The following is a 57671-nucleotide window of genomic DNA, read 5'->3' as shown; positions in this document are numbered from 1 at the left end:
CGAAGTATAAAGGCTCTACCATGAAGCTATTTCAAAAGATACTTCACAACGGTTTAATAACGGTATCAGGCGGAGCCGAAGAAGCTCTGTTCTGGGCCCATGCACAAGCCAAACTAACACCGTATACGCTAATCCAAGGCTTTCTACAGGGTACTTTCCCTATGCCTCAAGTCGACAACAATGACATATTTATCTGGTTTGACCCCGATCCTAGGGGTATTATACCCGTAGCTGATTTTAAGATAAGGAAAGAATTATTAACTTTTTTGAAGAAAAACAGGCTTCAGGAAGCACACAAGCGCTTTGAAGTCAAACTGAACACCAATTTTGAACAGACCGTAAGAAACTGTGCTACCCCCCGAGGAGACAAAACAACAACATGGATAACGCCTGAATACATGAAGGTCATGTTAGAACTTCATGAAATGGGAATAGCACATAGCGTCGAAACCTACCAAAATGACAAACTGATCGGGGGTGCCTTTGGAGTGTCTCTAAACGGGTACTTCGTGTCATTAAGTGTTTTCAGAACGATTGATAATGCCGGTAAAGTAGCGATTTGTTACCTTTTGAACAAACTAAAAGAAGATGGGTTTAAGCTCCATATCAGTGGAGCGGCAGACAGTTGGTTAACACAATTCGGAGCGGTCAACATATCCAAAGAAGACTTTAAGAAAGAGCTAATTAAGGCCATTACCTCCCCTATCATATTTAGCCCTCAAATTCCGGAATTAACGATATAGTTGTATTAAACTTTCTGATATATTTCTTGAAACATTTGATTCGAGCTGTTTCGCTTTGCCCTCGCTCGTTAATCAGTTGTGCTCAAACACCCGACAGGCAAAAACTAAATCTCGGTTTTGAGCAGCATGAAAAAGGATATCCAAGAAACTGGAATGATTGGGGAAGTGATGGTTACAGGATTTATATCTATTCGACACAATCAAGAAATGGCAGGTACTCTGCTGTTATAGAAAACACGAGTGATAGCATTGACTTTAGAGCTTTATCGATCGTTCTACCTAATAACTATATGGGAAAATCTATTCGCCTGTCCGGTTATATCAAAACTGAAGATGTAAGAGATGGTTTCGCGGGATTATTATGCGGATCGACCCCAACATTGCTTTCGATAATATGAGGTCAAGAGGTATAACTGGAACGACTGACTGGAAAGAATATGAAATAACTCTTCAACTTGCTCCCGATAAAACAGAGAAGATACTTATTGGGGGATTATTGGTAGGAAAAGGAAAAATTTGGCTGGATGATCTACAGCTTACTATCGACGGTAAATCAATAGATGCCCCAAAACTCGAACTATGGGGAGCCAATAAAGCCTGCACCACCTGTGATTATTATCGTCCTCTTCATTCTACGAAAGTAAGAATATTAGAGGGTAAAGTGAAAAAGAGTTAGGGGTGACGGAGTGACAAAGTGATAGAGTAACAAGTAGGGACAAGGCAATCGGCAACACCGTCTGCTTTATCAGGTGCTTCACTTGTTTCATCATCTGTCTAATTTACTTCATCGACTGTACCTTCTGCTTTATCAAATGCTCCACTTCTTTCATCATCTGTCTTATTTGCTTCATCGACTGTGCCATTTGGTGAATAGATTACGTAATTTGTTTTATCAACTGATCATTTTGACATAGCAACTGTGTCATTTGCTTCATCATCAGCACCACTTGCTTCATCATCCCGTCTATTTGGTCATACTTCTAAGCCACTTGCTTCATCAGTTGGGCCACTTGCTACAAAGGCTGGCGCAAAAGGACATCCAAAAATGCCCCCCACCTGTCAAGAATATGGCACATAAGCGCTTGCCCGTACAGCGCTTGTACACTGCCTGTACAACCTTGCCCAACATTGTCCAAATTTTCGTATACCGTCGCATTATCCCTCAATTTCGAGGTATGGAAACAATAGAAAGTTGTGTCCGGGCACCACCTTTAGGGAAAAGTCTGGGGATTTATGAAGTATTACCATCCTAATATAGCTAAGGCGAATACAACTGGGACTTTGAGTTATTTAGGTTATTGCCAGATTATTAAAAGTAAAAAACAACGTAGAGAGAGAGATAACTTGTTGGAAATACGAATTAAAAATTTGGACTTTGGGAGACCTTCGCCATAACAGAAACCAGGATGAACATTACTATATAGCGGTAGATCCAAGAGTGGGTCACCCAGATTTTAGAAATGAAAAACTATATAGTGACATACCTTATCCAGATGATGGCTATAGATTGCTCACTCTGTTCCGATATTCGAATATGATACAGTACTTCTTTCCATACAAATACTTGACGGATAAAAATTGGAATATAGTATTAAAGGAATATATCCCACTTTTCATAAGTGCAAAAAATGAGCTAGAATATGAATTGGCACCACTCCGTATTATAGGCGACGTAAATGATATTGAATTCAAACCTACCATCAGTGGAATCCGAGCAGGTAAAGATGAAGTTTTGGAAAAAGCAATAGAATTAATTCAAAACCGATAAAATAGCTGGAGCCCCCCTAGCTTACATCTGGCTCTAGGAGGGTTCCGACAACATCCCGATCAATCGGGAATTCGCTGAAAGATAATTAACCTAATATACCACAGGGATGACAATTTGCTTTTATCTATAATCAATTAAGATTAGTCTTTTTAAGACTGAAGGAGCTTATAGCTTTTTATCTAATAAGACTTCTCCTTTGGTATCTATTACCTTGACTTTGACTATGCCTTCTTTAATATCTAACCGTGTAGCACACATTGCTCCTTGTACTAACTGTGGGAATTTGTTGTTGGCCTGTCCTGCTTCGTGGTATTGGAATTGATGTGTGTGTCCAGATACGACTAGATCGACATTGGCCTTGTTTAAGATCGGGAGGAATTTGTCTACAGCATCGTACCAGCCTGTCCAATTTCCTTCTTGACGCCATTTTTCGCCTACAACCATAGGAAAGTGTGTCAGGACTATTCTGTACTTTGCTTTTTTGTATTCTTTGCTATTAACCAATGCTTTTAACCACTCGGCCTGTTCTGTACGATAATTATCGTAATCGGTAATACCAGCATAGACAGGGTGATTGTCGGCTTTGTCTTCGCCCGAATCTAACATGACGACCATAATATCGCCCATGAGATAGGAACCATATATTTTATCGTTGCTCTTTGGGAAGAATCGGGGAAAGATACGCGCCATGTCGCCACGGGTCTCGTGATTGCCACGTACGAGCTCGAAAGGAATAGAAGTGGCAAACTTATTGACACTGACATCTATAAAAGAGCTGAATGGATGTTCGCCCCCAAGGGACATATAGTTCATCATGTCTCCAACATAAAAGAAGGCATCGCATGTTTTGTAATCGCAGAAGTCCAACATTCTATCTAGCTTCTTGGCATCGCTATGGGTATCGCTGATTATAAAGATTGATCCTCCTTTGGACTTGGGATCAATGGTCTTGAATGTATACCAAGGGGTGGAAATACTATCCCCAAAAGTGACTTTGTACGGTTGGAAAGAAACCATTTCTTTGGAGACAATACGGTATTGATAGCGGGTAGCGGGCTCCAATCTGTCCGCTCTTACAGCGAAAAAATCGGTGTTTGCTTGTTTTAATCCGTGCTTGTGTTCATAATGGATCTTGGTCTGGCCACTGTTTTCCTTGCGCAACTCTATGTATGAATAGGATGGTAAAGAGGTCTGAAAAACTACGGTTGCACCTTGTTGGGTAACTTCCTGCAGATAGGGACCGTGATCTATTTTTAAACGGCTTTGCGCAATGGCAGTCGTTTCTAAAAAAAACGATAATACGATTAAAACTGTTGTAAATATTGGTGTATTCATCTATCGATAAGTTTGTTAAAGAAGCCAGCAATTAATACTGGCTTCTTCATGATTACAGAGTGTGCATTATGTTAATATCCTGGCAATGGAACTAACTGTGTATTACGATCCATTTCTGCTTGACCAAATGGCATAAAGTAATATTTTTTATCCCACGGTGTGCGTTTTAAAACAACTGTACGTGTATGAAATTCGGGATCGCTCAGTGTTGTCCCTTTGGACATATCCATACCTGTATAATTTCCGCCTTGGTAATAGCCAGGGTCTCCCGCTACTTTCCATCGACGAACATCGAAATAACGATGCCCTTCAAACGAGAGCTCTATACGACGCTCCATACGGATGGATTCGCGTATTTCATGCTGACTAAGCGTTGCATCAAGCGATGATAGTCCTGCTCTATTTCTTATGGCATTTAAATATTTCAATACATCGGGATGCCCCGGATCGGACTCATTCAATGCCTCAGCATAGTTCAAGTACAACTCGGCCAACCGAATCAGCATCGCTGGTCTAGCTACGTTGACTGCTGGACTAACACTAAAGGTATTATGAATATTCTTTCTAACGGTATATCCTGTCACAGTCCAATCTCGAGGAGCTCCTTTAGAACCAGAATTGCCTGTACTATAAAACTCAACCCTACTCATTCCTGCTTTTGGTGCACCTGGGATCATGGAACCATTAAATGTAATATATGCATAAAAACGCGCTTCTCTGCCGACATACATATTGTTGGTTCCTGCCACATAATATTCGCTCCCTTTAGTAGTGTATCCCGTCTCGTCGTACGCAGGATCTTGACTGATATCTTTGCCATTTGCCATGCGAAAATCATCTATCACTTCTTGCATAGGAGCAGTATAATTGTACGCTGTACCAGCTATAGCTCTAGGAGCTGCGCGTATCTCCCAATTACGAAGCGCACTTGTCGTACGCAACCAAATTCCTTCTGTACGCCATCCATTCCAATATAAATCTCGAGAGGACAGGAAAGCTGCTCTAAATGGATCTGCATGATTGACTTTATAAAGTGACTTGCCATTTTTATCGGCCAAATCAATGGCGGCCTTGGCGGCAGCCGCGGCTTTGCCCCACCGACTCTGGTCTGCAACCTGATTAAATAGCAAGGTCCCATCATAGTTTCGAAAGGATGCATAGTCGGTATTTCCATTATATAGGGGACTCGCATGGTATAACAGAATCTGGGATTTAACGGCTGCTATAATCATTTTATTGATGCGACCGCGTTGGGTCGGATCTACTTCTGCAGAATTAGATTGGTAATAATCCTCAGGCAGATCGGCATATGCTTTATCCATTTCACTCAATATTCTAGCTATCCCTTCGTCCATAGGGGTACGAGGAATCATGTAGTTATCATTGGGATTGCCCACGGTTTCGGGTTGAAATACAACAGGACCATATAGCTTAACCATCATCCAGTAATAATAGGCTCTTAAAAAGCGTGCCTCGGCCTTATAGCGCTTTATTAATTCGGCTCCGTTGTCTAAGGCTAGAATTTCTTGATTGCGATCTATATTTTCTAAAAATATAGCACACTGCCTAATTTTGACATAATAATTTAGGTAATGTTGGGGGGTTGTGCTCGTTGTTAAAGCTCCACTATTTATTGCATTAATAGTGGCATCTGTATTGTTGGAAATATCCAATTCATCAGAAATGGCACCCCAAAGCTGTGCGTAGGGCTGATCCCAGATATCAGGAACTGCCGTAAATAAACCTCCCCAATATTGCTCGGTCTGCTCCCGATTTGAAAATATGGATGCTATGTCCAATTGATTGTCTGGCTGTGTATCAAAGAAATTCTTTTTACAGCCTGTCACAAGGGTAATAGTAACTAATACGATTACGATTGTATATTGTCTTATTCTCTTGATCATAATTAATTATTGAAAATTGACTCTAACACCAAAGTTGAATACGCGTGTGTTTGGATAACTAACGCCCCGACCGTCACCTACTTCTGGATCCCAAAGATCCCAACTTGATAGAGTAAATAGATTGGTGCCATTTGTAAATACTCTCATTTTGCTGATTGAAAGCTTCTTTAAGAAATTTTGACTCGTAAAGTTGTACCCAATTTCAACTTGCTTTAACCTCAAATAATCTCCTTTTTTCAACCACCATGAGCTGGTATAGTAGTTGGTTGTCTGATCAGCACTTGTTGATAATCGTGGATATAATGTTTTTTTATCCGGACTATTGGGATCCCAACGATCTAACATGGCTTCGTAAAGGTTACCATATGTTCTTCCGTTTGGAAATGGTGTAGTTCCAAAACCCGAGCCCATGTTGATATCGACCATACCTGCACCTTGAAAAAACAAACTCATATCGAAGCCTTTATACCCCGCTGCAATAGTTAACCCATACATAACTGCTGGAGTTGAGCCATAACCAATTGCTTGTTGATCGTCAGAGTTTATCATCCCATCTCCATTTAGATCACGATATCTAATGTCCCCAACACGAACATCTCCCGTTTGTTTTGCTGAACTGGCTATCTCTTCATCACTCTTGAACAATCCTTCTGCTACATATCCAAATCGCTGACTGATCTTGTGCCCCTCGCGCTCTAACCAGGGGTATCTCCATGCCGGCAAATTGTCTCGTACAACATTATTTTTGTTATAGTTGAAAGTACCACGGGTCATTACAAAGCCTTGATCGCCGAACTTTTTATTATACTCTAAAGTTACATCTATACCTTTATTACTCGTTTCTCCAATATTTAGGAATGGTAGATTGCTAGAGGTGTACCCCGAATTGTATGGGATGGAAAGGTCACGCATCAAAATGCCCTGGCGATCTTCTTTGAATAGCTCTGCGATAAATTGTAATTCGTTCTGGAAGAAGTTGATCTCTATACCAAGATTATGCCTATAAGATGATTCCCATCTTACGTTGGCACCTATTTGATCCTCATAATAGCCCTTGTATTCCTTGGACGCTCCTGGTTCACCAAAAGCGTATCCACCGCTCTCTTTGGCAAAGCGTGATAGGTACAAGAATCGATTATTGGGGTCGTTTACGCCTGCATTACCAGATACGCCATATGAATAGCGCAGTTTAAGATGGGAAACATGATTCGAAACGCCTTCGAAAAATTTCTCATTAGAGACTAGCCATCCGAGACCTACAGAAGGAAAGAATCCAAACCTATTGGCCGGAGCAAAGTTGTCCGAACCTGAATAAGAAAAATTTGCCTCAGCGAAATAGCGACCATCGTACCCATATGTTCCTCTTCCTACTAGATTTCTTTGGCGGTACGGAATAGCTTTGGTATAATTATCTACACGGCTGGTGGCATCACTATAATCGGATTGATTAAATAAAATAAGCCCGCCAACTTCATGGTTATTAAAACTACGTCCATAATTTAATGAACCTTCACTGTAAAATCTTCTATCTCCAAAACGGGTCAGCGAATAACTTAAATCATTTGATCCTGTAGATGATATCTCCGTTATTAAGTTGCCGTCATCATCACGACCTGTAGCAAAATAGGTCTGTAAATTACGTCCGCGATTAAGATTATTCTGTGAGTTTATGTCAAATGCAAATAAACCTGATGCTTTTAGTCCTTGAGTTAAAAACCCTAAATCCTGTACCACTTTTAGATTTGAACGTATTGAATTGTCATATCGATTATTGACACCGCTCTGTGTTAATGCCATGTATGGCGACGGTAATAATCCCTTTATTTGTGGCCACTGCCCATTGGAATACTGAACAGGAATAACATGTGGCGCTGTTGATGCCGCCATAACAAAAAGCTCATTAATACCATATGCAGGTCTATTAAGTGTCGAAATGTATCCGCTTAATCCAAAATCTACTGTGGTGCTTTTCGTTAAATTGATGTTTGTATTGCTCGTGAAATTAAAACGATCTTGCTTCAACTTAGAATTATAGGCTTCAACATCGCCCGTTTTAAACTGTCCTGTCTCACCATAATAACCTAAGGACACAAAATACTTTGCGATGTCTGCTCCTCCATTGATATTTAAATTGACGCGGTTGTTCGTACCAAAGTCATTGAAAAGGACATCATACCAGTTGACATTCGGGTATAAGTCTGGATCTTCTCCTGAAATATGCTTCGCAATAACCTCTTCTGTGTAATAGGGTTGTCTGTCCCGCATTTCCATCCCCTCATTGTACAACCTCATATTTGTAGGCCCATCAACAAACTTTGGCAAGTAGGTAAATCCGGTAATACCTTGATTGGCCTCTGCTGTGATGGTTGCTCTTCCAGACCTACCTTTTCGTGTATTAATTATGATTACACCATTCGCTCCTCGGGTTCCGTAAACGGCTGTAGCTGTTGCATCTTTCAATACTGTAAAGCTCTCTACATCTTCGGGATCTATATTATCAATTGATCTATCAGGCACTCCATCAACAACTAATAAAGGGTTTTGTGGAGATGATGAAAATGTTGCAACACCACGAACAAATAAATCTGCTCCTCCAGAGCCTGGACCTCCTCCTCGCTGTGTAGCGACCACACCGGCTAATCGACCTGCAATAGCTGTAGATAGATTGGCTACAGGAACTTTTAATTCTTGTGGCTTTATGGTGGATTGTGAACCTACCAGGCTTTGCTTTTTCTGTGTTCCGAAACCTACAACAACAACTTCTTCAAGCTCACCTTGATCAATATTTAATGTAATCAAGTCATCTTCTTTGATCTCATTGATGGCCAAGGTTGTTGATTGAAATCCTACTAGTGAGAAGGTTAAATGTTCGACATCTTTCGTTAGCTTTAAAATGAACATACCATTTTGGTCTGTACGGGTTTTGATGGATGGAACCTCTCTTGCCTGCACAGTAACCCCCTCTAGTTTCAACCCAGTATTATCCACTAGTGTTCCTTGGACGGTCACTTCTTGTTGTGCCGCAGTATTCCCTGTTTTCTTTGTTACTGGAGAGTTGGAAATTGCTCTTGTACGAATTAGAATTGCATTGTTTCGCTCTACAAACTCTAGATTGGTACCTTTGGTTAATTGTTTTAGTACTTCGCCTATATTTTGGTTTTTAAACTGTACCGCTGAGGTACGGTATTTCGAAAGTTCATCCGAAGTGTACAAAAAATTAACGCCACTTTTTTTTCGCAACAATTCTATGGCTTTATCTAAAGTCTCTGATGGAATATCTATGGATACTTTAGTCTTAGAAACTTGACCAAATGCCAAAGAGAAAACGGAAACTAAAAGCAGTATTGTAGCTACGCTACGCTTCTTCATCCCTAAACAATCACTTTTTATTGCTAAAGGATAAAGAAAATGAATTATTCTTTTCATATTTATATAATAATCTATTTTATAATGGGTTCTTTATTTGGAGATCGACCTCCTACAGTAGTTCTCCGGGGGCTATCGTACTAGAATTTCTCTAAGACGATAGCCTTTTAAAATCTAGTACATAACAACCTCCTTTCCTTTGATCTCATACGTACCATGATGTAACCAACTAATATTAGACAGTAGACTATCTATAGTGTCGGCCTTAGTTATTTCAATTGTATATTTCTTTGTCTTTATATCAGGACTGCTCGCAACCAATCGGTAACCATATATCTGATCTATCCGTAGAGCCAACTCTTCGAAACTTACAGATTGGAGGAAAACATGACGTGACTCAGGGTCAAATCTTCCCCTATCAAACTTGTACGGATTGCTGTGCATTGTCTTTTCATCAAGATGTATAGCGTCACCAATGGTTAAGCCTGTGTAGTTTTGATGAGCAGCCTGCACATTCACTTTACCACGGTTTACCTGTATATCGGTATACCCTAATTGTCGATACGATGTAATTGTAAACGCTGTACCTAAAACGCGGGTAGTTGTAGATTTTGCCTTCACTATAAATGGTAATTTGTCATTTTTAATAACATCAAAATAGGCTTCACCATCTATAACCTCAATATTCCTATTTCGCGCGCCAAAATCTTCTTCATAACGGATTTCTGTATTAGCACTTAACCACAACTTAGACCCATCGGGTAATATGATTTTCTTTTCGTCCATCGCTCCTGTAGCGAGACTGATATACGCTGTTCGTTGCATGGGAAAATGGATAGCATAATAACCTGCAAAAAGCAAAATAACGATGACGGATGCTACAGCGGCATAAACTCTGTATATGGAAATATTTCTTGATTGTGCCTTATGTATTTTGGGTATAATAGTGTCGTTCAATTCCTTCGAACGCTTAATTTCCTGAAACTTGGCACGTCTTTTTTCTTTCTGTTGTAAGGTAACAACGGTGGAATCTGCCGTTTCCAGGTCATGACTTATCTCTGCTAGACATTCATTAATATAGTCTTTATCTATTTCTAAAGATAGATAGAGTTCTACTACATGTTCTTCTTCTTCTGAACAGTGACCACTAAAATATTTTATTAATAATTCCTTATTAGGTACTAGCATGTTTTTAAATAGAGTTTTATAATGCCTCTATTAATAAGAATCCTTAGGCCGTACCTATTGGCTAGTGAGCTGTAAAATATTTTTCAATCGAATTAACCTTTGGTAATAAAAGGTAGGATTAATGTAAGAATACTGATCGCTTCAACTGGGGTGTCATGAAGTTCTTTACGGATAACTTTTAGGGAAGCTTTTATATGGTTATTGACCGTATGGACGGACAATGATAAACGATCACTTATTTCTTGATTGCTCATATACTCTTCGCGGCTCATTAGGAAGACTTTCTTTTGCTGCGGGGATAATTTTTCTAATGCCTGATAGTAACATTCCAAAAGCTCTTTATATGGAATCGACTTGTCATCAATAGCTACGTAATCAGACTCTTCAAAACCGTCTAAACTGACTGTCTTTAATACATTTTTTCGCAGGTATCTCGCTATCTGTTGTCTTAAAATGCCAAAAAAATAACTGTCCATACGCTCGACTTTATCAGATTTCGACCTTAAATCCCAAATCTTCATCATCGTATTCATACTGAGCTCTTCGGCTACATGTTCATCTCGAATAACCCTATTTGCAATACGATAAAAATGTGGATATAAATGGTCAAAAACCGCTTCAAATGCACGATCGTCACCTTCAATCCAAGCTTTAAAATCGTCCTGTATTAGAATGAAATTTCCTGAAACAATCATTTGATCGTAAATCTAACTTTTAAATATTAACTAATTATTAAGGTTTTTTTATGCTTCAAGGTGAACATAAAAGCTTATCAGCATTGTTTTTAGACTAAACAGTTGCAAAGTAATAATCTTTTTACAAAAACCCAAACACTCTAAATGAGACTTCAAACTCTTATCCTAATATGGAACAGAAATAACCACCTTCATCTAACAGAAAAAACACTACACCTATTCCTATAGATGGATTAATGACAATGGAACAATTATAAACGACTTCGAGCGTCCAATAATAGCTTTGATATCACCTGAGGAGGAGAAGGAATAAAAATAGAGGTATAAAACGAGCAAACGAATTTATACTTTGTAGATGTCTCGACACACTCGATTACCTGTCCCGCTTTCGGGATGACGACGCCAATTCCATAAGCCCCCCACTCGAACAAAAAGTAAAAGAGAAATCATAAAGGGAATGATTTTTTTTAACATAAATTAAAATCTGTTATTCATCTAACTTATACAATTGCTTAGCATCAAATAAAATTTTTCACACAAATAAGCATACTCATTCTGTACAATAGATAAAAATAAATTATCGCTCTTATCAAAGAACCATTAAATAAAAACTATCTCCAAAAGGAGAATACCCTTTTGATAAACACTCAAAAAGATAATTTACAATACGAACTTGTACGCGTTGTGCAAAAATTATTGAAATGTAAAAAAATACTTACTATATTCGCAAGAGCTTAGACCCTGTATACAAGACCACTAAGACAAAAAACCGTATATGAAGAACTTGACCCTGAGATTCATTTCTTGGCTTAATAATATTGAAAAGAAGCTCCTAAAACAAGGTGAGCCGGAATACAATATGCCAAAAGACACTATATCCGACGCGACGATCGTAGACTTTGAAAGGATACCGGGTAAATATTATCCGGAGTTGGATGACTACAAAGACAAGTATATCTATCGACATATGGATCCTTCGAACAGGAAAAAACCAAAATCCAGTCCGCTCCGCTCCTTTCCGAAAAAAGAGGTCTACAAATGTTTTGGCTGGCAGCTCCATCCTTATGATATTGAAAAACTCGCTTCCTATATCGTAGCCAATCCACGTCTATCTTTTGTCATCAACCAGAGCGCCATAGCAGGTGCTACAGAAGCCGATATCCTCATCCTCACGAGTGGGTCGGGCAAATACCATATAGACAGCTTTCTATGCGACTTGGACACTTCCGAAAAATTGGTCATTATTGCTTCTGTACGGGACCTCGATAGTGTAAAGCAGGATATCACACACCGTATCGATGCGCATTTCAACAAATTACATCCTTTTTCGCAGCTGGACTTTAACAACCTGATCGATGAGACCATTGATACAGCACTTGCCATGCAGACGGAAACAGAATCAAAAAGCGAGAAGCTAAGCGAAAAATTCAGCTTGTAAAAGTTCAAAACAGTAAAGATAGGAGATAGTCCGATACAGGTACTATCAGCCGCCAAAAAAGGGGTTAAAAATATTTTCTTACCTTTGTCCCCTGTGCGCCATTTAATAATTTCCATTTTCATAGCACAGTAGTCCCACTCTATAACTAAAAGCGCACGTCGGCCGTCTACACTTGAAAATCCCGGAGCAGGAAATTATTTGACCCTTATTTCGAAAGAAAAAAGCCTCCTTCGGAAACAAAAGCAGCCCATTCTCTGTTTTTGTTTCAATACACATGATGATCAAATTCCCAAAAATAAGAACCACCCTCAGTAAAGGCGTCACGCTACCCAGCTTGATTTTTATCCTAGGCATCTGTTTGCTATCTGCAGCCTTCCCTTTACTGACCGAAGATCTACTGAACACCGTCAAATCCTTTATCTTTATTAACCTCAACTGGGTATATGTCTGGGCCGTGACGATCTTTGTCATCTTCCTCGTCTACCTGATGTTCAGCAAATACGGTGACATCAAACTCGGCAGCAACGACAGCAAGCCCCAGTATTCATTTTTTTCCTGGGTATCCATGCTCTTTGCCGCAGGAATGGGAATCGGACTGATGTATTTTAGTGTGGCGGAGCCCATGCAACATTATTCGGACCCTGTATTCGATGGCAACACGCTGATCAATCGTGCCAAGAACGCGCAGTTATATACCTTCTTCCACTGGGGCATACATGCCTGGGCCATATATGGTATGGTGGGACTGTCCTTGGCTTACTTTGCACACCGATACCGGCTACCGCTGTCGCTACGTAGTGGATTCTACCCGCTTTTAAAAGACAAGATCAGTGGCCGATGGGGCAATGCTATTGATGTATTTGCACTATGCAGTACTTTCTTTGGTATCACTACCACGCTGGGATTTGGGGTTGTGCAGATCAGCTCCGGATTGGAGACGCTTGGCATTATCCCGGAGAGCAGCTTCACCTACCAGATTGCTATCGTCACTATACTGGTATCCCTGTCTATCTTTTCCGCTGTATCTGGTGTAGACAAAGGTGTGCGTATCCTGAGCAACATCAATGTAGCCAGCGTAATCGTGCTCCTACTTGCTGTACTCGCGCTAGGCCCTACCGTCTATCTTATAGGTAGTTTTACCGAAGGACTGGGCAACTACTTTAACAATTTTTTCAACCTCACCTTTGGTACACATGTGTATGAGGAGGAGACCCTGCCTTGGTTTTACAACTGGACTATCCTGTACTGGGCATGGTGGATCTCCTGGTCGCCCTATGTCGGGCTATTTATCGCCAAGATATCCAAAGGGCGTACCATCCGCGAATTCATTGCCGCGGTGCTCATCCTGCCCACTCTGTTCAACTTTATATGGATGTCGGTCTTTGGCAACAGTGCCATGTGGATCGACCTTAACATAGCGGATGGGGCATTGAGTAAGCTTGCTACAGATCCTGATGCCCTTATGTTCCGCTTTTTTGAATACCTGCCTTTGTCCACCGTATTCAGCTTTGCTACAATCCTTATCATCGTGATATTTTTCGTGACCTCTGCCGACTCGGGTATCTTCGTGATGAACGGAATCGCCACCAAGAATGCGAAGATATCGCCCAAATGGCAGATTATATTCTGGGGTGTGCTATTGGCCACGCTTGCGCTCTTGCTACTCAATGCCGGAGGATTACAGGCGTTACAGAGCATGACCTTGATTACGGCGCTTCCCTTTTCCATTATCGTATTGCTATTCATTGTCAGCCTCGTCAAGGCCCTGGCTATCGACAGAAGCTACTATGAGAAAGACTTCTCGGCATCCACTGTACCCTGGTCGGGCGAATCCTGGAAAGAGCGGCTCAAACAGATTGTCTCCTTCAAGGACAGTAAGACTGTAGACCAATTTATACAGACTACGGTACGCTCTGCCTTCGACGAGCTACAAGCCGAATTTCAGTCCAACGGTATCGAGGCCAAGATCAACACGCACGAAGATCCCACACGTATTGAGATCGAGATCCACCACGATGTGGTCAATAACTTTATCTATGGCGTAGAAAACCATGCACGCGAAGTCTCCGATTATCTCCTGACAGAGGACAATCTACCCGATATACGTGAGGAGGAAAACCATTTTCCAAAATCCTATTTTGGTGATGCCCGGGAAGGATACGACGTACAGCTATTCACCAAAAATGAACTGATATCTGATGTGCTGAAACACTACGAGCGCTTTATCGAGATCATTGTCGAACAGCGCAACGAGATGTTTATCAGTATCAATGCCAATAGAAGGATGAAGTAGCTTACTTCTTCCGCTTTGCGCGCTCCTGTTCCAAGAGTGACTCCAGCTCCTTCAGTAGCTCTGGTCGCTCTTGGGCAAGATTGTTGCGCTCACCGATATCAGCTCCCAGATCATACAGTTGGGGGCTCTTGCTATTGCCGAGCTCGGTCTTTGTATGTGGATCATAGGCCGCCCCACCGCTAGGTGCGATGTATTTCCAATTTCCTTTACGAACAGCCAAGGTACCTCCCTGTTGGACGTACACCTCCCTACCTTTATCACCATGGCCCAACAAGGTACTGAGCAGAGGTTCGCTATCTAACGCAGTCGAAGGCTTCTGCTGTCCTAACAATTCTGACATCGAAGCCAATATATCCACTTGACTAAGCAGAGCTCCCGATACTTTCCCCTTCGCTACGCCCGGGCCGGATACAATAAAAGGAACACGTGTGCCTCCTTCGAAAATACTGTATTTACCTCCCCGCAAAGGGCCTGCCGGTAGATGCCCATTAAGCTGCTCTACAGCACCATCTACATAACCATCATCCAATACTGGCCCATTATCGCTCGAAAAGATAACGATCGTATTATCCGCTATACCTAGAGATTCCAATTGCTGCATCAACCGCCCGACTGTCCAGTCCATCTGTAATATCGCGTCGCCTCTATAGCCTAAGCCACTCTTACCCTTGAAATAGGTCGCTGGCATACGTGGCACATGCGGCTCGGTCATCGTAAAGAATAAAAAGAAAGGGTTCTTGTGCTGCTGCTCGATAAACTCTTGGGCCACGGACAGAAATGTGGTCGTAAGCTCTTCGTCTACCCAACGTGCCTGTGTGCCTCCTGTCATATACCCGATCCGCCCGATCCCGTTGACAATGGTATTGTCATGCCCTTGATTGGGCGATGAAGGCATCTTCAGCAGTTCTGGGTTTTCCTTACCTGTAGGATCTGTACCTATCTTCTTATGGTAATTGACATGGATCGGATCTTTGGTATCTAGCCCGACCACGTGGTGGTTTTCCATAAATACGGTAGGCACACGGTCTGCCGTCGCCGGGAAAATAAAAGAATAATCAAACCCTACTTCATTAGGCCCTGGTTTTACCGCAGCATTCCAGTCCTTCTCCACTTTATCTCCAAGCCCAAGGTGCCATTTACCAATAATAGCGGTACTATATCCTGCATTTTTGAATACCTTAGGTAAAGTCACCTCGTCTGTAGGGACGATCAGTTTCGCATCTCCGGGCAATATCCCCGTTCCTTCTTGTCTCCAAGGGTACCTCCCTGTCATCAGTGCGTAGCGCGAGGGTGTACAGGTTGCAGATGTACTATGCCCGTTTGTAAACCGTGTCCCTTGCTCCGCTAGGCGGTCCAAATGAGGCGTCTTTATCTTGGTCGCGCCATAACTGCCCAGATCCCCGTAGCCTAGATCATCGACATAGATAAAAATAACATTGGGTCGCTGCTGCTGTGCATGCACTACCTGAACTAGAAAACTCATTAAAGCTGCTGTAATAGCCAGCACAGGACCTATCATACTATTGGGAGTTCGAATCATAAAATCAAGAATGGTTGAAAGGCCTAAATATAGCAAAGAATCTGCAAAACCGCCTCACAATAATGAATAGCAAGAGTGTACCACGCGACCTCAGTGCAAAGGTGTTAACCCCAGCTTAACTAAATCATAACAATCTATTAGCCAAGCATCAGTATTACCTTAACATCACTATATTAGTTTTGCTCTAAACACAAACTAACACTATGTCTACAACCTTACTTCGCTCCTACAGGCCACTACTGTGCCTACATTTATCCTTATTCATTCTTCTGCTTCATAAACAGGTCCAGGCCCAAGGAACACAAGCCTCTATCAACGGCCGTGTTACTGACGAGCATGGCAATACCGTAAGTAGTGCTACTGTACGCATACGGAATACTTCCACTGGATTTACCACGAGCACTCTCACCAACGAACGCGGGATGTACGATCTCAAGCAACTCCCACTGGGTGGGCCGTACACGGTGACGGTACAATCTATGGAAAAGGGGGAAGGATCGGCAGCTGGTGTACAACTCAATCAAGGTGATGTGGCCTTGGTCAATATCACTCTGATCTCCAGCTCACGCTTACTGGATGCAGTAGAGGTACGAGCCAATGCCTTACAGAATACCAAAGATTATCTGGGAGCGGCCACCGCTTTTTCCTCCAAAGATATACGTTCACTGCCCGTCAACGGACGTAATTTCACGTCCCTCACGGATCTATCTCCCTTGGCTCGAGGAGGGAGCATCTCCGGACAGCTAGGCTCCTCGACCAATTTCACCATCGACGGCATGAATGCCAAGAACCCTACATCTGCCGGAGCGACCACTAGCCGCAGCGGCGCTCCGTATTCCATCTCCATGGAAGCTGTACGGGAATTCAAAGTCGTAACCAACCAGTATGACGTCACCTTTGGCCGTAGTGGTGGTGGTACGATATCTGCAGCTACCAAAGCAGGTACCAATACCCTTACTGGATCGGTCTTCGGTTTTGGCCGTGCAGACTGGCTCACCAGCAACTACGATATACGGGGCAATAAGCGCATCGGCGACTATTCTACGTACCAATTTGGTTTTTCTTTGGGAGGCCCTATCATAAAAGACAAGCTACATTATTTTGTTGTGTGGGACAGGCAGCAGGACAACCGATCGCTATTGATTGCTGATGTGCGGTCGACCTCCAACGAGGAACTCTATAAAATAAGTGCTACGACACTGGATCGCTATATGGGTATTGCACGTAGCAAATATGGTGTTTCTGATCAGGCCCAGACTGGAGCTATTCCCAAAAAGAGGACTTCCGACGCGGTATTCCTACGCCTGGACTACCAGCTTAATGAAAAGAACTTATTGACCATCCGCAACAACCTCACTTACGATTACAACCCTATGGGACTGGGCGACAATACCAACATTAATATTCTAGAATCCTGGGGGAATGACAAAAACTTTGACAATAGCCTATTGGCTACATTGCGTACCTCTATCTCCCCACGCATTACCAATGAGCTCAAAGCACAATACCTCTACGTGTACCAAAACAGTACGCAGAGTGACCTCATCGGCAAAAATTATATCCCCCGCGCTATTGTAGAAAACGTATCGTCGGATATCAATGGCAAGTCACTGGCAACCAACATACAGCTGGGCGGACACCGCTTCGCACAGGAAAGCTTCCGCAATCATGTATTTCAAGTATCGAACAACCTTTACTACGATACCGATTTTGCCAAGTATACCTTCGGAGCAGACCTCATGGCTACCCGCTCCAGTTCTATCTATGGGTCGGAGGTCAACGGCCGCTTCCACTATACCACTACTGCCAAGACAACTACTGCTGCCGAAATACCGGCCTTAGACAATTTTGAAAATCTGAAACCCTACCGCTACTATCGCGAGGTCCCTCTTAAAGACGATATCTCCGTCAAAGGTACCATTGCCAACATCGGTCTTTACGGGCAGATGAAAAAGAATCTAATGGCAGGACTGGAGATGACAGCAGGTGTTCGTCTAGACTACGCATCCTACCCCAAAGCTACTTTCAATCAGATGGTATACGATGAGCTCGGCATCCGTACGGACAACAAGATCAGCTCCTTCATCGTGCAACCTAGATTACAGTTCTCTTGGGATATCAATGAGAACCAGACCGACTTCCTACGTCTTGGTGCTGGTATCTTTGCTTCAGACCTCAACAACTATGTCATCATCAACAACCTGACATTCGATGGTTCCAACCTAGCTACCGTCGATGTACGTGGCAATGATGTTCCTACACCGGATTTCAACGAGTACCGTAACGACAAAAGCACAATCCCGTCTCTCGCTCAGCATCAGCTACCGACGATCAACTACACCGGCGAGGATGTCAAAGTACCCACGGTCTACAAGGCCAATATCAATTACAGCAAGTTTATCACCGATAGATTCAAAGTCGGCATCACCGGGTACATGACTTTAGGACGTAATAACTACACCTATATCGAACGCAATATGGTCGATCAGTCCTACTTCCGCCTGGCCAATGAAGCCAATCGCGGAGTATTCGTACCTGCCGACCGCATCGACAGTAAGACTGGGCAACCTGACTGGAAAGATGGTCGCAAATCCAATAAACTAGGCCGTGTATTAGAGCTGACCAGCATCGGAAAGATAAACCAATATGCAGTCGTACTGGACGCTACCTACAATTATTTTAAGGACGGTGCCATCACGGCCAGCTATACCTGGAATGACACCAAGGATAATACGTCTTTCAATGGTAATGTTGCCAATACGGCTACCTTGGTACAGCCTGTGGTCGATGATCCCCGCGACCTCAGCATGATCACCTATTCGGACAATCAATTCCGCCACAAAGTAGTAGCTTATGGTACATTGCCTACATTCTACGGCGTAGAAGTAGGTGTCCGTTATACTGGTCTAGGCGGTACACGTTATACTATCCGATCGGGCGCTAATACAAATGGTGATTTTGTAACACCCGACAATGACCTGGCCTATATCTTTGACTGGACGAATACCGCATTACCCGAAAATATCATCAAGGGATTCAATGGTATCCTAGACAATCCTGAGGCTAGTCAAAGCCTAAAAGACGTACTGACAAAATATAGAGGCCGTATCGCTGAGCGCAACGCCGGAGAGAACAGCTTTTTCGGGACCGTTGATATCCGTATCGCCCGCAACTTCAGATTTTACAAAACACATGGTATAGAGATTTCTGCGGAGATCTTCAATTTTGGCAATCTATTGAATAAAGAGTGGGGAGTCAATCACTCCTTGGGCAACCAGACCCTATATAAGGTCAACTCCTTTGATGCAGCCAAACAAGAGTTTGTCTATAGCGTCAATTCAGTAGGTGCCAAAGGTTACGCTGGCAATCCCTACCAGATACAGTTAGGATTACGGTACGCTTTTTAACACCTAGCGAAAGTTCAAAAACAAAACTCCCAATCGTTGGCGCTGCGGTCATTGATTGGGAGTTTCTCATCATATGCTATACCTATCTTAAATCTTCCTAACATCTTCCCGGAAAATTTTCTGAACAATAATATTCTACAAAAAAAACACTAGATTAGCCTGTCGATAACCTATCTGTGCGACGAGTTAGCACAGAGACCTATAGCCAATACAGAAAAGAATAGTACAACCATTATGGAACCTACACCTCAAAAAAGCAAACGCTTGACATCATTGGACGCACTCCGGGGGTTTGACATGTTTTTTATCATGGGCCTGGCGGGGATAATAGTCGCCTTGACGGAGTTATTTCCCGATTCGACAACCATGCAGTGGCTGGGCAGCCAGATGCACCATGTCGAGTGGCATGGCCTGACCCATCACGACACTATTTTCCCGTTATTCTTATTTATAGCGGGGATATCATTTCCCTTTTCACTACATGCTCAACGACGCTCCGGCAAGAGCGAAAGCGAGATCTATCGAAAGATTATCAAACGGGGTATCACGCTCGTCTTATTGGGAATCGTATACAACGGCTTCTTCCAGCTCGATTTTGAGAACTTGCGCTATGCCAGTGTACTGGGCCGCATAGGACTAGCCTGGATGTTTTCCGCATTATTATTCGTACGTTTCGGTACCAGGACCAATCTAGCAATAGCGGTAGTCCTCTTGGTCGGATACTGGCTAGCACTGTGGCTGATTCCTGATGCTTCTGATCCCTATTCTTTTGAAGACAACCTAGTCGGCACAGTAGATCGCCTATTACTCCCTGGTAAGCTCATTTACGGCTCCTTTGATCCAGAGGGGCTATTGAGTACCATCCCTGCCATCGCCATGGCCATGTTCGGTATGTTTACGGGCCAGTGGATCCAACTGCCATCGGAGAGATACTCGGACTCGAAAAAGATCAGCTATATGCTCGTGACAGCGGTCTTATTAATCCTGATCGGTTATATCTGGAGCCTACAGTTCCCAATCAACAAAAAACTATGGACCAGCTCCTTTGTATGTGTGGTGTCGGGTATATCCTTAATCTTGTTCTCGCTATTCTATTACCTGATGGATGTCAAAGGGTATACGCGGTATGCTTTGTTCTTTAGTGTCGTAGGGCTCAACTCGATCACGATCTACCTCGCTCAGGAGATGGTCAGTTTTTCGAAAATATCCAATTATTTCTTAGGAGGTCTCATCGAGCACCTACCGGAAGGATATGGCGAGCTGCTCAGTAATATCGGTTATTTTGCCGTCTGCTGGCTATTCTTATATTTTTTATACAAAAAGAAGATATTCCTCAAGGTATAATACCCTATAAAAAAGGCCCAGACACTAAATCTGGGCCTTTTACTTAATTACACATTAACTGAATGAGGAGAGTTACAAAATTCGATTTTGTATTTCGACGCAATTATATTGTGTGTAAAGACGAATTTATGTAGGTTTGGATGTTAGCAGCATGGTGCTAAAGACCTTTCGTAAATTGACAAACGACATAGAATGGAATCGGAACAAAAGACCCAAAGATCGAAGAGAAAGATTATCATCATTGTAGCTATTATTCTTGGGCTACTTGTTTTTGCTGGAACTTATGCATACAAAAGATATAAAGAAACCAATGACGAGAGTACGGTACAAGTGACTGTAAAATCGCCAATACAACTATATACCTATGATATAAATGTCAGAGAAAATAACGGCTTTACAAAGTATAAGCTAATCCCTGCAAACACAATAGTAGACATCGAGTTGGAAAAATGGCGTAATCTTGAGGGGGTAGGGTATTTTTATAAGATCAAAAATATGGATGACAGGGATGATATTTTTGCAGAAGAAAAAATCCATAAATATATTCCGTCAAGCGCATTATCCTATTATAGTTTTGATAACCTGAATTATTACGAGGTGTTTCCTTCGGATGATTATAATGATATCCCTTCGCGTTTTCAATCCTGTATTGTCGATTTATTCTATAAAAACCAATACCACAGTAATAAAGTATGGCGGTTTACCAGTATCCCCGACAGGGTAAAAGATGTCGTCGCCTTTGGTGACTTTGTCGGTAGTAATATCCAGGATGTGGCTATTGTGCTGGAAGATTATTCGGCAGAAAACAGTCAGGTTTATATTCTTCATAAAAATGCTTCCAACGGCTGTGACATCGTCTATTCCGGCAATTGGGGGACGGCACCTACAATCAAAAGCTTCAAAAAAGGACAACTGATCTATATCAATGAATACTATGGAAATCTGGATAAAACAGCCGCTCCAAATGATGGTATTTTCATAAAAAACGCTACCGAATACAAAGCTATTTTCTATAGCCCGAAAGAAAAACGTTTTGTACAATATGACCAATATACCCCCGAACAGGTACAGAATATAGAAAAGAGCATAAAGGACAATCCCTATAATGAGGAATCTGGTGAGGATACATCCAGTGAAGAAATAAATCCCGAAACAAGCGAAGCAACAAAAAACGAAAATTGAACCTGTTTTTTCTCTAAAGAGTGCATTCTTCTAAGTACTTTCTTGATTTGTACCTCAATTGTCCATACCGGTCCGTCATTTGTCCACCTTTTGTCCACCCCCTAAAACTTCATATTCGATTTTTCAAGTCTTACTTTTGTGGATTAGTATATATTCATATCCGCCCAAGTAAAGCATGCTTTGTCAAATGAAATCGATAGCCTCCTTCTTGTTACTTATTTTTTCTATCCACTCGGTATTTTGTCAGGACAATAAAGGCAGTGCCCTGTTCGAAAATTCTAAGGTAACAATAGAACAAGACGCTATAAGGTCTCTATTCGGCGAAACGGTTTATCTTGGTCCTCAGGCGGAGTGGACGATTGATGGTACACTCGAGATCTGGTGCCAGCAAGTCTGGATATCCCCTGGGGCAAGGATCCATGGAAAAGGTCGAATTCTAATCTATGATCCCTCAGAAAGTCAGTATTACGAAGGCCTTAAAAAGAAGCCAACAATAGTCGATGGGAATAACGGTGATTTTATCAAGCTATTAATAGAACACCACAATAGCAAAGGTATCATCCTCGAAAACATTGATGATCCGGGTTATGGTGTCGTAAGCCCTTCGGGCCCGGAAGGTGCAGCACTAAACATCGGTGGAGAGCTAAAGCTCGCACAAGATGGAGCTGATATACAACTCAACGGCTATAACCTATCGTTTGATAAAGAGGCATCCATAACGCAATATGGCAATCGCCGTAAACTGATCATGCGCAATGATTATGGATATGTTTCCAAAGCTCTTATCTCTGGGTCTCAGTTTCTATTCCCAATCGCTACCCCAACCCAGCATTATGCTCCGGTAGTAATATCTGATAACGATAAGGAAGCAACTATATATGCACGGGTAAATGATTATATCGGTAGCACAGTGCATCATAAAGACCCGCAATCGGGTATTGATCTTAATTGGCAGATCTATGCCTCGCAGCCGCTAAATGTAACATTGACTCTAACACATCCGATGGCCGTTAATAAGGATAAATATACGGATGAGAAGGCCTCAATCCATCAATTTACAGGATCGGAAGACATGGATCTCCTTCCTACAAAACGGATCTCTGAAGGGGTACATCAATCTTGGGCAGTACTGTTGGCTACAAATGATGTCGATTATACCTCTTGGTTTACAAAATCAGTAGCATTGTCTAATAATTTCTTTATCCCCAACACATTTACGCCAAATGGAGATGGGGTAAATGATCGATTTGTACTACTGGGACTTGAAAATTTTGACGCTGTTATTCTCACTATTTATAATCGCTGGGGAAACAGTGTTTATCATAACCTGATGTATGATAATAGTTGGAACGGCTCTGGATTAAATGGTGGAACTTATTATTACATCATCGAAACTAAAAAGGGGAATAACAGCTCGCTATATAAAGGATGGGTTTTATTATTAACAGAAAATTAACGGTATGCAAAAAATATATAGTCTATTCGTAGCAGCTTTCCTGATTATCGGAGGAGCAAAGGCACAGTCAAAAATATCGGACAGCAGTGGCGATAAAGCGCTGCCAAGCAAACAGGCAATTCTGGAACTGAACAGCAAAACACGCGGATTACTACACGCGCGTGTCGAGTTAAGAGATACCAAAGATCCCTACCCACTAACCACTCACGAGGCTGGTATCATGGTGTTTAACACCAAAGCCGTTGCTGATGTCTTGGTTGGCATTTATTATAATGATGGGACAAAATGGGTTGCGAATCTTTCGGCTTACGATAGTTGGCTGCAGGCAGGAAATACAGGATCGGTCACAGATTTTGTAGCTTCGTTGAAAGGATCCAAAGGAGATAAAGGGGAAGCCGGTGAAGAAGGACCACAGGGTATACAGGGGCCAATAGGACCGATTGGAGCGCGAGGTCCCAAAGGAGATAAAGGAGAAACCGGTGACGAAGGACCACAGGGAATACAGGGACCAATAGGACCGATTGGAGTACAAGGACCTAAAGGAGATAAAGGGGAAACCGGTGGCGAAGGACCACAGGGAATACAGGGACCAATTGGACCGATTGGAGTACAAGGACCTAAAGGAGATAAAGGGGAAACCGGTGGCGAAGGACCACAGGGAATACAGGGACCAATTGGACCGATTGGAGTACAAGGACCCAAAGGTGATAAAGGGGAAACCGGTGGCGAAGGACCACAGGGAATACAGGGACCAATTGGACCGATTGGAGTACAAGGACCCAAAGGTGATAAAGGGGAAACCGGTGACGAAGGACCACAGGGAATACAGGGACCAATTGGACCGATTGGAGTACAAGGACCTAAAGGAGATAAAGGGGAAACCGGTGACGAAGGACCACAGGGGCCTGCTGGTCCCGCAGGGTCGGACGCTACGATAAATAATGTCGCGGCAACGGGTGATCTGACAGGTACATTTCCTGGACCACAGGTCGCAGGTCTGCGTGGCAAGCAGATCAGCAGTACAGCCCCTGTATCCAATGATATTTTAAAATTTGATGGTACGCAATGGGTACCATCAGCGCCAAGCTCGTCTTCGAGCCTAGTACTCCCCTACTCAGCCAGTGAGAACAATGCATCCACGTTGTTTTCAATTAAAAACAGTGGAGAAGGAAAAGCAATATCAGGAACACTTACCGGTAGTAGCTCTAGCCTAATTGCAGTAGAAGGGCTGATCGACAACACCTCACCGGGAGGCTTTTCTACCGGTATAAAAGGAATCAACAACGGTGCCGGAGGGCTAGGAATAGGCGTTTGGGGTTCGCATGCTGGATCAGGCTGGGGTGTATACGGTGTTACGCCCAACGGTCTCGGAGTATATGGCAATGCCACAGGAAATGGTACCGGGGTGTATGCAAATAGCAATGCAGGTATAGGGCTTACCGCAACGAGCAATAACGGTAAGCCTGCTGAAATCTCTATATTCAATGCCTCCAATAACAATACTGTACTCAAAGCAAGCTCCGTAAGTAATGGAACGGTAATAGAGGTCTCTACAACAGGTAATGGCAAAGGAATCAATGTGAATACGACTTCGGGCTTTGCTGTACACGGCACTACTGCAGCACAAACCTCAGCAGGTATTGTCGGAGATAACTTTAGCGGAGGAGAAGCTATTGTAGGCCGCGCCAAAAGCGATATCGCTGGTGCAGTCGTAGGTCGTAATGATGGCGGCGGCTATGGTGTTCGTGGTTTTGTGGCAACGGATAATAAAGGTACTGGTATAGGTGTATTTGGACAGGTTGGACTTAACAATAGCACTGGCCGGGCCGGACGCTTTGAGAATACAAATGCACAGAACAAATCCAATACCTTGGAAGTAGAAACCAATGGAAATGGAGACATCCCAAATAACCAACAGGGCAATGCGGCCTCATTTAAGGTAGACAATACGAATAGTGTAGCGGCGGCAGTCCGTGCTGAAGTGAATACGATATTCGGAAATTTTGGTGCAGCGGCTGTATTTGGCACCTCTTCGGGTACAGGTGGCCGTGCAGGCCTCTTCCATGCATCCAACCCTAATGGGTATGGTCAAGCCCTAACGGCTATTTCGGATGGTAACGGGAACGCTATAACAGCTAATGTTGCAAAGGATGGGAATGGAGTCGAAAGTTCCATTGCTGGTACGGGAAATGCTATATATGGATGGGTACCAAGTTTTGCAACAGGAAAAGCAGGTAAATTTGCAAACTTTAATGAGGATAATACGCAACCAACGGTGAGTATCAGCACCAATGGAAAAGGAAGCACCTTATTGGTCGATCATAAGGGGACATCTGGAGATCTCGCTATATTTCAAAAAAATGAAGTCAATGTAGCACGAATCGATCTAGCAGGCAAGGCATTTTTCAATGGTGGTACGCAAAATAGTGGGGCAGACATTGCGGAAGCCTTTGATGTGATCGGCGAGCGAAATACCTACGAGCCTGGCGATGTGCTCGTGATCTCGATAGATGAGGATCGTACAGTGGAAAAATCATCCGATGCCTACTCGATATTAGTGGTAGGTGTATATGCGACCAAACCTGGGGTATTGCTGACCGAAGAAGATATGGATACCGACATCTCAGACAAGGTACCTATGGGAGTAGTAGGTGTAATCCCAACCAAAGTCTGTAACGAGGGGGGGGCTATCCAACGGGGCGACCTACTGGTCACCTCTTCTACACCGGGGGTAGCCATGAAAGCTGATCCTGATAAAGTAAAAGTAGGCCAGGTAATCGGTAAGGCCTTACAGCCGTTTGCAGGAACTGGTGTCGATAAAATAAAGGTATTCGTTAACGTAAAATAAAATAAGATGTATAGTAGATTATTGATTTTAACCTTCATATTGTGTACAAACAGTTTGTTTGCGCAGTCAAATAAAGAAAACGAAAAGGTGCAACAGATTTTAAAGGTATCTGGTGATAGCCACAATGGTAAACCTCAAATACTGAATGCTACACGTACTTCCTTACCTATCTCGAGCAATGAAGACAAACGCAGTCAAATAAAGAGCAGAGAGGAGTTGCTTAATTGGATCTTTTCGGCATCCCCAACGACAGGGGGCACTGCTACTAGCCCGACATTACAGTCTAGGTCTATCTCAAATACCAAACCCAACCCTGGCAATGTAAAGTTGGCATCGGATCAACCCGTAGAAGAACGAAAAATAGAAATGCCTAAAAATATACTTAAGACCAATAATCAGGGACAATAATAGGATTGTCCCTTAGTGTAGAAGCGGACAAGGAAGAATAGCCCTCACGAAAGTAAGAGCTATCTCAATATACTAAACATTGCGTGTGCTTACGCTTTTTAGTTAACCTCCGTACTTAAGACGTGCATCAGCGACACTTTGTATCTTCTGGTCGATGTCTTTTGTAGAAAGATTGTTCTTTAACTTATCCTCTTTAATTTTTTTGGCTACCTCTAATGCCTGATCCCAGCGCAAGTTACGGAAGAGAATATGAAAGTAACTATCCAGGTACCGTACATCTGGATTGCGCTGTACTAGAGTCTCCATCCATTCAATTCCTGCTACTCCTCTGTCTTTGCCCCATATCAAATTGGCCAGCATCATTGTTAAGGATATGGTATAATCATCGTTATTCAAACCATATTTTTGTAAAAAGCTGGTTCCTTTTTTCATAAAGATCTCTGCATCGCTTTTGTTGTCGCTGTCCTTAAAATCAAAAACATCATAAAATGCAACGTACTCTTCGTAATATGGATAATTTTTGGCTTTAAACTGTTCTAACTTGGTATTGAACTCTGTGAGATCTTTATTCATTATCCCTGAGTATTGCAAGTTCTTGAGATACCAGAGGTAGCTTTTGGCAATCGTACTGTCAACTCGTCCTTTACCTACGGTCTGGTAATAGTCTTCTTTATGTTGCTCTAAATAATCGAACGTATTGGAAAATGGTGGCTCTTTGACGATTTGCATCAGATCGAAAGTGCTCTTGTTGGCCTTTTGCTCTTTAGAAAGTGTTGCAAAGTATTCTTGAAAATCAGCCGATGCCTTATCATTCTGATAAGCACGTATCAGTGATTCGAAGTACTTATACGTAAAACCTTCTTCTCTATTGCCTGACTCCCACTCCTTTTTTAAGGACAATTGGTTCTTTTTGGGATCTGACGCTATTTTACCAAGCTCGATAAGCCCCTGTACATCTGGAGCACCTGCTGCAGAATGCACGATATCGCCATTCGCATCTAAGAACATCAATGTAGGATAGGCCGCTATTTTATACTTTTTACCTAATGCGACTCCGTAACCGGTATCATCGCATTGGATCTTAACACTAATAAAATTGTTGTTGTAAAAGTCTCCAACTGCTTTATCCGGGAAAACATTGGCTGATAAGGCTTTGCAAGGGCCACACCAGGAGGTGTAAAAGTCTACAAATATCAGCTTATTCTGTTTCTTAGCTTCTTGTAGGCTTTCTTCTAGATTGGTATTAAAAACAATCCCCTGCGACCAGCCGAGATGTCCTATAAAAATAAGACCAATACTGAGTATTATACGTTTTAAATATATCATGTGTTTGTTCAATTTGTCATAAGAAAGCGTCCGATCTCTTTGTTGGACTGGACGCTTTCAAATGGCATATACGCACCTATTTTTTTAAACGGATACCGTCTAAACAGAAATACTGTGGTGTCAGTAATTTGCCCTGTGCATCTCGGTAATCGCCATCCATCTTAAAGCGAAGTTGATCTACCTTACCTAGGTTACGCAAACCTACGGCCACCCAATTATTCTGAGTATAACTATGTGTCGGATTATCTGGATTCACACCCGCTCGTACAGCAAGGAAATGTGTTACTTCGCCCACTTTATTACCTCCAGAGTAGCCTTCTATAATCAGCTTTACCTGTCCCAATTTACGATCGGCATAAGCTTTGTCGTATGCACCCTGTGCTTCCTCGGCTGTCTTGCCTGCATCCAAAGCAGCCTTCTTAGCTGTATTTCCAGCTTTTTCTTTTTCCAGCGTAACATATCCATCTAGGCGAATAAGATCGGAGCCTTGTACCTGAGGTAAATAAAATACTCCGTACATAGTCGTTGCTGTATTCGGAATCAACGGATTGCGCACTTTAGTGCCTGTAGATTCGTAAGCCTGGGTTACTTTGTTCAATGTCCCGGAATAGGTACTCCCATAGAATGTCTGTAGATACCCATACGTAGTATTGGCAACCAAAATATGTTCTACCTCGGAAGGTGTCTTAATATTGATCACAGCTTTACCACTTCCAGCATTACCCACGAGGTAATTCTCTGTACGGTTGGGCACGTTGGTAAAAACCGAAAACAATGTTGAGTCTATCGCTGTCTGACGTTCTTGACCTGCAAGCGTAGGCTTACCAAAAGTATAACTCAGTGACCAAGGGAACGATCTATAGTTTTTATTGGAAAGGGCGAATCCTTCAAAATCACCTGAAGGCAAACGCTTGCCTGAAAAGCTTACAAACCCCGCCTTGTCCGATCCAGACTGCGCTCCCTCAATAAATTTGAAAGAGAAGCGATCCATCTCCAGTTCATTGAAAGTAATATCCTCTGGGTAAGGAGTAAGTGAGTCTTTGGTCTCTTTGCTACAGCTTCCCAAAAATAGAGATAGCCCTAAGAGAAAATATGTTGTTTTTGTCATAGCCATAACTTTATTTCAATTCTGGATTTTGTTTAATCAATTTGTTACTAAGAATTTCATCCTTAGGAATCGGGTAACATACTCTATTCTGCTCAAATTGGACATCGTCTTTGATGGTCTCGATATAAGGCTTTCCATCTTTCATAAATCGTAAACTAGCAAAAAACTCAGATCCATTCTCTAAAAAGGTCTCCTTAACGATCTCTTTAAAAATGACATCCATAAGTTCGTCTTTAGAAGTCGCATGCAATGCCGGGAGCACTGGCGATACACGCTTAGCACGCATCTGATTGATTGGAGCCAACGACTCGGCTATCGATGCACCAGTACGCGCCAACAATTCGGACTTCATTAAATACAACTCGGGATAACGGAAATAGTAAACGGCATACTTTTCGTCGACGGGATTTGCCTCTAATCCTCCTACTTTCCCAAGTCTTGTCAGTTTCTTGAAAGCAAAACAGAATGTCTCGTCCCAAGGCTCTGGAGATCTTACATTACCGGTAATAAGCGGCCAACGTGGATCCGACTTAAACCAATCTGCTCCGTATTTTAAACCTGCATTAAGTTCTCCACCAACTCCTAATGGCAATCTGTTACCTGCGTATACAAGCCCATATGGATAATTGTGTCCAGCATAGGTCGTTCTTGCTCCATTATTCTCAAGATAACGAGCGAACAAAACCTCATTACTATCCCATGCTTTTGCATATACATCTTCCAGTTTTGCCTCCATTGCAAATGTCGACGGACTTTCTTGCATTACTGCATTTACCAAATTTAAGGATTCTGTTAACATAGCGTTATTACCTAATGCAGTTCCTCTATATAATAATAACTTGGCTTTGATAGCTTGAGCAAATTGTTTAGATACATAGCGAGGCGTTTTAAAAGCTGCTCCATGTGTAATAGCATAATCCAAATCTTCCATAATACGCTGATAACTCTCGCCAACGGATATACGAGGTTGCTGTACATTACCTAAATCAGCAGCCTCAGCACGGTAAATCAACCCATATTCTGAGGCATCCTCTGCCCACCAATGTCCAAAGTTCCATAGAATGTTCAAATTGATCCATCCGCGTAATGCTCTTGCTTCGGCAACTAGATTCTCTTTAGCTTCTGCAGAAGGGAATTTATTAACATCCAAATCTTCGACTCCTTTAATAGCGAAGTTGGCCGCATTTAAGGCAGTATAGAAACCAAACCAGATCGTATTGTTCGTAAAAGCCTCTTCTCTATAAGACATTTTATACTCCTGATCGAAAACACCGTATATACCTGATTTTGATCCCTGTGCCAAATACAACTTACCTGCCCATTCGTCATTTTGAAATTTAGAGTAAATCCCACCTACTGCCGCTTTGGCCTTATCATAATCTGTGACAGAGTTCTTGTCTGTCAACGTATATTTTGGTTCTTCTTCCAAAAAACCCTCACATGACTGCAATAAACCTGCAGCAACTAGGAGTCCAATATATAAGTATCTCATATTATTTGAATGTGAATTTTGCACTGAAACTAAACGTCTTGGCTGATGGATAAGTCGAATTATCTATCCCCATACCAATACCAACTTTTGAACTAGACCAGTTCCCTTGAGGATCAAAACCTGGATAGCGTGTCAAAGTAAACAAGTTGGATGCTTGAAACCCTAGATCCACACCTTGCAACAAATTATCTCCAAAAAGTTTACCTGGTAACCTATAAGCTAGATTTAATGCATTAAGTCGGATATAAGAGGCATCGTACAGCCAAAAATCGGAGAACACACTATTCTTACCATTACCGTAAGGCAATGCCCGAGGAAGGGTGGCTTCATAAGGGCTCAAGAAGGTCGCGCTTTGCCCACCGATCTGATAACTTTGATTAAAATTACCAGTGTTGCCTGAGTTTGTACGAGGTAAATCCCAAAGTCTCTTGTTGCCATAAGCATAAGTAAACTGCGCGTTTAGTCTTAATCCTTTATAGATAAAGGTAGCACCAAAACCTCCGAAAAACTTCGGATCGGCATTGCCAATAATGGTACGATCTCCATCTTTCGTAATCACACCATCGCCATCAAGATCTTGCATATAGAGATCTCCTGGCGCTTCTTGTCCGTCTCTATAAAAGCCTTTCGCTCCCGTACTTGACTGATTTTGAAGTGCAATAATCTCCTCTTGAGTCACGAAAAGACGTCCATAGGTCTTGTAGCCGTACCACTGCCCTACACGCTCACCCTCTTTGATATACATCATGTCCGAAAAAGTAAGGTCTTTGACGGATTCATTGATCTTGTTCAAGAAAGTTTTGTTAGTAGATATATTAAAATCTACACTCACCTTCATATCTTGCTTTTTCAGCACATCGGCCGTAATATCAAATTCAAAACCTCTGTTTTTCATCGAAGCAACATTCGCTGAGACATTTTTGAAAGCGGAACTAAAAGGAATCGGCTGGCTATTGATCAAATGATCGGTAACCTTATTGTAGTAACCAATCGATCCGCGGATGCGCTCGTCCCAAACGCCATAGTCTAAACCGATATCCGTCATCTTGGCCTGCTCCCATTGTAGATTGACATTACCTAAAGTACTAGGTACAATTGCCGGCGCGTCATTGTAGGTCGTCGATCCAACACGGGTTTGCCAATCGTAGTTACCCAAATTTTGCGAGCCTGCTAATCCCATAGATGCACGTAACTTCAAATAAGAAAGCTGTTGGGAGAAGTTTTCTTTAATAAATTTTTCTTCATGGATAAGCCATGCAAAAGCTCCTGACGGGAATAAGCCCCAACGCTTGCCTGGACCAAAACGAGAAGATCCATCCCGGCGAACAGTACCCGAAAGAATATACTTTTCATTGTATTTGTAATGCGCTCGCGCGAATTGCGATATCAACGCATTACGATAATAATTTTCAGCCAACAGACCACGTACTGCCGCTGAACCAAAATTGATCAGGATATCATCATCTGGAAACTTACTGGCATTCATTTTATATTCGTTCCCCTTAAAACTCTCCATAGAGAGTCCTCCCATCGCAAGTACATCGTGCTTTCCAAAAGTGCGTGCAAACGTTGCCGTATTCTCCCAAACGGAGGTCACATCTCTCCTGTTTGTCCATGATCTTGTCGCATCGGTAGCGTATGATGTCCCTCTTCTATTAAAGCTCAAGTTCTGCGAATTTAAGTATCCTGTAGTATAGGCTGTCTTAAATATCATCCCCTGAAAAGCTTCCCACTCTAAAAAACCCGTTCCTGTGAAATTCTCAACACGTCCCTCTTTCGTATTCGCCAAGGTAGTTAATGGATTTTCGGTATAATAATCATGGGTATAGATTGTACCATCTTCATTGTACATCGGCATGTCCGGCCTGATACGATATATGATATCCAGCATTCCATCCTTATTGTCTGTCTTACGGGTAGATCCATTGATATTCATTCCAAACTTCAAGCCTTTGCTCAGCTTAGCCTCCATATTAAAGCGACCGCCAAACTGCTTGCTCTGTCCACCTTTGACTACACCTTGGTAATCACCATGATTTAAGGATAGGTAATACACTAAATTGTTTGATCCACCACGAAGCCCAAGATCATAATCTTTGTTCCATGGACTCTGCGTCATCTCTTTGACCCAGTTGGTATTGCCATTATGAAAGGCTGTAGCTAAGGGACTAAAATTACTTTTGTCAAACTCACTAGTATTTAAACGGAAAAAGGCTTGCTCATCTAAAAACTGACGAGTAAAATAATCAAATGATCCTTGATTAAAATTTTCTTCAGCTGATGCCGCAATCGAAAACTTCTTATAATCTTCGGCATTCATATATTTGAAGCCGTTAAAATTTTGCTTTGCCAGGCCAAAACGTGTAGAAAACTCGATAGTCGGACTCATATTGGCCACACCTTTACGCGTAGTTACAATCACAACACCATTAGCTGCACGCGAACCGTATAATGCTGTAGCAGAAGCATCTTTCAAGATATCAATACTCTCTACATCATTCAAATTAAGGTTATACAACGTATTGCTCACATCTCCAGAGGTATTGTTGGAATAATCTGGCACTCCGTCGATAATCCATAATGGTTGATTGCTGCCTGACAGAGATGATGCTCCACGAATAACCACGCTGATTGGCGAGGTAGGGGAGGCTGACTGTATTACTACATTCACCCCAGCGGCACGTCCTTGTAGGGCAGATTGTACCGTAGCTCCCATAGGTGCATTTTCTAAATCTTTGGCCGTAACACGTGCTATAGAACCCGTAACATCCCTTACTTTGGATTGACCATAAGCGGTAACAACGACTTGATCCAGTTCTCCATTGGCAATACTGAGTTGAATAGTCTCTGAAGAAACATTACTGCCTTTGATACTAACAGTCGATGTCTGTGCACCATACCCTACCATACTAACAGTATAAGACACAGTTCCATTGTCTAGGTTCGGAATGGTAAAGCGTCCATTGGCATCGGTCTGTACCTGCCCTTTGCGGTTACCGTTTTTGAAGGATACTGTAGCGCCTGCAATAGGTTGCTTACTGTCTTTATCCTCTACGCGTCCTGTGAACGAAAATTGCTGTTGTTTATCTTCTCGGTTATTATCAGTTAGTGTTTCTTCCGTTGAAGCCTTCAACTTGACAACAACCATATTTTTATCAATGGTATAGGTCAACGACTGCCCCTCAAAGCTATGCTTAAGGATGTCGTCTACACTCCCATCTTTAACAGATACATTGATTTTTTTTGCTGCCCGAAGCACATCATTATCATAGATGAAATCGTACTTCGTCTGTGTCCGTATCTCTTTAAAAAGATCGGTTAGTGATCCATTTTTTATCTGGATGGTTAATCTTTGCGCCTCGGCCACTGAATGCGACATAAGCAGCGCAGGTAATCCCAAGCAAAAGAGCACTTTTGCTATGCGATATTTGGTCTTAATCATAAAGGTTAGTTATTATTTATGTATTATTTTAAAATTTCACGGTTATTTGGTTTAGCCCTAGTCTACATAAAGCCTCCTTTCTTTGAGTTTGTAAGCCATTTTCTCGGTTTTTGACAAGAAGTCCAACACTTCTTTTAAGCTTCGTTGACGAGAAATAATTCCTGTAAAATGGACTTTGGATTTGGCTGGACTGATTTCCACATCAACATCGTACCAATGGGCAATTTTGTCCATAACCTCTGTAATAGGAGAATCCTCAAAATAAAAATCATTGTTTTTCCAGTCCAGCTCCTTATCTAGATTTACAACTCTCTTATGTAATCCTTTGGCCGTAAAGAGTGCCTGTTCGCCAGGCCCCAAGATCAATGTCTTAGTTGGCTCTATGGATGAAAACACACGAACACTCCCCTCTTGTAAAGTTGTCTTCGTGACCTGAAAATCTTGGGTATTAATACTGAAACGGGTTCCTAAGACCTCTACCAATTGCTGAGCGGTACGTACGATAAAAGGTTTTTTTTCATTTCGCTGTACTGTAAGAAAAGCCTCTCCGTCTAGATGGATCTCTCGCTGATCACTGCCTTCGAAAGTATTAGGAAAACGAATAGTACTGCCTGCATTGAGATCTACTATAGTGCCGTCTTCTAATTGTAAGCGAACCACTCCTCCATAGGGAGTTTTGACCGTATGATATAATATGGGTTGACGCTTTTCGCTAGCCGTATTGCCCTGTGTGATGGTAAGACCATACTGCTCGTCCTGAAGAACATGTACCCCATAATCGCTCAAAACAGTATCCTGCAAAGTAGCCCCTACTGACAGTTGCTCGCCATTGGATAGGGTGAGCACAGCTTTTCCCTCTGCTGGCCCTACCGCTGCTAAAGCTGCTCCGCTATCTGATGCTTCCTCACTTAAGAAATAGTAGGTACCTACAGAAAGGAAACATACAAGCAGGGCCGCAGCAGCATAAGGCACATAACGAACGGATGTCCTCTTTATCTCTCTATCGACACGCTCTTCAAATCTGGCTAAAGAATCATGAATTTGTTCTTCCGTCAATTCGCGAGAATCTGGGTGTCGAAATCGGTCCAACCAACGCATCAAAACCGATAACTCGATAAGAGAAACCTTACCTTTTAAAAATTTTTTAAATATGTGATCTCGTTCCGTCATAACACACGATCATCAAGGGCTCTTTTACCCCTGTTGTCTATATTATGTCGTCCATGCTGGAACCAACCAGTACCCTTGCTAAGAAATAATTACTAAGAAGCTGTTAACCAACAGCTTTTTTTTCAGAATTGATATCGCTTTGGTGATATGGGTAGAGACGGTATGTATAGAAATACCAAGCTGGGCAGCAATCTCTTCATGGTTTAGGCCTTCTTCGCGACTCAGTAGAAAAGTCTCACGCATACGTGGAGGAAGTTTATTCAGCTCTTCGCTGATGTATTCTTTAAATAGGGATTCGCGGGCAGCGTAGTCTGTATTGGAAATTATACCGGTCAATTCATCTTCCATATTGGAAAGGTAGATGTCTTTATTTTTCTTTTTAGCAATGACATCCAATACTTTATATTTAACAGCCTTCGTTAGATAGCCGGCTAGTCGCTCTTTTAACACAATCCTTTCCCTACGCTTCCATACCTGTAATAATATATCCTGTACGATATCCTCGGCTGTAGCTAAATCCCCAGTTTTATGGTAAGCTAGGCGAAGCAGATTACCATAAAACCGCTTATATAGCTCTTCATAGGCAGTTCTACTATCTTGATTACATACGAGCTGTAGAAGCTCTTCATCTGTTTCATTATTCACGCTCACGTTCGCTCTTGTTGCTTCTTCAATAGGTGTGCCCCATCGCCTGAGGCTATAAATGTCTTTAGTGCTATACGAAGATAAGATGAATTTAAATGATACAAACATTTACTTAAAAAAATAAGCTCCAAGTTTAATAACTTGAAGACATATTATACAGACTAGCACTGCAAAAAAATGCAATACCAGTCTGTAATAGGCTTGCTGAAAAAATATTAGATTTTTTCAAGCCCATTAGCCCCCAAGGCCATATATAGATTGATCCGTTCGATACGTTGTTGAAGCTGGAGATCGATATTATTCATTTCTCTTTTTATCAGATCTCTCTGTTTTTGCAGGAGAATAAAACTATTGCTATTCCCTACACTAATCTGTTTTTGAGTAAGCTTTATATTCTTCTGTAGAGCCGCGATCGCCTGCTCTTGAAAAACTTCTTGCTTCGCTATAGAAGCGAGATTAGCCAAGGCAGATTCCACCTCGCTGAAGGCTAGCAGTACAGCTTTGGCATATTCCTCTACGACCTGTTGCTGTTCCGAAGTTTTGATTTCTACATTCTTCTTTAATCTCCCTCCATTAAAAATCGGGGTTACCAATCCACCACCAATACGTATCAGTGGGTTGGAAAACAAGTTGCTAATTCCGCTCACATTGGTCTCTGCTCCTCCCAGAGCAGCATTGATACTGATGGAAGGCAATCGTGCGGCCTTAGCTTCCTTTACTTCGTAAAAACTTGATTCTATCTGAAACTGCCTAGCCATGATATCGGATCTCGTTTCCAAAAGATTCATCGGAAAACTGGACGGAATATGTTTATCCAAAGGAAGAAATGCAGCATTAATCTGGATCAACCCCTCCGGGTATCTTCCACAGAGTATTTCGAGGCTTCTCCTGGATTGCAAATTTGCATTTTTCACCTTCTCAAGGTAAGAATTGAGGAGTATGAGTTCGCTCTCTATATTGGACAGATCAATCTCATTGGCAGTACCTACCTTCATCTGAATCGAGTAGATGTCTTTCAAATCGGCTGTTCTGGAAATAAACTCCGTAATCTTCTGTTCTTGATACTGCCCAGCGAGATTCAGATAATAGGCTTTCGCAATCATAGAAGCTATAGACTGTTCTAACATCTTTTGCTGAAAAGCCGCTGAATAATACTGACTGACGCTTGCCATTTCTGCAGACTTATTCTTACCCCATAGGTCTAGTTCCCAACTTGCTTTTAACTGCAGGTTACCAATATGACTGCCACTGACCAGGTTATTACTTGTATTTGCCAGGGCATTGACACTGGGGTATAGATTACTCCCAGCAATATCCATAGCGAGTTCGACTTGATTCAGCTTCTCCTTGGAGATAAGAACATCGGCATTATGGGCGACCCCGTCTTTGATTAAAGTCTCCAGTTCGGATGTAAGCATCCCTTTCATCCAGTCATAGGAGAAATCGGGGAGATCCTGATTTCTCTCTGCAATCCATCTATCTGAAATCTCCACGTGCTCTTTGATCTGACTGGTATTTTTCAATCCATCGATATCCGTTGTGGTGGCTTTCTTATAACCTATACAGGACGTCAGATTTAGCAGTAATATGCATCCTAAGCTTATTTTTCTGAGCATCTTAATGAAGTTTAGGGATTAAGTAATTGACCTTACTGCTGATCCGTACCATAACCTTACGGATGAGGTGAAGCGGTTTTATATTATCCGAATAAATCACAGCTGTGCCTCTTGATCCTACAGTAAGTGGAGGCTGGTTTTCATCCAATACAAATTTTGCAATCAACTTGCCATCTGTTTCAGGTAGCACCCTTGCTGTTTCTGGAATCCCAGCAGTGGAACCTGCACCACCGATCATCCCGCCGGCATTGTTCATGATACCCTGACTCGTAGCATCGACAACATATTCCAGTTTGGCTTTTATAACCTTTCCTGGAGCAGTTTTTAAGGCTAGTTCTACCTCATCACCACTTTTCACCGCCTCTAACTCATTCTGCGCATAGAACGCAATGATAGTTTGCTGCTTTTGAATCAATACAAAAGCGGATTTGAACGGTGCCATCATGGCTCCTTCATTCAACTGCACGTTGGGAATAAAACCGTCTGTAGGTGCTACAACAACGGTTTGTGACAGATTCCATTTTGCCTTGTCCAAACGGGCATTCAATTCTGCCACCGACGCATTCTCGCCACCGTGATTAGAATAGTATTTTGTCTCTAAAGAGGATTTCTGCGCCTGTGCTGCACTAATTCTTGACTGCAGATCTTGCGAAGTCGCTACAGCCTGTTCCAGATCGAATCTATTGGCAGCCCCTGCATCGACTAGCTCTTGATACTGCTTAATTCTTTTATTGCTCAAATCTAGCTGTGATTGTAGGCTCGATATATTACGGCGCGCAGCTTCAATCTCTGAACTGTAGGACGAAACTGTAGACTTCATATTACTAATCTGGGCCTCTAGAGATCGAATCTCCTGTTCATAAGGAGTGGGATCTATCGTAAACAATGTATCTCCTTTAACGACCTCCTGATTTGTTTTAACGTATACTTTCTCTACCCTACCCAGGACCTGACTCGTAATATCCACACTCCTATTCCCTACTTTGACATCGGATGTAATAGGACATAGGTAGTTGAGACTCAAAATTAGTGCTATAGAACCGAAAATCGGTAAGGAGTAAACTACGACCTGCGTCGTAAAATTCCAAGGGATAAGTTTTAACTTTTTAATGAGCAACCAGCAAATCCCTGCATATATTCCTATTAATAATTCTAACATGATATTTCTTCTTGATTTTTATACTTACCCAACGCTACGCTTTATCGATAGTAGGTAAGTTCTCTGTTTCTGATACTATTGCTAAATCCCGGCTTTCTTCAGGAAGTTCTTCTTCCTTTGATTCATCAGCCGGAGAGTCATCTTTCTTATAGTCATAATTTGCCCAGATCAATGCTACTGGCCAAAGGAGCCCTCCAAAGATCAGAGAGAGAAGGCACATGGTTTTTATGGCACTCAACTGGGGGTGTTTTTTCTTTTCCGCTACTTTTTCAGGGTAAATATGGAGCTTCCAAAACAGAAAGATTCCGGCAAATGGCAAAACAAGGATGATAAACCAGGATGCCACATCTGCTATAGCGTCTTCGGCTCCTCCCGAAGAGGCGTATGATACACTGCACAACAATAATAAATACAGCGTTGTTAATAGTTTTTGCATAACAAATAATATTAGGAATAAATATCCCGGCCATATCAATGGAGATAGTGCCGGGAATCATGAAAACATGATTTAAAACGAATCGTTAGTTCGGTATTCTCCGCAGGAGACTGCCTGCAGAAAGACGACATTCTCATTATATGCTACTACCTGTCGCATCTCAAAACCTGTTCGACATACTGAAATCGATCTCGCAGAGGCCATCGTTAAATAGGATACTTCCTTCAGCTGGGCATGTGAGGCATTGGTACCGAAAAGCATCGGCAAACCCAATAGGGCTATTGTTAAAATTCTTTTGTTCATTATTTTTCGTCTTAAATCTATTTCATCATAACAAGCTATTAATAAGCATTATGACAACACAAAACTATAATGAACAAAAACTAAAAAAGTATTCTTAAGTTATTTTTTAGGTGGTGTTTTTTTATTTATGCGGGCAGATAATCTAGATAAAGAATTGGGAGTTATACCTAGAAAATTAGCAATATGCTTGCGATTTGCATTCTGTGTAACAAAGGATCTGTCTTTTAGAAAGTCTTCATAGCGGTCGCTTGGAGAGTCACTGCATAATTGTTCGGTACGGATACGCAGCGTATCAATAGTGACTTTAAGAGATTCTATATAGAACCGAAAGATACCTTTATATTGAAAGGCTAGCTCTTCCAGCCGATCTTTCTGGAAAAGGAACAGCTGTGTATCTATAACGGATTCTACATTGTATTTGGTGTCCTTTTGATCGGTATAGTAATCTGGGATGCCAATGATTACATCTTTATGTGCTTCTGAGGTGAGAAATATATTATTTTCGGTACCATCTTCAGAATAGAAAAACCAGCGCAACAAACCTGTAGCAAGGACAAAAACATAGTCAAATCGATCTCCAGACTGTACCAATGTTGTCCTTTTAGGCAGAAACACGGGCTTACAGATCGCAGAGAGCTCTATACGTTCCTCTTGATTGAGTGCGGGAATACTTTCCAAATATGCCAATATATCAGCTGGTCTTGATAACATAAAGTTCGCTAGTCTATGGAATAAAACTTAGTATTAAGGTATGAATAATAGATAACAATAAAAACAGAACATTCGAAATCGTGCTGTGCATTGTCCTCCTTAATGAGTACATTAGTAAAAACATCACTATCATGAAGTCGAATTATTTCATATTATTATTTTTACTGATAACCATCAGCACTACAGGTGGGATTTATGGACAAGTACGTGTGGTAGAAAAAGCGGAAAGAGAGATATACCGATCGGGAAAAAATACAGCATACGAAATAGGCAGCTTCGAACTAAAAAATGGACAGCGAAAAATTTACTTCCGGGATTGCAATGAAAAAGAGAATAAACTATCTTTCGGGGAGGTGATCCTACAGAGTCAACAGGATTTCGATTACCTCTACACCGTGATCACCGATGGATTTAACCAAAAAGTAGACTTACCCATAAAAATAGATCTAGGTGATTCTTATCTCTTTCTACATTATGACAAGGTAATAGGCGCCACCATACTGCAGATTGGCCATGCCTACAAGAATACTCCTTACAAAAAAATGTTATCAACTACGTTAAGCAAAAAGGATATCAATAAACTTTTTGAAAAGTAGTCAAGTATCCTAATTCGACTTTTTTACGATAAAAGACCATTACACTTGTATCGTAATGTAGATCCTGATTATCGCTATGACCTACCAACAGAGAGGGGGCATAGCCCCTTGCCTCAATGACGCCCCTACGGAAAGCCAGATTTTCAGGATCCACACGTTTTATTACATAATCAGTTTCACTACTTTTTAGTAAATTTCAGAACCACAATGTCTCCAGAAATAAAGACAAGCTCATTGTTCTGAATATCAAACTTAGTGACAGTCTCCAACGCCTGCATAAATTCATTATAGGCTACGCCCTCGCAATGCATCATCGTACCTACTAGTTTGTCGCCGATCTTAATAGAATTGCCTTCCTTACTCTCATAAGTACCGCCTATTCCATTACAGCCGTTATTCCCCTCGACCTTATTTTCTTTTGTATTGAAGGTTAAAGTAGGTGCTTTGTCTTTAAACAGCTCGGCTACTGTCTTTCCTCCCGCCGCAGGGGTTGTCATCGCACTCAACGTCCAGCTGCCTTCCAATGCTTCATGTGTTAGCGTGGATTGCACGGTATCCTTTGGAGTTTCGATCGAATCGGACTTTACAGCTGGTTCTCCTTGATTACTACCTGTACGGGAATTACACGCTGTAAAAAACAATGATGCCACTAGAGCCAATGATAATAGTTTTGTATTCATATGTGTTTAATTTGTTTTTAGTAGCTATATGGAATACCCAAATTACACTCATCCGTGTCTGTGCAGTCATTACTACATAGATATTTCATTACTTCTTTTTTGAGGTTAACATTCTAGCAGTTTACTTAAGCTTTAGTTAAAACAATTTTCTTGCCAAAAATACTAACCAAGGCATCACTATTGCTGAACAAACGTGACAGGACTAAGCTGCCGTACCTAATACTTCATCAAAATATCCAACACCTCCTCTTCTTCGCTAAGGCCATTAGGCAATGGCCAATTCGCAAGAAACAACCGAACAAGTCTCCTTTAGACTCCTAATCTCTTCTATATGGGGCATGTTCCTTACCAACGTCTCGGATCATGCACATTTCCTCATGCTCTCAAAAGAGGTTGTGTACTACAACGAAAAGCACCACCAAAACTACGGCTAATCCTGAAATCAACATACTCGACCTGAATCCCCTCCTGTTCAATCTGCTCTCCGATATGTCTAAATGCGGGGTCTGTAATGTACACTTCTTCGGAAATAGGCAATCCATTTGTCGCTAGATTTTTGGCCTCATCCAATGTTACGGAGATACTCTTCCAATCCTTCAGAACTACAGGCACCCCATCCAATAAAGCCTCCTCGCACAGGACCATCAGTCCTTTTCTCACCAATCCCAGTGCACAATCCAGATGAAGTATCTCGGGGTGTAAACGAACGGATTGGACGGTATAACCTAGAGGAGTCAAAAGCTTAGAAAGCCAACGGAAGCCCAGCTCATTGGATGCCAAGCCAGAATTACCAACGAAGACATGCTTATCAAGAACCAGAACATCTCCCCCTTCAATAAAGGGTCCATTGCCCAATGTCAAATCACGCTCGTCTGCAATCTCAGGGTAAGGAGCCGCTACATACATACAATCCGCAGGGTAGACTTCGCGTAAAAACAGATCTCTGAGCGGCCACACTTCATGCCTCCGATGTAAAAAACGCATTGCCCCCTCAACCACTGTATTACCTATAACAAAGAAAGGGTCTCTAGTGAAAAAATTGGAATATCCATCTTTGGGACTCATCTCCTTCTCAGCGATAGTCAGCTTACGTACGGTCAGTACCTCTACTCCATGCTTTTCTAATGTTTGTCTAAAGACCTTCCGCTCAGTCTCCCATTGCAGCTGCAAATCAGGATAAGCCTCTGCAAAACTACGTCCACGATTGGCTATTGAGTCTTCTTCGGCCCCATCGGCCAGAAAACGAAGATCACTGGCTCTGACTTCGAGGGGATACCCAAATTCGGACTCTGCCAATACAACCTTCTGCAAACGGGCAAACTCACTCTGTACAAAAATCATAATATTAATTCCTTTTTTACGCTATCTCTATATACCAAACCTCATGCCTAAAACCCATGAATACGCTGAAAGGTATCGTTATCAATCTATCTACGGTTCATCGGACTATTTATCCTTTGTAGAGAAAAGAAGACTGCCCCTTGGGACAGTCCGCTCTATTAAACTATAAACTATTAGATATATAGGCATGATTTATTTTCCTTTTTTACCATATAGGACATGGGCAAACAGAACCAATGCGGTACACAGTCCTCCTGTCCACACCACCCCTTCCCATTGGTAGTATTTCCAAGCCTGTGATGCTAGATAGGTACCAAGGGAGCCCCCAACAAAATAGCTAAACATATATACGGTATTCAATCTGTTGGTAGCCCGGATAGGGAGAGCAAAGAAGGAGGACTGATTACTGATATGCATGGACTGCAATCCCAGATCAATAAGTATGACACCTATAATCAATCCTATATAAGTGTACCCTCCAAAATAAAAGATAATCCAGCTCAGTAATATTAATACTATTGACCCAAGGATGATAGCATATGTCGAGGTCTTTTTGGCTACCTTTCCGACCTGCGATGCGGCCAGTGCGCCAACGGCACCGACCAGACCAAAAGATCCGGCAACAGCAGAACCAGCATAAAAGGGCTCTCCTTCTAGATGGAATACCAATGCTATCCAAAAGGCACTGAATCCCGCAAACCCTAAAGCTCCCCGAAAGGCTGCTAGTCTTAATACAGGCTGTGTACGGATCAAGTGGATCAGTGAACGCATCAATTGTCCATAACTTCCGTTAAAATTAGGCTGCACATCAGGTAGGCGCAGGGCCAATAGTACAACTAATACACACATAGCTCCGATCGCGATGTAATAGATTGCTTTCCATCCCCACAGATCGCCGACGAAACCTGCCGACACCCTAGACAACAAAATACCCAATAATAAACCACTCATGACCATACCTATGGCGGAGCTACGATTGTCTTCTGTAGCCAATTCGGCAGTCAAGGGAACAAACATCTGAGGTACAACAGAACTAAACCCTACCATAAAACTTGCTAAATATAATAATGGCAGTGTCGGTGCTACCACCATACCTATAAGCGATAAAATAATCAGGGCAAATATGCTTAAGATTAATTTTTTTCTCCGTACCATATCACCTAATGGAACAATAAAAAGCAGCCCCAAGGCGAAGCCAATCTGTGTCAACATAGCTATTGTACTTATCGTTGCTTCGGTAACGGCAAAATCTTTGGCCATCAGACCTAATAAAGGCTGATTATAATAATTATTACCGACTACAATCCCTGTGGTGATCGTCATTAGCCAAAGTAATCCCTTAGTTAACTTAGGTTTTACAGCTTGTGCTATGAGCTGTTCCTGATGGGAGGCAGCTGGTTCAAATCCTTTTATCGTGGTATTATTCGTTATCATTTCTATAAAAATTACTACCGTCAAAGGTACAGGCTGCTAATTTTATAGAAATGAGGACTTCGCTCAATCCCTTGAAGAATTCATCATTCAGACTTGAACTCCTTAGGGCTCATACCAACATGCTGTTTAAAAAAGTTTGAAAAATAGGGGGCATCAACAAACCCCAGGTCGAAAGCGATCTGCTTGATGGACAGATCGGTAGATTTTAATAAGCGTTTTGCTTCTAATACTAAACGTTGCTGTATCAATTGAATTGGGGAAACATGAAGGTATTGGCGGCATATCTTAGACAATTGGCTCGTCGATATATGTAGCTTGTCCGCGTAAAAGGCTACAGATTTCTCTCCACGAAAATTATCTTCAATAAGTTCCTGCAGCTGGATAAGGCGTAGACTATAAGGGTTGTTATAGACATCGGATGAGATACGTTGTACTTCTTTACTAAGGATTGAAGCAATGACTGCTACCCGTGAATGTATGATATCAGACAAGCAATCTACAGCATCGAGCTCTTTGTGTATAGCCCAAAATTCTGTCCGAAGCAGGATAAATGTCTCTTCTGATAATGTAATAATGGGATTACGTTGATAATAGGCGAATGGAAGTCTAAAATGTGGCGAAAACCGTTCAAAGCACTCTTTATCAACCATCAGTTGGTAACCTTTGGTCCCTGAATCAAGTGTCCAGCTATGAACTTGATTAGGAAAGAGAATATGTATCTGTCGATCTTGAATATCATAGTCCTTGAAATCAATCATATGTCGACCTGTGCATTTCTCAAACAGAACAAATAAAAAGAAAAAATGCCGGTGAGGATCTTGGATATGATGTACACCGTTCAGTTCGGAATAAGAAAACCCTTCATTCCCAGAAAGCTGATCATCGCGGAATCGCTGAATATCTATAGTTGGAAAAATATTCATTTAATATAGGATATGTACGCCATCCTTCAACACAAACGTAAGGAATATTGCTTACAAGAGAACAAGATTTTAACTAAAATCTAATCTTGAGTATTGGGACTGTTGTAGAGATACAAACGTCACAACTGTATTGTCTCTTTTAGATGTTTCGGTTCGCTTAACTCGATTAGTAGTAGTATATTTACATATTGACTCAATACATCTCTAAAACATGAACAAGAGTATTTTTTACGATAAATGGAGTTTAATGCTAGTAGTTTTACTGCTGACATTCACTTCGTGCAACAGCTCTAATGAAGATAAAGCAGAGCGTCTCGATCGCGAGGGAAAGACCGAAGAGGCTATCAAGCTTTATGAACAGGCTATCGAAGAAGGTAGTGTTGGAGCCATCAACAAACTCGCCCTACTGTACAGCAATACGCACCAGCCCGAAAAGGCGAAAGAATACTATAAAATGGCAGTAGCGAAGGGGGATAAAGAAGCTGCTGGGATCTTGGCGAATTTCAGTCTAAGAGATGAAAAGTATGAGGATGTGATTACCTATCTGAAACCTATTGTGGACGCTGGGGACACGACGCAGGTCTATACATTGGGAAGCGCCTATGTAAAATTGGGACAATATGAGGATGCTGTACAGGTATTGCTAAAGAATAAAAATAGTGTGTATGTTAAAACCATATTGGGGACAGCCTATTATGAACTGGGAGACAAGGAAAATGCTGAAAAATATTGGAAATCGGGTGTATATGACCACAAATCGGGTGGTATCAACTCCTACAACAAACTGCTAGAACTCTACAAAGAGCAGGGTCGGACGGCAGACTATAACGCATTGGAAGGCGCATATTGATAACACTTGTCACAAAAGGTTCTGCAAAAAGTAGGTAGTCTTGATCTTGTTTAAAAAATGCGCAGCTTTTACAAGCTGCGCATTAAATGGATTGTAATAAACCTAAAACCAGTTATCCTTCGTATTGGATCGACCAGTCAAATGGCGTTGTACAAGGGTCGCATTCAAATTTCAACACCTTACCCAAGCATTTTGCTTTTTTTCCTTTCTTTACAAATACATAAGCAAGATCTAGGTATTCTTCGACTTCTCTTCCACTCTCATCTCTACCTTTTAGTATAACAGAATAGTATTTCCCTTCGTCATCTTTTTTGTAAAACACCTCATTGACTGTGACTTTTTGAGGGAGATCATCATCGCAACAACTGCACCATAAAATAAGAATAGGTTCTTTTTTGAGGTAGGCGACAGCAGCCTCTGCTTGTCGCTGTGTCAATGCCTGGAGCTGATCCGCACGGGAGGCAACAGCAGTACACAGTAGCGCAAAAAGTAAAATAAAATTCTTCATATTAACATGTTTTTAAAATTCTGGTACACAAATATTATGCCTTTCGAAGACTAAAGCAGACATACAATAGGCTCCTTGGAGTACCACCAAAAATAAAGCTCTCAAAAAGTTGAGAGCTTTATATATTGAAAATCGTTAGCCTAGTCGATTGCAACGACTTTTCCAGCTTCATCAACCTTAAAGCTGAATGGGTAATAATTCTGACTTACCTTCCGACCAGTCTGCATCTTACCCTCTCCTTTTTTGGTTGTATTGATCGTAAAGTGCTGTTTTGGTTTTCCGTTATCATCAACGGAGAATGTATATTCTGCTAAAGCATAATTTTCGTAATCTTCAGGAATCAAACCAGCTGCTTCACCGACTTTATAGGGTATCGGCTCTACATCAAACTCCTTGACTGCTACCGTTTTTGTCTTAGCCAGGTGTTTCATTTTCTGCTTCGAACCAAAAGTCTCCTGTGGTTCTTTAGCACCATCTGAAGAACTAAAGACTTCTTCCATCTGTTTGTCTCCATCCCAATAGACAACAGTCACCGTTCCAAGTTCGCCATACAGTTCATCTTTTGCTTTGATGACCAATTCCTGCACCTGTTTATCCGCATCAAAATGCTTATCAATTAGCTGTTTTACAGCTTTACCACCACCCTCATTTTGTGGATATACACCTTCTCCACAAGAAGTCATTAAGAACACACCTGCTAAGGCCGCCAAAATTGTAGTTTTCATCTTTTTCATTTTCTGATTAATTATACTCATTTAGTTTGTTACTATATTCTTTGAACTATCCAAAGCTACAGATATTAACTAGAGTTATATGGAAAACGACATGACGATTTACAATTCGCAGGGATAGCGTATAAAAGCGTGTGAACTGTAGACAACAAAAAAGTCTAATCTACCGGATAGTGCTCTGTCTTTACTAAACTACCATCTTCGTCATACAACTTCCATTCGCCAAACTGTCGTCCGTTTCTATACTTTCCGTATGCGCTAATTTTTCCATTGGAATGATATCGGGTACACTCTGCTTCAAAATTTTCTTCTGCATCCTTATCGTCATAGATCATCAACTGTATTAAGTGTCCAGAGTCGTCGTAGTATCTCCACTCGCCTAAAGGATGTCGGTCTTTATTATAACCACCTTCTTCCCGAAGCTTACCATTTTCATGATAGGACCTACCTGAAATTAACTGTCCAGACTGATCATAGACCATGCTTTGCAGTAAATTGCCTTTATCTCCAAACATCTTCCATTCGCCGACCTTCTTGTCCTTCTCATAATGGACACTATCTGCCAACTGCCCATTCCAATGATAAGTTTTCCATTCACCAGCCCGTTTACCATTTTCATAACGCCCAATCTTTTCTAATCGACCATTATCAAAATAATACTTCCATTCTCCATCTTCGCTATACCCCTCGCGATTCCCAACACGCTTTAACTGGCCCTGGTCATTGTATTCTCTAAATTCACCCTTTGGCTCATCCTCCCGATAATTCCACACTTCCCATAGCTTACCATTGAGATGATAGGTCTTCCATTCGCCAGTAGCATGGTCTTCTTTGTATGTGCCGACCTCGCCCAGCTGCCCGTTTGATTGGTATGTTTTAGAGACTCCGGTTCTATCCCCATTGAGATATTGTACAGTCTCTCGCAGCTGTCCATTCTCATGATATGTCTTCCATTCGCCCGTCCTATTTCCAACGCTGTCGAACTGTCCTATTGATTCTATTTTCCCATTTTCAAAGAAAGATTTCCATTGCCCGATTTCCTTACCTTTGGCATCAAACTGTCCCCTTACTTTTATCTTACCATTAGCATAAAATATTTCGTGCTTCTGTTGCCCAAAGACAAATACATGCACCAAAAGAATGGATGTCAGTATGACTAGCTTTTTCATCGAGTTCTCCACTATTTATAACACCTTAGCTTTGCTCTTTATGGTTCCTACCCTGTTAACAAAATGGTCTATAAACTTGGATCAGTAATCGGGTAATACTTGACCAAGACATCTTTCCTAATATTATCCTTGCCCAATTTTTGACGGACGACAGAGGTATTGACCACTGTAATATATTTTACGGGGTCACCATTAGACTCGTAAATAATAACCTCAGCAAAGCTCACAGATGCAGGATCTTCGAGTTCTTGTTTTAACAAAGTCAGGTCGTCTGCGTCCAGCGTTTTTATCAGCTCATCTTTGTCTTCGATGTAAGGTATTTTCGCAACGGGCTTACGTCTGACCATCCAGGCATCGTTTTGCTCTGAAAAAGGTTCGGACGCTTTCCCAAACATCACTGCCAGCACAACGCTAACCAAAATAACCGCAAACTCACCAAACCAAAGCACCCACAATAAAGTACCACTAAAGTTGGAACTTCCTTCTATACGGAATGTCCCGACTTCATTCAAGGCCACAATTTCTTCTACTAAAGCCTGAGGATGGGTAAACAGAAAGAATATATTTTCAAAAAGTGCGGTATATCCTTCTTGGTCTCGATTTAATGAAAAACCGTTTGAATTGTACATAAACTCATCAAAAAATATCCATTGCATATAATAAGCCAACAACCCATAGAATACACCGATAACAGCGGCCACTCTGATATTCCTGATCTTTCCCAGACCAATCCCTTGGTCAATAAAAAAACCTAGACCAAGACCAAACATAACAGCCGATATAGCGGCAAACCAAATATTGGGAATCCAATGATTGACAAGGACATATAAAAGAGGCAAGAGAATACAACCTAATATTCCAAAAAGAACGGTTTTTAATACTCCTGTAACGGAGGCAGCCCCTGAGGGGATGTATTTTTTAGTCATGAAAGTTAATATTTGCGGGCAAAAGTAAATAAAATCGGAAATTGATAACAAACTTGATGCCGATTATCCAAACTAAAAGACCATGTAATAAGATACCCCTATCTTTTGTGACTGATAGTAAGGCATTACCATTCTTTGTGTGTTCCCATTTTTTTTGTTTAAAAGTGTGCTCACTTTGGGATAAATCCAATAGGCTAGCTCTGTCGAAAGAATCCCTACCCCAGCACCAGCGACAATATCTGTCATCCAGTGTTTATTATTCACCACTCTGTATACACCAGTAAAGATCGCAAATGGGTAACCAGCTAGGCTTAATAAGGTATTGCTATCCCGGTATTCTCTATACAGAAAATGGGCATTGGAAAATGCGGTAGCAGCGTGCCCAGAAGGAAAAGATTTGCGATTGGATCCATCTGGCCGCTCTTCTCCGATCCAACTTTTTGCCGGGGTTACAATTGCAGCAGCGATCAGCTGTGAGGAGGCATAAATGATAGTGCGATCTCCTAAACTGTGTCTACCTTTTACGCCGAAGAGGTTCAATCCATAGACCATTGCACCTGGTACATACTGCGTATAATCGTCCAAAGCGGTTCGCGTAAGATTATGTTCAGCTACTTCTTGTCTAATCCCTAGGTCCCACTTTTTCATGGCGGGGATTGCAAAACTAATCGCACCGGCAGCGATAAGTCCGGATGGAAGGATGAGTTTCTTAGGGCTTAATCGATAAATATCGGAGGTGACATTATTGGAATCTCTTAAGACCTCATTTCTAAGGCTATCAAGCCCAAAGGAGAGATTATAACTACTGATTGTATAAACGAAAAAAAGTACTCTCAAAATCATAGATATAGTTTATTTAATATTAAACAGGAAGGCCAAAAGCCTATGTTACGACGCTCTCCATTCCCTCTCTGCTATGAAACAAACTATAGGCAGATGCCTAGTCTGAACGACGGACAGGGAATAAAGGTGTAGACTATAGAAAAAAGGCAATAAAGCATACGCAGTTCACATGATGTGACGTACACCCTACCTTATCAAAAAGTCTACAAAAAACTAAGCTATAATAAGCTTTGGCGGCTGCCAAACTCTTGCTGTACCTTGTGAAAGAAAATCAAAATCTGAGGGAAACTGGTATTTGATCGAGAAAAATTGGATGGGAACCGCTAAATCATGAGAGTAGAACTGAACAGCAGTTATAGTAACTCCACAGCAAGAACAGCTACAAAAAGGGGTACAGGTATCTTCCAGGTCTTGGCTATGATCATGAGAAGATTCCGTTTTGGTCTGCATTGATTCATCGCATTTATTGGCCATATCAGAACATGGGACCATCAAAATCCCTGTGATAACAACCAACAGCATTACAGACAAAAACCTCATTATGAATACAAATATATAAAAATAACCGATCACAAATTGTGACCGGTTTTAAACGAGTTGAAAGCCCATTCTTCAAAAATAGATCATATTTAACCTCTTTTATCGCAATGGTTGATTTAAAAGTTTTTTTGCAGCATTTAAATCCTCATTCCATGCAGCTGATGGCACATTGCTCTTGAATTTCGCTATTACGTTATTTAACTGTAGTAAAGACTCATGATCTTTTTTATCCAATAGCTGTTTCTTCACGATTTGTGCTTTCTCATAATCCTGAATACCTTCACGCATACGCTCAAAACGGACAGAGCTGCGCGCATCGGGATACACCACAAAAGTATCTCCAGCCGGCCAGGTTCTAAACCGAGAATCTAACAATGGATTTTTAACCCAGGAGTTGTATGCCCAACGCAGGACTCCGTCGTAACCTGTAGCCAAAGCATACCAACCTAAATAGGTGGACTCGGCTGGAGCAGAAAAGGTGAACTGATTGGGAAAACTATTGGCACAGTAGATATAAAATGTCGTATTCAACCCTTTGGCCTTACGTGCAGCAATATCTGCAGAGTCTAATGGGTGCTGTACGGCACTAGATATATCTTGACTCGTCGGATAGCGCTTGAAGGTCTGTTTATTATCCGCGTAAGCGACTCCCAATCCGGGAGCAGCGCGTTCTATCAGCGAAAATGCAGCAGCCATCTCATCGCTATTACGCTCATCCAATGCAATATTGGTGATATTCAACCAACCTTTCTCCCTAAGGTGTCTTGAAAAGTCTTTTAAAAATGGCTCCCAAATCGTTATAAAAGTATCGGTTCCTGGCTTTGCTACTACATTTACAACTTCTCCGTTAGCAGCATCCTTATAGTGGATTTCATTATTCCAGGGTACAATCGAATAGCAGTTGATGGATTTTTTGATACCTAGGTCCATCATAAAAGAGACCCATTTATCAAAAATCGAATAATCATAGGTCCAGCTTGCATCTTTTTCTTTGGTCCACAGGATCATATCTGCATAAGGGTCCTGCGTCTGTACATTCCAAGGGTCTTTATTTAACGTTGCTGTGATGACCTTCTGCCCCGCACTGGCCAATAGCTCCATCTGTGGTCGGAGCGCATCAAAATGTGCCTCACTCCATAAAGGAACCTTATTCCAACGTGCCACCGCCGAAGGGTGCTGCCATTGGTCCAGATGAAATGTCCAAGAGGAAGGAGGAGGCAGCACTTGGTCGACTACATCAACATCGAGGGATAGCTCTTGTGCTGCTAAAGCTTTCCCCTGGACAATAACCTTACCTGTATATTTACCGGGCTTTGCATCCTTAGGAATATTTAATGTAATCCATACGGGACGAACCGTTTTGCCCGGTACATCCATTTGGTTGATATGATCTAATATGTCTGGAGATAAACTGGCCTGATAATCGTCCACTTTTCTTTCACCACATCCCTTACCGAACTCATCGGTCATGACATAACGTACAAAACGAGCCTTTGCATTTTCCTTGGTAATCGTCCCTCCATCTCCTGTAAAATCACTCACCGCAACGGTTACAGCATCATGATTAACATTGGACCACAATAACACTTGTGCCGACAGTACTTCCCCCCGCCAACCTGTCAATGTTTCCTGACTCTGGATATTAATATTGGGCTGTGAAGATTTGGGGAATCGCTCATCAATCGTAGCAAAGGAAATCTTAAGCCGATCATCCCCCTTATCCCAAGTCTGTATATACTCTGCTGCCTGCGGATCCGCGAGCTCTTCGAATGTGCTTACTACAGGTATTTCCTTTGGCTTGGAAGCTTGTCCACAAGAAAACAGGGAGAAACATATTGTCCCTAGGCCTATGCCCCATATTATATTTCGTCTTTTCATATGTAAATAATTATTCGTGCATTCAATTGTTGCCTCGATGGAACTCATGAATGCTTCGCATTTATTTCACGCTCCGCCAGCAGGCGGAGCGATTTGATTTTATATGCTATGCACCATCACTATGAGCAGGCTTATCTTTTAAAGCTGTATTACAGACTTTAAAACTTAATCTTAACTAGATCTGGACGCATCAATACTAACGATAATGGAAGCTGTAAAGTCCGTCCGCGCTGCTGAAATGCAATCGGCTTCCAGATTCCCAAGGCATCCATAAGCTCTACAGCCCTAGCTTTCGTTCCTTGGGCCACGTCCAGCTCCAGCTCTTCCGTAGGATCTGAACTCAGGTTGATCAAGGTTAAGATAAGGTCTTTAGTTTGCTTATCTTGGTTACAGACGCAGAACACATTAGGTTTATTTTTCACAAAGGCAGGTAGTGATGTTCCTGCAGCCCACTCAATATTCTGCCGCACAATCTCCTTCTTTTTATAATTTAATGTCGTTGAAGACTGGTTGCCCCGCAAATCGAATGCACTGATCACAATACGCCCTCCCAAACTATTCACAAAGCGAACCATGCTTGGAAGAACCGGTTTTTCATGTTCATCTAGAAAATCGGTAACGACTTCAACAGTTCCTCTGGTCTCCAGTCGATAAAAACTTCCTCCTTCTGTCCCTGCTGGTGCAAATATCCAATTGTACTGCAGATCTCCTACAATATTATGGTATTGCTCCGGATGACGAAGCCCCTCATAACAGGACTGTACGCTTTCTTTGAACGGGACAATATCGACTCCTAGGTATTGCCCATACCCCATCTTCTGCAAACTCTCTGCGGCAACTCCATCTAGGAGCAAACCTCCACTAAGAAGTGTTTTGATCTGTGCATCATCCATAGACTCGACAGCCCGTCCTGCCAATAGCTTGGCCGAACCGTCCCTACTAGTGTAAGGAATACCAAATCGTCCTAATGAGGTAATCCATGAATTGAGTCCCAACTCCGGACGAGATCCTTTATACGGTACTACAACATGTGAACTGGGCAGATGAATCATCTCACAACCAACAACTTCTGCGTTCTTAACTGCCTCTTTTATCGCCAGGATACGCGGTATCTCTCGTCTATACATCTCAGCGTACCCCTTGTCTTCCAAAGGATTATCCAGGTATTGCGTAACATAAAAAAGACTTTGGTCAAATCCATAGGAAAAGGCCGTAAGCATAAGGCTCTTTATCTTGGCCGCAGACATAAAGAATCGGGTATGTGGATAGGTGTCTGATTCGTGAAAACACTCATACTCTTTCGGAATATGCTGTATGCTGTGTAGGGCGTGAAAAATATCTCCAGGTAGCCCATGTGGTGAGTCTGAAGAGTAGCTGCTACCATACAACCGCACCGTGGGTGTTGTATTCCCAGCAAATGCTGCTGTCAATTCGTTCGTAAAATCACCATCAAAATCAGCACTCCCTGATTGACATAGAGAGATAACAGTTTCAGGAGCTACGCTATCCACCTTCTGCCGTATTTTCTTTGCCAGGTGGATAAGCGAATCTTTGCTAAGTCTGGCCCATGATCGACGTAGTCGAATACTCTCTGCATTACTTTCTTCAAAGATTTCCTTCAACTCTTCACGCGTATAACTACGCCCCTCCCGCTTAGAAAATTCTTCTAAATGTAGTGGACAGAAACAGCCAAATTTGACTGCTGGAGGTTGGTGACTTAGTTCGTAATCGTCCTCAAATTGTATCATATACGGCTTAGCGATACGGACGACAGTCGCAATATTGTCGCTAAACTCCTCATTAAATATCGGATCATAGGGACATGGACTGGTATCACTGACAGCCCCCCCAAGGTCTGTGATATATTGAAAGCGTTTGTCAAAACCAGACCGTAAAGAAGGGGCACACCACCAACCAATCTTGATATCGTGTTTTGCTAAATCTGCTATGGCATTTTTAACATGCTCGCCGATTTCTTCGTATACTTCCTTTTTAGGAAATCCTTTAAACCGCACTTCTTCCAGTGGCCCGACAAACAGAAACCGTCCTATTCCATATTGTTCTTTCATCTGAATCAACTGCCTATACATTTCGGCTTTACGATTGGGATAGAACTTAAAAGGTGCCGTAGTCTTCAGGGAGTTTGCTGCGTCTAGATGAAACTTCTCAACCTTACCTAAACCAGTTATTTCGGGCTGTACTACTGTCTTCGCAGTGGCAATTTCACTGATAAAAAGCGACCCTAAAGCGGTATTTTTTATAAAATCTCTTCTTTGCATAATATATATTCGACAGTTTTAGTAGTTAGGCGTTGGTGTTAGTTTTTTATTCCTATCCAGCGCATCCTGAGGAATAGGAAGGAGATAATTTTTGGTCTTATCAAACACGCGCTTCCCGTTAGGTGCTTCAAACACCTTATATACAGTCGTTCCAGCAACATCTTCTATCAATATACCATGTGAGTGTTGATTCAGTACAACTTCGGCCTGTTTTAACCTAATTATATCCAACCATCTTTTCTCTTCAAAGGCCAGCTCTACCCGTCGCTCTTGCTGAATAAGCTTTCTCATATCGCTTTGATTCAGTCCCGCCGGGAAATTAGGTAGATCACTACGATCACGCAACAATTTGATTGCCTCATACACCTCCGGTACTGCTCCCTTAGCTTCATTAAGCGCCTCAGCATAACTTAACAATACCTCCGCATAACGGAATATGGTATAACTGGCACTACTCAATCGGTTAGGACCTAAAACATCATACTGCGGATTTATTCCTTTTCTTAGATAATATCCGGTATTGGTCGCCTCGTTGACATTACTGACATCTGTTGCATTCTTACTACCGACTCCTTGCTTCATGATCATAATATCTCCCTTCCATTCGGACCCGTCATATACGATGGACTGGTAAAATCGCTTTTCCCGATTGGTATAAGGTTTCTGAGGATCATAACCTGAATTAGGGTCTGTAATAGGTAATCCGTTTTTCATAAAATAAGCATCGACCATCTCTTGTGTTGGATTGACCCCGCCATAGGATTTGGAGGCAGACCTGACAAAAGTGGGCCCCTGTAGCCCTTCTCTGCTAGATCCTAAAACGGTACCTCCCAAATGTCTTCTCTGGAAGATGGACTCTTTATTGTTATTATTTGCTTCAAAAAATTGCTCATTATAATCAGCGAACAAGCTGTACACTTTTAAATCCATCACTCGTTTATTCGTCTCTGCAGCAGCCTCCCATCGTTGCAGGTCATTGTTGGTATTATACAAAGGGCTGGCCCAGAATACCTGTGCCCAACCTTTTAGAGTCAATGCAGCCCCTTGTGTAGCCCGTCCTAGTTCTGCACTTTTTGGCAGGTCCTGCGCTGCGGCTTCACATTCGTCTGTTATAAACTTAAAAACCTCTTCGGCCGTATTATTGGCTTGGAAAATCGCTTCTCCCTGGGTATTCTGATTCAGCACCTTGGTCACGATAGGCACAGAACCGTGGCTAGTCCACAATATATTGTAGAAGTAAGCACGGAGAAAACGCGCTTCAGCCAATCGAAGCTTCTTCCAGTTCTCATCCAAAGAGCCTTCGCTCACGCGTTCTATAAAAAGATTGGCCTTTCGAATAGCGGCATATAATCCCCAGCGGTGCTCTGTCCCCTCCACATTCTCCGCATTATAAGCTGAAATAGCATACACAGCATGTGATCTCTGCCCATTCACCCCATTAATGGAATTGTCTGACCAATTCTCACCCGGATCGAATGTGCCGAATGGAGAAGTAATACTGCTGTAAACATTGTTCAAGAACAGGTCAGCATTGTCTTTATTGACCCAGAGGCTGGCATCAGAAACCTGGTCGGTAGGCGTGACTTCTAAAAAAGAATTACAAGAAGAGAGGCTAAATAACAATACACTCCCTGTTAATATTTTGATTAAGTTTTTACGTTTCATGTTAGGTAATATTTAGTTTAACCCTAATTTAAGACCGATAGAATAGACTTTCTGCTGCGGATAGTCGTTACCACGATCATAGGCCATCTCTGGATCTACATTTTTCGCAGTGGTCCAGGTTAAGAGATTCTGTCCGGAAAAATACAACTGTGCAGAAGACAATTTGATTCGATCAAGGAACTTGGTCGGCACATCATAAGCTACTGTAAAGTTCTTCATCCGGATATAGCTTACATCCTGCATCCAATGCGACGAAACTTGGGTATTATTAGCAGTAGGCGCAGAGGTCAACCGAGGATGTCTCGCATCTAGGTTCTCTGGTGTCCAATAATCGAAATTATCTCTATTGGCGGTCATCCCATTCCAAAATGGCCATGCGGCTTCACGGAAGAAATAATAGTTGACTTTAGAAGCCCCCTGTAGCAGAACTTGAAGACTTATTCCTTTGTAAGAAACGCTTGGAGCGATACCGTACATGATACGAGGTGTAGTCGGATCTCCTATCCCCACTTCATCATTAAAGTCTATTTTTCCATCGCCATTTACATCTCTATAACGAATATCGCCAGGCTGTACCTTACCCCAAGGCTGTGCTGCAATACCTGATTTTAAATTACCACTGCCATCAAAATCTTCAGGAAGGAAATATCCTAACGACTCATAACCAAATTGCATACCCAAAGACTTACCGGTCCGTCTTCTATTGGGATTATTAAAGGTGCTTTCGGTCTCGAAGATTTCTAGCACTTTGTTCTTAGCATAGGTTAGATTTCCGGTAAGTCCTATTCTCCAATCTTCATTTACCGGAATATTAAATGTTCCTGTAAACTCAATTCCTTTATTTTCCATAATTCCTGAGTTCACCTGACTCAGTCCGATACCATATTCAGATGGCACCAACGCGGATGGAGCGACAAGCATATTGGATCGCTTCTCATAGAAATAATCGATATCCATATCAAATAGCCCGCGGAATAAAGAGAAC

Annotated in this window: 45 protein-coding genes (1 of these 45 cut by a window edge); 14 read left to right on the top strand and 31 right to left on the bottom strand. The window is 42.0% G+C overall.

Features of this window, described 5'->3' with window-relative positions:
• The first annotated feature begins 20 nt into the window (after window positions 1-20).
• The 4 genes from CLV99_RS21860 to CLV99_RS21845 all read left to right on the top strand — a co-directional run bounded on the left by CLV99_RS21860 (window position 21) and on the right by CLV99_RS21845 (window position 2511).
• On the top strand, window positions 21-743 hold the full coding sequence (locus CLV99_RS21860) for a leucyl/phenylalanyl-tRNA--protein transferase (protein WP_162850186.1): 723 nt from the start codon (window positions 21-23) through the stop codon (window positions 741-743).
• Between the two features lie 26 nt (window positions 744-769).
• Window positions 770-1141: a hypothetical protein gene (locus CLV99_RS21855; RefSeq protein ID WP_133586645.1), complete on the top strand. Its 372-nt coding sequence runs from the start codon at window positions 770-772 to the stop codon at window positions 1139-1141.
• Window positions 1138-1419, top strand: coding sequence for a hypothetical protein (locus CLV99_RS21850; RefSeq protein ID WP_133586644.1), 282 nt, complete (start codon window positions 1138-1140; stop codon window positions 1417-1419). The genes CLV99_RS21855 and CLV99_RS21850 overlap by 4 nt, the downstream gene beginning before the upstream one ends.
• A gap of 699 nt (window positions 1420-2118) precedes the next feature.
• A complete protein-coding gene (locus CLV99_RS21845) occupies window positions 2119-2511 on the top strand; it encodes a hypothetical protein (RefSeq protein ID WP_133586643.1) in 393 nt (130 codons plus the stop codon).
• 165 nt (window positions 2512-2676) lie between these two features.
• Here the strand turns inward: CLV99_RS21845 and CLV99_RS21840 are convergent, their stop codons facing one another.
• From CLV99_RS21840 to CLV99_RS21820, 5 genes are all read right to left on the bottom strand, one after another.
• Window positions 2677-3846, bottom strand: coding sequence for a metallophosphoesterase family protein (locus CLV99_RS21840; protein ID WP_133586642.1), 1170 nt, complete (start codon window positions 3844-3846; stop codon window positions 2677-2679).
• A 71-nt stretch (window positions 3847-3917) separates the two neighbouring features.
• Complete coding sequence (locus CLV99_RS21835) at window positions 3918-5750, bottom strand: RagB/SusD family nutrient uptake outer membrane protein (RefSeq protein ID WP_133586641.1); 1833 nt, start codon at window positions 5748-5750, stop codon at window positions 3918-3920.
• 6 nt (window positions 5751-5756) lie between these two features.
• A complete protein-coding gene (locus CLV99_RS21830; protein ID WP_133586640.1) occupies window positions 5757-9176 on the bottom strand; it encodes a TonB-dependent receptor in 3420 nt (1139 codons plus the stop codon).
• Window positions 9177-9290: 114 nt separating this feature from the next.
• Entirely contained in the window at window positions 9291-10304 is a 1014-nt protein-coding gene (locus CLV99_RS21825) for a FecR family protein (protein WP_133586639.1), read from the bottom strand.
• Window positions 10305-10396: 92 nt separating this feature from the next.
• The gene (locus CLV99_RS21820) at window positions 10397-10999 is read right to left on the bottom strand and encodes a sigma-70 family RNA polymerase sigma factor (protein WP_133586638.1); all 603 of its coding nucleotides are present in this window, start codon (window positions 10997-10999) and stop codon (window positions 10397-10399) included.
• 775 nt (window positions 11000-11774) lie between these two features.
• Between CLV99_RS21820 and CLV99_RS21815 the strand changes: the two genes are divergently transcribed.
• Both CLV99_RS21815 and CLV99_RS21810 read left to right on the top strand, forming a co-directional pair.
• Window positions 11775-12437, top strand: coding sequence for a hypothetical protein (locus tag CLV99_RS21815; RefSeq protein ID WP_133586637.1), 663 nt, complete (start codon window positions 11775-11777; stop codon window positions 12435-12437).
• A 274-nt stretch (window positions 12438-12711) separates the two neighbouring features.
• Entirely contained in the window at window positions 12712-14730 is a 2019-nt protein-coding gene (locus tag CLV99_RS21810) for a BCCT family transporter (RefSeq protein WP_211348620.1), read from the top strand.
• 1 nt (window position 14731) lies between these two features.
• Here CLV99_RS21810 and CLV99_RS21805 read toward each other — a convergent pair whose 3' ends face one another.
• On the bottom strand, window positions 14732-16270 hold the full coding sequence (locus tag CLV99_RS21805; RefSeq protein WP_246032831.1) for a sulfatase family protein: 1539 nt from the start codon (window positions 16268-16270) through the stop codon (window positions 14732-14734).
• Window positions 16271-16473: 203 nt separating this feature from the next.
• On the opposite strand from CLV99_RS21805, the gene CLV99_RS21800 reads away from it, so the two are divergent.
• From CLV99_RS21800 to CLV99_RS21775, 6 genes are all read left to right on the top strand, one after another.
• On the top strand, window positions 16474-19677 hold the full coding sequence (locus CLV99_RS21800) for a TonB-dependent receptor (RefSeq protein ID WP_133586636.1): 3204 nt from the start codon (window positions 16474-16476) through the stop codon (window positions 19675-19677).
• A 234-nt stretch (window positions 19678-19911) separates the two neighbouring features.
• A complete protein-coding gene (locus CLV99_RS21795) occupies window positions 19912-21021 on the top strand; it encodes an acyltransferase family protein (RefSeq protein ID WP_133586635.1) in 1110 nt (369 codons plus the stop codon).
• Window positions 21022-21213: 192 nt separating this feature from the next.
• The gene (locus CLV99_RS21790; RefSeq protein ID WP_133586634.1) at window positions 21214-22203 is read left to right on the top strand and encodes a hypothetical protein; all 990 of its coding nucleotides are present in this window, start codon (window positions 21214-21216) and stop codon (window positions 22201-22203) included.
• 187 nt (window positions 22204-22390) lie between these two features.
• On the top strand, window positions 22391-23659 hold the full coding sequence (locus tag CLV99_RS21785; RefSeq protein ID WP_162850185.1) for a gliding motility-associated C-terminal domain-containing protein: 1269 nt from the start codon (window positions 22391-22393) through the stop codon (window positions 23657-23659).
• Window positions 23660-23663: 4 nt separating this feature from the next.
• Window positions 23664-26507, top strand: a complete 2844-nt coding sequence (locus CLV99_RS21780) for a collagen-like domain-containing protein (RefSeq protein ID WP_133586632.1) — start codon at window positions 23664-23666, stop codon at window positions 26505-26507.
• 6 nt (window positions 26508-26513) lie between these two features.
• Complete coding sequence (locus CLV99_RS21775; protein WP_133586631.1) at window positions 26514-26915, top strand: hypothetical protein; 402 nt, start codon at window positions 26514-26516, stop codon at window positions 26913-26915.
• Window positions 26916-27017: 102 nt separating this feature from the next.
• On the opposite strand, the gene CLV99_RS21770 is transcribed toward CLV99_RS21775, so the two are convergent.
• From CLV99_RS21770 to CLV99_RS21720, 11 genes are all read right to left on the bottom strand, one after another.
• Window positions 27018-28241: a thioredoxin family protein gene (locus CLV99_RS21770; protein ID WP_133586630.1), complete on the bottom strand. Its 1224-nt coding sequence runs from the start codon at window positions 28239-28241 to the stop codon at window positions 27018-27020.
• Window positions 28242-28317: 76 nt separating this feature from the next.
• Window positions 28318-29349 carry a DUF4465 domain-containing protein gene (locus CLV99_RS21765; RefSeq protein WP_162850184.1) on the bottom strand — a complete coding sequence of 344 codons (1032 nt, stop codon included), beginning with the start codon at window positions 29347-29349 and terminating at the stop codon, window positions 28318-28320.
• A 10-nt stretch (window positions 29350-29359) separates the two neighbouring features.
• A complete protein-coding gene (locus tag CLV99_RS21760; RefSeq protein ID WP_133586628.1) occupies window positions 29360-30841 on the bottom strand; it encodes a RagB/SusD family nutrient uptake outer membrane protein in 1482 nt (493 codons plus the stop codon).
• A 1-nt stretch (window position 30842) separates the two neighbouring features.
• A complete protein-coding gene (locus tag CLV99_RS21755) occupies window positions 30843-34283 on the bottom strand; it encodes a SusC/RagA family TonB-linked outer membrane protein (RefSeq protein ID WP_133586627.1) in 3441 nt (1146 codons plus the stop codon).
• A gap of 57 nt (window positions 34284-34340) precedes the next feature.
• Window positions 34341-35453 carry a FecR family protein gene (locus CLV99_RS21750; RefSeq protein ID WP_133586626.1) on the bottom strand — a complete coding sequence of 371 codons (1113 nt, stop codon included), beginning with the start codon at window positions 35451-35453 and terminating at the stop codon, window positions 34341-34343.
• Between the two features lie 78 nt (window positions 35454-35531).
• A complete protein-coding gene (locus tag CLV99_RS21745; protein WP_133586625.1) occupies window positions 35532-36206 on the bottom strand; it encodes an RNA polymerase sigma factor in 675 nt (224 codons plus the stop codon).
• A gap of 107 nt (window positions 36207-36313) precedes the next feature.
• A complete protein-coding gene (locus tag CLV99_RS21740) occupies window positions 36314-37714 on the bottom strand; it encodes a TolC family protein (RefSeq protein WP_133586624.1) in 1401 nt (466 codons plus the stop codon).
• Between the two features lies 1 nt (window position 37715).
• Window positions 37716-38873, bottom strand: coding sequence for an HlyD family secretion protein (locus CLV99_RS21735; RefSeq protein ID WP_133586623.1), 1158 nt, complete (start codon window positions 38871-38873; stop codon window positions 37716-37718).
• Window positions 38874-38907: 34 nt separating this feature from the next.
• Window positions 38908-39309, bottom strand: coding sequence for a DUF3302 domain-containing protein (locus CLV99_RS21730; RefSeq protein WP_133586622.1), 402 nt, complete (start codon window positions 39307-39309; stop codon window positions 38908-38910).
• 72 nt (window positions 39310-39381) lie between these two features.
• Window positions 39382-39612 carry a hypothetical protein gene (locus CLV99_RS21725; protein WP_133586621.1) on the bottom strand — a complete coding sequence of 77 codons (231 nt, stop codon included), beginning with the start codon at window positions 39610-39612 and terminating at the stop codon, window positions 39382-39384.
• 99 nt (window positions 39613-39711) lie between these two features.
• The gene (locus CLV99_RS21720) at window positions 39712-40323 is read right to left on the bottom strand and encodes a Crp/Fnr family transcriptional regulator (RefSeq protein WP_133586620.1); all 612 of its coding nucleotides are present in this window, start codon (window positions 40321-40323) and stop codon (window positions 39712-39714) included.
• A 131-nt stretch (window positions 40324-40454) separates the two neighbouring features.
• On the opposite strand from CLV99_RS21720, the gene CLV99_RS21715 reads away from it, so the two are divergent.
• Entirely contained in the window at window positions 40455-40919 is a 465-nt protein-coding gene (locus CLV99_RS21715) for a hypothetical protein (protein WP_133586619.1), read from the top strand.
• A 179-nt stretch (window positions 40920-41098) separates the two neighbouring features.
• Here the strand turns inward: CLV99_RS21715 and CLV99_RS21710 are convergent, their stop codons facing one another.
• The 4 genes from CLV99_RS21710 to CLV99_RS21695 all read right to left on the bottom strand — a co-directional run bounded on the left by CLV99_RS21710 (window position 41099) and on the right by CLV99_RS21695 (window position 45297).
• The gene (locus tag CLV99_RS21710) at window positions 41099-41599 is read right to left on the bottom strand and encodes an META domain-containing protein (RefSeq protein WP_133586618.1); all 501 of its coding nucleotides are present in this window, start codon (window positions 41597-41599) and stop codon (window positions 41099-41101) included.
• Between the two features lie 375 nt (window positions 41600-41974).
• Window positions 41975-42940, bottom strand: a complete 966-nt coding sequence (locus CLV99_RS21705; RefSeq protein ID WP_133586617.1) for a dimethylarginine dimethylaminohydrolase family protein — start codon at window positions 42938-42940, stop codon at window positions 41975-41977.
• Between the two features lie 192 nt (window positions 42941-43132).
• Window positions 43133-44374: an MFS transporter gene (locus CLV99_RS21700; RefSeq protein WP_133586616.1), complete on the bottom strand. Its 1242-nt coding sequence runs from the start codon at window positions 44372-44374 to the stop codon at window positions 43133-43135.
• Window positions 44375-44457: 83 nt separating this feature from the next.
• Entirely contained in the window at window positions 44458-45297 is an 840-nt protein-coding gene (locus CLV99_RS21695) for a helix-turn-helix domain-containing protein (RefSeq protein ID WP_133586615.1), read from the bottom strand.
• A 211-nt stretch (window positions 45298-45508) separates the two neighbouring features.
• On the opposite strand from CLV99_RS21695, the gene CLV99_RS21690 reads away from it, so the two are divergent.
• On the top strand, window positions 45509-46147 hold the full coding sequence (locus tag CLV99_RS21690; protein WP_133586614.1) for a tetratricopeptide repeat protein: 639 nt from the start codon (window positions 45509-45511) through the stop codon (window positions 46145-46147).
• Between the two features lie 112 nt (window positions 46148-46259).
• On the opposite strand, the gene CLV99_RS21685 is transcribed toward CLV99_RS21690, so the two are convergent.
• The 10 genes from CLV99_RS21685 to CLV99_RS21645 form a co-directional block, all read right to left on the bottom strand.
• Window positions 46260-46655: a hypothetical protein gene (locus tag CLV99_RS21685; protein WP_133586613.1), complete on the bottom strand. Its 396-nt coding sequence runs from the start codon at window positions 46653-46655 to the stop codon at window positions 46260-46262.
• Between the two features lie 140 nt (window positions 46656-46795).
• Window positions 46796-47380, bottom strand: a complete 585-nt coding sequence (locus tag CLV99_RS21680) for a hypothetical protein (RefSeq protein WP_133586612.1) — start codon at window positions 47378-47380, stop codon at window positions 46796-46798.
• A 164-nt stretch (window positions 47381-47544) separates the two neighbouring features.
• Window positions 47545-48555: a toxin-antitoxin system YwqK family antitoxin gene (locus CLV99_RS21675; protein ID WP_133586611.1), complete on the bottom strand. Its 1011-nt coding sequence runs from the start codon at window positions 48553-48555 to the stop codon at window positions 47545-47547.
• 68 nt (window positions 48556-48623) lie between these two features.
• Window positions 48624-49481: a hypothetical protein gene (locus tag CLV99_RS21670; protein ID WP_133586610.1), complete on the bottom strand. Its 858-nt coding sequence runs from the start codon at window positions 49479-49481 to the stop codon at window positions 48624-48626.
• A gap of 72 nt (window positions 49482-49553) precedes the next feature.
• On the bottom strand, window positions 49554-50324 hold the full coding sequence (locus CLV99_RS21665; protein WP_133586609.1) for a phosphatase PAP2 family protein: 771 nt from the start codon (window positions 50322-50324) through the stop codon (window positions 49554-49556).
• 213 nt (window positions 50325-50537) lie between these two features.
• The gene (locus CLV99_RS23570) at window positions 50538-50864 is read right to left on the bottom strand and encodes a DUF6660 family protein (protein WP_394347258.1); all 327 of its coding nucleotides are present in this window, start codon (window positions 50862-50864) and stop codon (window positions 50538-50540) included.
• 99 nt (window positions 50865-50963) lie between these two features.
• The gene (locus CLV99_RS21660; protein WP_133586608.1) at window positions 50964-52742 is read right to left on the bottom strand and encodes a DUF4091 domain-containing protein; all 1779 of its coding nucleotides are present in this window, start codon (window positions 52740-52742) and stop codon (window positions 50964-50966) included.
• 158 nt (window positions 52743-52900) lie between these two features.
• On the bottom strand, window positions 52901-55021 hold the full coding sequence (locus tag CLV99_RS21655) for a hypothetical protein (RefSeq protein WP_133586607.1): 2121 nt from the start codon (window positions 55019-55021) through the stop codon (window positions 52901-52903).
• Window positions 55022-55039: 18 nt separating this feature from the next.
• Window positions 55040-56686: a RagB/SusD family nutrient uptake outer membrane protein gene (locus tag CLV99_RS21650; RefSeq protein ID WP_133586606.1), complete on the bottom strand. Its 1647-nt coding sequence runs from the start codon at window positions 56684-56686 to the stop codon at window positions 55040-55042.
• A gap of 12 nt (window positions 56687-56698) precedes the next feature.
• A protein-coding gene (locus CLV99_RS21645) for a TonB-dependent receptor (RefSeq protein ID WP_133586605.1) crosses the window boundary here: on the bottom strand, window positions 56699-57671 show its end. The gene runs 2450 nt beyond the window's last position; only the last 973 of its 3423 coding nucleotides appear in the window; its start codon lies beyond the right edge, outside the window; it ends in the stop codon at window positions 56699-56701.

It is taken from the genome of Sphingobacterium yanglingense (assembly GCF_004363245.1).
In the GTDB taxonomy this organism is placed as follows: Bacteria; Bacteroidota; Bacteroidia; order Sphingobacteriales; family Sphingobacteriaceae; genus Sphingobacterium; species Sphingobacterium yanglingense.
Note: the sequence above shows the minus strand (reverse complement) of the source record. Positions and strands in the feature narration are given on the sequence as shown.

What these genes read in the sequence shown, in the direction of transcription:
- CLV99_RS21860 (WP_162850186.1), top strand. Translation starts at nt 21, where the DNA reads ATGAAGCTATTTCAAAAGATACTTCACAACGGTTTAATAACGGTATCA.
- CLV99_RS21850 (WP_133586644.1), top strand. Translation starts at nt 1,138, where the DNA reads ATGAGGTCAAGAGGTATAACTGGAACGACTGACTGGAAAGAATATGAA.
- CLV99_RS21840 (WP_133586642.1), bottom strand. Translation starts at nt 3,846, where the DNA reads ATGAATACACCAATATTTACAACAGTTTTAATCGTATTATCGTTTTTT.
- CLV99_RS21835 (WP_133586641.1), bottom strand. Translation starts at nt 5,750, where the DNA reads ATGATCAAGAGAATAAGACAATATACAATCGTAATCGTATTAGTTACT.
- CLV99_RS21830 (WP_133586640.1), bottom strand. Translation starts at nt 9,176, where the DNA reads ATGAAAAGAATAATTCATTTTCTTTATCCTTTAGCAATAAAAAGTGAT.
- CLV99_RS21825 (WP_133586639.1), bottom strand. Translation starts at nt 10,304, where the DNA reads ATGCTAGTACCTAATAAGGAATTATTAATAAAATATTTTAGTGGTCAC.
- CLV99_RS21820 (WP_133586638.1), bottom strand. Translation starts at nt 10,999, where the DNA reads ATGATTGTTTCAGGAAATTTCATTCTAATACAGGACGATTTTAAAGCT.
- CLV99_RS21815 (WP_133586637.1), top strand. Translation starts at nt 11,775, where the DNA reads ATGAAGAACTTGACCCTGAGATTCATTTCTTGGCTTAATAATATTGAA.
- CLV99_RS21810 (WP_211348620.1), top strand. Translation starts at nt 12,712, where the DNA reads ATGATGATCAAATTCCCAAAAATAAGAACCACCCTCAGTAAAGGCGTC.
- CLV99_RS21805 (WP_246032831.1), bottom strand. Translation starts at nt 16,270, where the DNA reads ATGATTCGAACTCCCAATAGTATGATAGGTCCTGTGCTGGCTATTACA.
- CLV99_RS21800 (WP_133586636.1), top strand. Translation starts at nt 16,474, where the DNA reads ATGTCTACAACCTTACTTCGCTCCTACAGGCCACTACTGTGCCTACAT.
- CLV99_RS21795 (WP_133586635.1), top strand. Translation starts at nt 19,912, where the DNA reads ATGGAACCTACACCTCAAAAAAGCAAACGCTTGACATCATTGGACGCA.
- CLV99_RS21790 (WP_133586634.1), top strand. Translation starts at nt 21,214, where the DNA reads ATGGAATCGGAACAAAAGACCCAAAGATCGAAGAGAAAGATTATCATC.
- CLV99_RS21785 (WP_162850185.1), top strand. Translation starts at nt 22,391, where the DNA reads ATGAAATCGATAGCCTCCTTCTTGTTACTTATTTTTTCTATCCACTCG.
- CLV99_RS21780 (WP_133586632.1), top strand. Translation starts at nt 23,664, where the DNA reads ATGCAAAAAATATATAGTCTATTCGTAGCAGCTTTCCTGATTATCGGA.
- CLV99_RS21775 (WP_133586631.1), top strand. Translation starts at nt 26,514, where the DNA reads ATGTATAGTAGATTATTGATTTTAACCTTCATATTGTGTACAAACAGT.
- CLV99_RS21770 (WP_133586630.1), bottom strand. Translation starts at nt 28,241, where the DNA reads ATGATATATTTAAAACGTATAATACTCAGTATTGGTCTTATTTTTATA.
- CLV99_RS21765 (WP_162850184.1), bottom strand. Translation starts at nt 29,349, where the DNA reads ATGACAAAAACAACATATTTTCTCTTAGGGCTATCTCTATTTTTGGGA.
- CLV99_RS21760 (WP_133586628.1), bottom strand. Translation starts at nt 30,841, where the DNA reads ATGAGATACTTATATATTGGACTCCTAGTTGCTGCAGGTTTATTGCAG.
- CLV99_RS21755 (WP_133586627.1), bottom strand. Translation starts at nt 34,283, where the DNA reads ATGATTAAGACCAAATATCGCATAGCAAAAGTGCTCTTTTGCTTGGGA.
- CLV99_RS21750 (WP_133586626.1), bottom strand. Translation starts at nt 35,453, where the DNA reads ATGACGGAACGAGATCACATATTTAAAAAATTTTTAAAAGGTAAGGTT.
- CLV99_RS21745 (WP_133586625.1), bottom strand. Translation starts at nt 36,206, where the DNA reads ATGTTTGTATCATTTAAATTCATCTTATCTTCGTATAGCACTAAAGAC.
- CLV99_RS21740 (WP_133586624.1), bottom strand. Translation starts at nt 37,714, where the DNA reads ATGCTCAGAAAAATAAGCTTAGGATGCATATTACTGCTAAATCTGACG.
- CLV99_RS21735 (WP_133586623.1), bottom strand. Translation starts at nt 38,873, where the DNA reads ATGTTAGAATTATTAATAGGAATATATGCAGGGATTTGCTGGTTGCTC.
- CLV99_RS21730 (WP_133586622.1), bottom strand. Translation starts at nt 39,309, where the DNA reads ATGCAAAAACTATTAACAACGCTGTATTTATTATTGTTGTGCAGTGTA.
- CLV99_RS21725 (WP_133586621.1), bottom strand. Translation starts at nt 39,612, where the DNA reads ATGAACAAAAGAATTTTAACAATAGCCCTATTGGGTTTGCCGATGCTT.
- CLV99_RS21720 (WP_133586620.1), bottom strand. Translation starts at nt 40,323, where the DNA reads ATGTTATCAAGACCAGCTGATATATTGGCATATTTGGAAAGTATTCCC.
- CLV99_RS21715 (WP_133586619.1), top strand. Translation starts at nt 40,455, where the DNA reads ATGAAGTCGAATTATTTCATATTATTATTTTTACTGATAACCATCAGC.
- CLV99_RS21710 (WP_133586618.1), bottom strand. Translation starts at nt 41,599, where the DNA reads ATGAATACAAAACTATTATCATTGGCTCTAGTGGCATCATTGTTTTTT.
- CLV99_RS21705 (WP_133586617.1), bottom strand. Translation starts at nt 42,940, where the DNA reads ATGATTTTTGTACAGAGTGAGTTTGCCCGTTTGCAGAAGGTTGTATTG.
- CLV99_RS21700 (WP_133586616.1), bottom strand. Translation starts at nt 44,374, where the DNA reads ATGATAACGAATAATACCACGATAAAAGGATTTGAACCAGCTGCCTCC.
- CLV99_RS21695 (WP_133586615.1), bottom strand. Translation starts at nt 45,297, where the DNA reads ATGAATATTTTTCCAACTATAGATATTCAGCGATTCCGCGATGATCAG.
- CLV99_RS21690 (WP_133586614.1), top strand. Translation starts at nt 45,509, where the DNA reads ATGAACAAGAGTATTTTTTACGATAAATGGAGTTTAATGCTAGTAGTT.
- CLV99_RS21685 (WP_133586613.1), bottom strand. Translation starts at nt 46,655, where the DNA reads ATGAAGAATTTTATTTTACTTTTTGCGCTACTGTGTACTGCTGTTGCC.
- CLV99_RS21680 (WP_133586612.1), bottom strand. Translation starts at nt 47,380, where the DNA reads ATGAAAACTACAATTTTGGCGGCCTTAGCAGGTGTGTTCTTAATGACT.
- CLV99_RS21675 (WP_133586611.1), bottom strand. Translation starts at nt 48,555, where the DNA reads ATGAAAAAGCTAGTCATACTGACATCCATTCTTTTGGTGCATGTATTT.
- CLV99_RS21670 (WP_133586610.1), bottom strand. Translation starts at nt 49,481, where the DNA reads ATGACTAAAAAATACATCCCCTCAGGGGCTGCCTCCGTTACAGGAGTA.
- CLV99_RS21665 (WP_133586609.1), bottom strand. Translation starts at nt 50,324, where the DNA reads ATGATTTTGAGAGTACTTTTTTTCGTTTATACAATCAGTAGTTATAAT.
- CLV99_RS23570 (WP_394347258.1), bottom strand. Translation starts at nt 50,864, where the DNA reads ATGAGGTTTTTGTCTGTAATGCTGTTGGTTGTTATCACAGGGATTTTG.
- CLV99_RS21660 (WP_133586608.1), bottom strand. Translation starts at nt 52,742, where the DNA reads ATGAAAAGACGAAATATAATATGGGGCATAGGCCTAGGGACAATATGT.
- CLV99_RS21655 (WP_133586607.1), bottom strand. Translation starts at nt 55,021, where the DNA reads ATGCAAAGAAGAGATTTTATAAAAAATACCGCTTTAGGGTCGCTTTTT.
- CLV99_RS21650 (WP_133586606.1), bottom strand. Translation starts at nt 56,686, where the DNA reads ATGAAACGTAAAAACTTAATCAAAATATTAACAGGGAGTGTATTGTTA.